Annotated in this window: 44 protein-coding genes, 1 tRNA gene and 1 pseudogene; 36 read left to right on the top strand and 10 right to left on the bottom strand. The window is 70.7% G+C overall.

The window, feature by feature from the left end:
• Both BFF76_RS15550 and ligD read right to left on the bottom strand, forming a co-directional pair.
• Nucleotides 1-859, bottom strand: a pseudogene (locus tag BFF76_RS15550) (HEAT repeat domain-containing protein); the annotation flags it as partial.
• Between the two features lie 181 nt (nt 860-1,040).
• Complete coding sequence (gene ligD, locus BFF76_RS15545; protein WP_053930486.1) at nt 1,041-1,934, bottom strand: non-homologous end-joining DNA ligase; 894 nt, start codon at nt 1,932-1,934, stop codon at nt 1,041-1,043.
• 59 nt (nt 1,935-1,993) lie between these two features.
• Between ligD and ku the strand changes: the two genes are divergently transcribed.
• The 7 genes from ku to BFF76_RS15510 all read left to right on the top strand — a co-directional run bounded on the left by ku (nt 1,994) and on the right by BFF76_RS15510 (nt 9,998).
• Nucleotides 1,994-3,103: a non-homologous end joining protein Ku gene (gene ku, locus BFF76_RS15540; protein WP_065848443.1), complete on the top strand. Its 1,110-nt coding sequence runs from the start codon at nt 1,994-1,996 to the stop codon at nt 3,101-3,103.
• Between the two features lie 300 nt (nt 3,104-3,403).
• Nucleotides 3,404-4,687 carry an NERD domain-containing protein gene (locus BFF76_RS15535; protein ID WP_065848442.1) on the top strand — a complete coding sequence of 428 codons (1,284 nt, stop codon included), beginning with the start codon at nt 3,404-3,406 and terminating at the stop codon, nt 4,685-4,687.
• A 90-nt stretch (nt 4,688-4,777) separates the two neighbouring features.
• Entirely contained in the window at nt 4,778-5,737 is a 960-nt protein-coding gene (locus BFF76_RS15530) for a D-2-hydroxyacid dehydrogenase family protein (RefSeq protein WP_065848441.1), read from the top strand.
• Between the two features lie 112 nt (nt 5,738-5,849).
• Nucleotides 5,850-6,530 carry a formylglycine-generating enzyme family protein gene (locus tag BFF76_RS15525; protein WP_078958939.1) on the top strand — a complete coding sequence of 227 codons (681 nt, stop codon included), beginning with the start codon at nt 5,850-5,852 and terminating at the stop codon, nt 6,528-6,530.
• A 65-nt stretch (nt 6,531-6,595) separates the two neighbouring features.
• The gene (locus tag BFF76_RS15520; protein ID WP_199831581.1) at nt 6,596-7,132 is read left to right on the top strand and encodes a DUF488 domain-containing protein; all 537 of its coding nucleotides are present in this window, start codon (nt 6,596-6,598) and stop codon (nt 7,130-7,132) included.
• Between the two features lie 77 nt (nt 7,133-7,209).
• Complete coding sequence (locus tag BFF76_RS15515; protein WP_031091466.1) at nt 7,210-7,941, top strand: DUF7873 family protein; 732 nt, start codon at nt 7,210-7,212, stop codon at nt 7,939-7,941.
• 836 nt (nt 7,942-8,777) lie between these two features.
• Complete coding sequence (locus BFF76_RS15510; RefSeq protein ID WP_141695606.1) at nt 8,778-9,998, top strand: ATP-grasp domain-containing protein; 1,221 nt, start codon at nt 8,778-8,780, stop codon at nt 9,996-9,998.
• 208 nt (nt 9,999-10,206) lie between these two features.
• On the opposite strand, the gene BFF76_RS15505 is transcribed toward BFF76_RS15510, so the two are convergent.
• The 4 genes from BFF76_RS15505 to BFF76_RS15490 form a co-directional block, all read right to left on the bottom strand.
• Nucleotides 10,207-11,199, bottom strand: a complete 993-nt coding sequence (locus BFF76_RS15505; protein WP_042836213.1) for an alpha/beta hydrolase — start codon at nt 11,197-11,199, stop codon at nt 10,207-10,209.
• A 46-nt stretch (nt 11,200-11,245) separates the two neighbouring features.
• Complete coding sequence (locus BFF76_RS15500) at nt 11,246-11,959, bottom strand: C39 family peptidase (protein WP_031091471.1); 714 nt, start codon at nt 11,957-11,959, stop codon at nt 11,246-11,248.
• A gap of 155 nt (nt 11,960-12,114) precedes the next feature.
• Nucleotides 12,115-13,113: an ArsR/SmtB family transcription factor gene (locus BFF76_RS15495; RefSeq protein WP_065848439.1), complete on the bottom strand. Its 999-nt coding sequence runs from the start codon at nt 13,111-13,113 to the stop codon at nt 12,115-12,117.
• Between the two features lie 270 nt (nt 13,114-13,383).
• Nucleotides 13,384-13,455: transfer RNA gene (locus BFF76_RS15490), tRNA-Arg, on the bottom strand.
• Between the two features lie 205 nt (nt 13,456-13,660).
• On the opposite strand from BFF76_RS15490, the gene BFF76_RS15485 reads away from it, so the two are divergent.
• From BFF76_RS15485 to BFF76_RS15365, 25 genes are all read left to right on the top strand, one after another.
• The gene (locus BFF76_RS15485; RefSeq protein WP_078850528.1) at nt 13,661-14,131 is read left to right on the top strand and encodes a response regulator; all 471 of its coding nucleotides are present in this window, start codon (nt 13,661-13,663) and stop codon (nt 14,129-14,131) included.
• A 77-nt stretch (nt 14,132-14,208) separates the two neighbouring features.
• Nucleotides 14,209-15,273: an ArgS-related anticodon-binding protein NrtL gene (gene nrtL, locus BFF76_RS15480; protein ID WP_031091474.1), complete on the top strand. Its 1,065-nt coding sequence runs from the start codon at nt 14,209-14,211 to the stop codon at nt 15,271-15,273.
• 24 nt (nt 15,274-15,297) lie between these two features.
• Nucleotides 15,298-16,689: a diaminopimelate decarboxylase gene (gene lysA / locus BFF76_RS15475; protein ID WP_031091475.1), complete on the top strand. Its 1,392-nt coding sequence runs from the start codon at nt 15,298-15,300 to the stop codon at nt 16,687-16,689.
• A gap of 95 nt (nt 16,690-16,784) precedes the next feature.
• Nucleotides 16,785-18,140 (top strand): homoserine dehydrogenase, encoded by a 1,356-nt coding sequence (locus BFF76_RS15470; RefSeq protein WP_031091476.1) that lies wholly within the window; start codon nt 16,785-16,787, stop codon nt 18,138-18,140.
• Nucleotides 18,141-18,146: 6 nt separating this feature from the next.
• Nucleotides 18,147-19,217, top strand: coding sequence for a threonine synthase (gene thrC, locus BFF76_RS15465; protein WP_031091477.1), 1,071 nt, complete (start codon nt 18,147-18,149; stop codon nt 19,215-19,217).
• A gap of 266 nt (nt 19,218-19,483) precedes the next feature.
• Nucleotides 19,484-20,401 (top strand): homoserine kinase, encoded by a 918-nt coding sequence (gene thrB / locus BFF76_RS15460; protein WP_031091478.1) that lies wholly within the window; start codon nt 19,484-19,486, stop codon nt 20,399-20,401.
• A gap of 388 nt (nt 20,402-20,789) precedes the next feature.
• Complete coding sequence (rho, locus tag BFF76_RS15455) at nt 20,790-22,853, top strand: transcription termination factor Rho (RefSeq protein ID WP_053929381.1); 2,064 nt, start codon at nt 20,790-20,792, stop codon at nt 22,851-22,853.
• Between the two features lie 510 nt (nt 22,854-23,363).
• Complete coding sequence (locus tag BFF76_RS15450; RefSeq protein WP_031091481.1) at nt 23,364-24,467, top strand: LCP family protein; 1,104 nt, start codon at nt 23,364-23,366, stop codon at nt 24,465-24,467.
• A gap of 199 nt (nt 24,468-24,666) precedes the next feature.
• Nucleotides 24,667-24,891 carry a 50S ribosomal protein L31 gene (gene rpmE, locus BFF76_RS15445; RefSeq protein ID WP_031091482.1) on the top strand — a complete coding sequence of 75 codons (225 nt, stop codon included), beginning with the start codon at nt 24,667-24,669 and terminating at the stop codon, nt 24,889-24,891.
• A gap of 155 nt (nt 24,892-25,046) precedes the next feature.
• Nucleotides 25,047-26,123 carry a peptide chain release factor 1 gene (gene prfA / locus BFF76_RS15440; protein ID WP_031091483.1) on the top strand — a complete coding sequence of 359 codons (1,077 nt, stop codon included), beginning with the start codon at nt 25,047-25,049 and terminating at the stop codon, nt 26,121-26,123.
• A 52-nt stretch (nt 26,124-26,175) separates the two neighbouring features.
• The gene (gene prmC, locus BFF76_RS15435; RefSeq protein ID WP_031091484.1) at nt 26,176-27,021 is read left to right on the top strand and encodes a peptide chain release factor N(5)-glutamine methyltransferase; all 846 of its coding nucleotides are present in this window, start codon (nt 26,176-26,178) and stop codon (nt 27,019-27,021) included.
• A gap of 58 nt (nt 27,022-27,079) precedes the next feature.
• Complete coding sequence (locus BFF76_RS15430) at nt 27,080-27,727, top strand: L-threonylcarbamoyladenylate synthase (protein WP_031091485.1); 648 nt, start codon at nt 27,080-27,082, stop codon at nt 27,725-27,727.
• Nucleotides 27,724-28,365, top strand: coding sequence for an arsenate reductase/protein-tyrosine-phosphatase family protein (locus tag BFF76_RS15425; protein ID WP_031091486.1), 642 nt, complete (start codon nt 27,724-27,726; stop codon nt 28,363-28,365). The genes BFF76_RS15430 and BFF76_RS15425 overlap by 4 nt, the downstream gene beginning before the upstream one ends.
• Nucleotides 28,366-28,503: 138 nt before the next feature.
• Complete coding sequence (locus tag BFF76_RS15420) at nt 28,504-29,793, top strand: serine hydroxymethyltransferase (RefSeq protein ID WP_053929376.1); 1,290 nt, start codon at nt 28,504-28,506, stop codon at nt 29,791-29,793.
• Between the two features lie 93 nt (nt 29,794-29,886).
• On the top strand, nt 29,887-31,248 hold the full coding sequence (locus tag BFF76_RS15415; protein ID WP_031091488.1) for an MraY family glycosyltransferase: 1,362 nt from the start codon (nt 29,887-29,889) through the stop codon (nt 31,246-31,248).
• Nucleotides 31,249-31,510: 262 nt separating this feature from the next.
• Nucleotides 31,511-31,948: a Cg1360 family ATP-synthase-associated protein gene (locus BFF76_RS15410; RefSeq protein ID WP_031091489.1), complete on the top strand. Its 438-nt coding sequence runs from the start codon at nt 31,511-31,513 to the stop codon at nt 31,946-31,948.
• 222 nt (nt 31,949-32,170) lie between these two features.
• A complete protein-coding gene (atpB, locus tag BFF76_RS15405) occupies nt 32,171-32,986 on the top strand; it encodes a F0F1 ATP synthase subunit A (protein WP_053929375.1) in 816 nt (271 codons plus the stop codon).
• Between the two features lie 75 nt (nt 32,987-33,061).
• Complete coding sequence (gene atpE, locus BFF76_RS15400) at nt 33,062-33,307, top strand: ATP synthase F0 subunit C (RefSeq protein WP_014048348.1); 246 nt, start codon at nt 33,062-33,064, stop codon at nt 33,305-33,307.
• Nucleotides 33,308-33,349: 42 nt separating this feature from the next.
• Entirely contained in the window at nt 33,350-33,895 is a 546-nt protein-coding gene (locus BFF76_RS15395) for a F0F1 ATP synthase subunit B (RefSeq protein ID WP_031091491.1), read from the top strand.
• Nucleotides 33,892-34,707, top strand: coding sequence for a F0F1 ATP synthase subunit delta (locus BFF76_RS15390; protein WP_031091492.1), 816 nt, complete (start codon nt 33,892-33,894; stop codon nt 34,705-34,707). The genes BFF76_RS15395 and BFF76_RS15390 overlap by 4 nt, the downstream gene beginning before the upstream one ends.
• Nucleotides 34,708-34,853: 146 nt before the next feature.
• On the top strand, nt 34,854-36,425 hold the full coding sequence (gene atpA / locus BFF76_RS15385) for a F0F1 ATP synthase subunit alpha (RefSeq protein ID WP_031091493.1): 1,572 nt from the start codon (nt 34,854-34,856) through the stop codon (nt 36,423-36,425).
• A gap of 3 nt (nt 36,426-36,428) precedes the next feature.
• Entirely contained in the window at nt 36,429-37,346 is a 918-nt protein-coding gene (locus tag BFF76_RS15380; protein ID WP_031091494.1) for a F0F1 ATP synthase subunit gamma, read from the top strand.
• The gene (gene atpD, locus BFF76_RS15375; protein ID WP_031091495.1) at nt 37,346-38,788 is read left to right on the top strand and encodes a F0F1 ATP synthase subunit beta; all 1,443 of its coding nucleotides are present in this window, start codon (nt 37,346-37,348) and stop codon (nt 38,786-38,788) included. Before BFF76_RS15380 ends, atpD begins: the two co-directional genes overlap by 1 nt.
• 109 nt (nt 38,789-38,897) lie before the next feature.
• Entirely contained in the window at nt 38,898-39,272 is a 375-nt protein-coding gene (locus BFF76_RS15370; protein WP_014154046.1) for a F0F1 ATP synthase subunit epsilon, read from the top strand.
• A gap of 142 nt (nt 39,273-39,414) precedes the next feature.
• Nucleotides 39,415-39,861, top strand: coding sequence for a DUF2550 domain-containing protein (locus tag BFF76_RS15365; RefSeq protein ID WP_014154045.1), 447 nt, complete (start codon nt 39,415-39,417; stop codon nt 39,859-39,861).
• Nucleotides 39,862-39,996: 135 nt separating this feature from the next.
• On the opposite strand, the gene BFF76_RS15360 is transcribed toward BFF76_RS15365, so the two are convergent.
• The 3 genes from BFF76_RS15360 to BFF76_RS15350 all read right to left on the bottom strand — a co-directional run bounded on the left by BFF76_RS15360 (nt 39,997) and on the right by BFF76_RS15350 (nt 43,885).
• Nucleotides 39,997-41,877, bottom strand: a complete 1,881-nt coding sequence (locus tag BFF76_RS15360; RefSeq protein WP_053929373.1) for a glycoside hydrolase family 18 chitinase — start codon at nt 41,875-41,877, stop codon at nt 39,997-39,999.
• 167 nt (nt 41,878-42,044) lie between these two features.
• Complete coding sequence (locus BFF76_RS15355) at nt 42,045-42,692, bottom strand: response regulator (protein ID WP_031091497.1); 648 nt, start codon at nt 42,690-42,692, stop codon at nt 42,045-42,047.
• The gene (locus tag BFF76_RS15350; RefSeq protein ID WP_031091498.1) at nt 42,689-43,885 is read right to left on the bottom strand and encodes a sensor histidine kinase; all 1,197 of its coding nucleotides are present in this window, start codon (nt 43,883-43,885) and stop codon (nt 42,689-42,691) included. Before BFF76_RS15350 ends, BFF76_RS15355 begins: the two co-directional genes overlap by 4 nt.
• Nucleotides 43,886-44,036: 151 nt before the next feature.
• Between BFF76_RS15350 and BFF76_RS15345 the strand changes: the two genes are divergently transcribed.
• Nucleotides 44,037-44,594: a hypothetical protein gene (locus tag BFF76_RS15345; protein ID WP_031091499.1), complete on the top strand. Its 558-nt coding sequence runs from the start codon at nt 44,037-44,039 to the stop codon at nt 44,592-44,594.
• Here BFF76_RS15345 and BFF76_RS15340 read toward each other — a convergent pair whose 3' ends face one another.
• Complete coding sequence (locus tag BFF76_RS15340; protein ID WP_031091500.1) at nt 44,595-45,167, bottom strand: cob(I)yrinic acid a,c-diamide adenosyltransferase; 573 nt, start codon at nt 45,165-45,167, stop codon at nt 44,595-44,597.
• Between the two features lie 317 nt (nt 45,168-45,484).
• Between BFF76_RS15340 and BFF76_RS15335 the strand changes: the two genes are divergently transcribed.
• The 3 genes from BFF76_RS15335 to BFF76_RS15325 form a co-directional block, all read left to right on the top strand.
• On the top strand, nt 45,485-46,333 hold the full coding sequence (locus BFF76_RS15335; RefSeq protein ID WP_031091501.1) for a 3-hydroxyacyl-CoA dehydrogenase family protein: 849 nt from the start codon (nt 45,485-45,487) through the stop codon (nt 46,331-46,333).
• A 241-nt stretch (nt 46,334-46,574) separates the two neighbouring features.
• Nucleotides 46,575-46,898 (top strand): STAS domain-containing protein, encoded by a 324-nt coding sequence (locus tag BFF76_RS15330; RefSeq protein ID WP_031091502.1) that lies wholly within the window; start codon nt 46,575-46,577, stop codon nt 46,896-46,898.
• A 257-nt stretch (nt 46,899-47,155) separates the two neighbouring features.
• Nucleotides 47,156-49,327, top strand: a 2,172-nt coding sequence (locus BFF76_RS15325) for an ATP-binding protein (protein WP_065848438.1), incomplete at its 3' end; no start/stop codon positions are given.

Here is a 49,327-nt window from a genome sequence, read left to right as displayed (position 1 = left end):
CGGCGGACTCCTCGGCCGACAGCTCACGCAGCTGACCCACCAGCGTCGGCGAGGTCGCCCGGTCCGCCGCGGCCTCGTCACCACACGGCATCCTCGCCGCGGCGGACTCCGGCAGGAAGGAGCGGGAGCGCAGCTCCCGCAGCAGCCCCGACACCACCCGTACGACGTCACCGGGCAGCGCGTCCGGTGCACACCTGGCCAGCTGGGAGAGGGCCGCGAGCCGAAGCCCGGGCGGATGCGCCTCGGCGGCGAGCCGGCTCAGCCAGTCGGCAGCCTCCCCCGCCAGCGGCCGGTGGCGCAGAGCGATCCGGCCGGCGGCCTCGACGAGCGCGAGCCGCACCTCGTCGTCGGCCTCCACCGGAAGCCGCTCCCGCAGCAGCGTGAGCACCCTCTCCGGCCGGCCGTGCAGCGTGGCCAGGGCCAGCGGTGCGGCGAGCCGCACCCCCGGATCGTCGTCGGCGACCAGCTCGAAGAACACCGCGGACCCGGCGGACACGGCGGCCGCGGCCATCGCGTAGTTCGCCACACCCTCGATCTCGTCCTCGTCCAGCTCGTCCAGTTCGCTCTCGTCGTCCTCGTCCAGATCGATGCCGCCGATGCTCGTGAGCAGCTCGACGACGCCGCCCCGGTCCTGTATGCCCGGATCCACGGCCAGCTCGAAGAGGAACGGGATGCACGCGAGCGTGCACGCGTACACATCGCCCTGGTGGTGCACCGCGCCGTACATCCCGTCGAGCGCGCTCTCCCGCTCCGCCGGGTCGGCGGAGGCGAGTCCGTACAGGAGCCCCGGCACATCATCGGCCGGGCCGTAGGCATGGTCCATCGAGGCCCAGTCGACCTCGTCGATCCCCGTGAACACGCCACACCCTCCCCGTGTCTTCCCTCCGCACCAGGACACGGCGGAAACCGTGACCGCGAAGCGGCGCCTGCGCCGAGTGTGCACCACGGCCAGGACGCTCCACCCTCCACTTGTGGCCTTTCCTCACCGTGGCCACCCGGGCTGTGAAGGTGCTGTGTGCGCCCTGCCCCCACGGCGCCCCTCAGCCCCCCGGCAGGGGCCTGGCCTGCCCGGGGTCGGTCAGCGGGCCGAGCAGATCCCCGTGCCGCTCCAGCCTCGCCGCCATGTCACCGGCCAGGAAGAGAAGGTCGTCCGGCGCGCCGCACGCCTCGATCTCGTCCCAGGTGACCGGCGCGGACACGGTCGGGCTGCCCTTCGCGCGCAGGGTGTACGGGGCAGCGGTGGTCTTCGCCGCCGCGTTCTGGCTGAAATCCACGAACACCTTTCCCGGGCGCAGCGCACGCGTCATCCGGTGCACGGCCAGACCGGGCAGCGCGGCCTGCGCCTCCAGGGCCAGCGTCTTCGCATAGGCCGTCACCTCCCCGGACGGGGTGGGCTCCAGGGGGACGAGCAGATGCAGGCCCTTGGAGCCCGAGGTCTTCCCGTACGAGGGCAGCCCGTCCCGCGCCAGCCGCTCCCGCAGCCAGAGGGCCACCGCACAGCACTCGACGACGCTCGCGGGCGGCCCGGGGTCCAGGTCGAACACCATCCGGTCGGCCACGGCGGGGGAGTCCTGCCGCCACTGGTGGGTGTGGAACTCCACCACCAGGTTCGCCGCCCACATCAGCGAGGGCAGATCCTGGGCGAGCACCTGACGGGCGTCGGGGTCGTCGCTGCGGGGAACCGGGGCGGTGCGCACCCAGTCGGGTGTGCCGGGCGGCGGATTCTTGGTGAAGAAACGCAGCCCCTCCGGGCCGTCCGGGTAGCGGAGGAAGGACAGCGGGCGGTCGCGCAGGTGCGGCAGCATGGCCTCCGCCGCCGTTGCCGCGTAGTAGTGCAGCACCTCGCCCTTGGTGGTGCCGGTGGCCGGGTACAGCACCTTGTCGAGATTGCTGAGCGCCAGGCGCCGCCCCTCCACCTCCGTGATCGGCGTCATACGATAAGAATCACATGAAATCGTGTGGATGAGCTCATAGCGGGCGTAAGGGGTGAACGGTGAGGTCCATCTGGAACGGCTCCGTCTCGTTCGGTCTGGTCAGCATCCCGGTCAAGCTCATGAACGCCACCGAGAACCACGCGATCTCCTTCCGGCAGATCCACCTCTCCGACGGCGGCAGGATCCGCTACCGCAAGGTCTGTGAGCTGGACGAGGAGGAGGTGCCCGCCTCCGAGACCGTCAAGGCGTACGAGGACGCCGACGGCACGGTGATCCCCGTGACCGACGAGGACCTCGCCTCGCTCCCGCTCCCCACCGCCAAGACCATCGAGATCGAGGGATTCGTGCCGGCCTCGGCGATCGACCCCCTCCAGCTGGACTCGGCCTACTACCTCTCGGCCAACGGCGTCCCGGCCGCCAAGCCCTACGCCCTGCTGCGCGAGGCCCTCAGGCGCAGTGGCAAGGTCGCCGTGGCTAAGTACGCGCTGCGCGGGCGGGAACGGCTCGGCATGCTGCGGGTGGTCGACGACGTGATCGCGATGCACGGCCTGCTGTGGCCGGACGAGATCCGCGCTCCGGAAGGCGTCGCCCCGGAAGCCGGGGTCAAGGTCCGCGACGCGGAGCTGGACCTGGCGGACGCGCTGATGAACACCCTCGGCGATGCCGACCTGGACACGCTCCACGACGACTACCGCGAGGCGGTCGAGGAGCTCGTCGCGGCGAAGGCGGCGGGTGAACCCGTGGCGGAGGAGCGGGCCGAGGAGCCCGAGGGCAAGGTGATCGACCTGATGGCGGCTCTGGAGAGCAGCGTGCGGGCGGCGAAGGAGTCCCACGGGGAGGCGGGCGGACACGGGGGCGAGGTCGCGGAGGTCCACCCCATCGGCTCCGGCCGCAGCGGCAGTGCGAAGAAGACCGGGGCTTCGTCCTCGAAGCGGGCCCCGTCGAAGAAGGCGGCACCGAAGGAGGGGGAGGCGCGGGGCACTCCGGCGAAGAAGGCACCGGCCAAGAAGTCCGCGGCGGAGAAGCCCGCGGCGAAGAAGGCACCCGCGAAGAAGGCACCGGCTGCGAAGAAGGCACCGGCCAGGAAGGCTGCCGCGAAGAAGGCCGCAGAGAAGAAGCCAGCGGCGAAGAAGGCCGCCCGGGGCACGCGCGGGCGCACCTCGGCGTGACGCGTGCGACGGCGGCGGCCGTGGCCCGATCTCGTGGTCGATGCCGCTCGTACAGGTGACGAAACGGCCGTTTCCAGGATCAGGGACGAAGCGCGGACCATGATGAACGCTTGATCGGCGCCCGGCCTCTCCCTGGTCCGACCGGGGCGACGGAGCGGGCCGGGGCACACAGGGCCCGGACTGCTCCGGAACGCCGTGCTCCCGACTCCGCGCGCCCCGCTCTGCGCCCTGTGCGGGAACCGGCCCGCCGTACAGCCTGGGGGAAGCAAGGATGCCGGAAGGGTGAACAGAGGGGGCACGATGCAGGATCTCAAGGTCACGTCATGGCAGCTCTTCGGGCACGACCGGCTCTACGTGAACCTGCCGGACGGCACCGCGATCGGCTGGGCGGACCGGGGAAGCGGCACGATCACGGTTCTGCACCCGCGCTACCGCGACGCCGTGACCGACGCGCTCGCGCGCCAGGTCCCGGACCTGCCGGCGCTCGTCGGTGAGGACGCTCCGACCGGTCCGCAGGCGCCGCGGACCCCGCCGCAGGTCCCGCGGATTCCACCGATGAGGGGGATACGGAAACGGAGCGCCGCGCGGGAACCGACGCCTGCGGCCGAGCCGATGACGGCGGCCGCGCCGGATGTGGCGTACGAGTCGGGCGTGGCGTACGAGTCGGGCGTGGCGTACGAGTCGGACGTGGCGTACGAGTCGGACGTGGCGTACGAGTCGGACGGGGCGCACGCGCCGGACGGGGCGCACGCGCCGGGCATGGCGCACGCGCCGGGCCCGGTAGCCGCGGTGGAGCCGGTCACCGTGCCCGAGCCGGACTCCGTGACCGGGCAGAGCCTAGCGCCCGAGCCGGACTCCGTGACCGGGCAGGGCCCCGCGCCCGAGCCGGACCGGACGCCCGTGCCGGACCAGGCGGCCGGCCCCCTGCCGGAGCGCCGTCGGCGGCCGGCCGTACTCCCCGCGCTGACCCCCGCGAACGACCTCGCGTCTCGGCGGCCCGGGGCGGGGCTCCGGGAGCAGCTCGGCGAGACCGGTCCCGGGGCGCTCGTACGGGCGGCCACCGGGGCGCTGCGGCGGCACAAGGACGTGGACCCGCGCCGTGGCGCCCTCGCGGGGGAGCGGAGGGTGGGGGCCGAGCTCAGGCGGCTGACCCGGCACGGCTGGCGGGTCCTGCACTCCGTGCCTCTGCCGGACGGCACGGAGATCGGACACCTGCTCATCGGCCCCGGCGGTGTGTTCGCCGTGAGCACCGAGCACCACCCCGGGGCATCCGTGCGGATCGGGGACGGCACCCTGCGGATCGACGACGGCACGCCCCAGCCGTACGAGCTCGACGGCCGGGCCGGTGCCCCGCGGGCCCGGGAGGCTCTGGAGGCGTACTGCGCCTTCGACGTGCCCGTGCGGACCGTGCTCGTGTTCACCGGCGTCACCGCGCTGGAAGTGGTCGCCACCCCGCCCGGCACAAGCGTCTACCGGGAGCGCCAGGTGTCCGCTCTCGCGCCGCTGAGGGGCGGCCTCACCGCCACCCAGGTGGAGCGGGTCTACGACGTCGCGCGCAACGGCGAGGCCTGGCTGGACGGGTGAGGCCGGGACGCGGCCGGTAGATTCCCCGGTGCTGCCGCGGTGCCGGTGCAAGTGCCGCGCCATCGCCGTGCCGACGAAGGGGAAGACGCCTTGAAACTCCGCTGTGCCGTGCTCGACGACTACCAGTTGGTGGCGGCCACCGCCGCCGACTGGTCGCCCGTGGCCGACGACGTCGACGTGGTCAGCTTCGCCGGGCACTGCGCCACCGAGGACGAACTGGCCGAGCGCCTGGCCGGGTTCGACATCGTCGTCACCCTCCGGGAGCGCGTGCCCTTTCCCGCCACGCTGCTCGCCCGGCTGCCCCGGCTGCGGCTGCTCGTCGCCTCCGGCATGCGTAACACGTCCATCGACTACGCCGCCGCCGAACGGCACGGGGTCACGGTCTGCGGCACCGCCAGCACGGCCACCCCGCCCGTCGAGCTCACCTGGGCCCTGCTGCTCGCACTGGCGCGAGGGCTGGTGACGGAGGCCGGCTCCCTGCGGAACAACGGCCCCTGGCAGTCCACCGTCGGGGCTGATCTGTACGGGCGCAGGCTCGGGATTCTCGGACTGGGGAAGATCGGCAGCCGGGTCGCCGCGGTCGGCCGCGCCTTCGGCATGGACGTGGTGGCCTGGAGCGCGAACCTGACCCCGGAGCGTGCCGCGGAGGCCGGTGCGGGCTTCGCCGCGACCAGGGAAGAGCTGCTGGAGACCAGCGACTTCGTCTCCGTGCACCTCGTGCTGAGCGAGCGCACGCGTGGGCTGCTGGGCGCGAAGGAGCTCGGGCTGATGCGGCCCGGCAGCTATCTGGTCAACACCTCCCGGGCGGCGATCATCGACCAGGACGCACTGCTCGACGTACTGCGCCGAGGGGCCATCGCGGGGGCGGGAGTCGACGTGTTCGACGTCGAGCCCCTCCCGGCGGACCACCCGATGCGCAGCGCGCCGCGCCTCCTGGCCACACCGCACCTGGGTTACGTCTCGCAGGCCAACTACGCGGCGTACTACGGGGACGCGGTCGAGGACATCCGCGCCTACCTCGACGGCGAGCCCGTCCGCCGGCTCGGCTGAGGTGGTGCCGCTTCCGGGCTCCATCGAGGGACCGGGTTTCCCGGCGGCCGCGCTCCCGCCGAAGTAGTCTGTGCGCGGGGGCACTTCGGCCCTTCGGACAGGGAGGCACCGCGTGGGCCTGCTCGACGACGAGACGGCCGCAATCATGGTCGGGATACCTGCCGGCACCGTCGATCTCCGGGACGACCGCCGCGGAGCACAGTGGCAGGAGACCGTCCAGCCCTTCCTGCTCGCCCGCCTTCCCGTCACCCTCGGTCAGTACTGGGCGCTCACGGGTACGGACCCCGATCCCGCCGTGTCCCATGCCCTGCCCGTGACGAACGTCAGCTGGCTCGACGCCGTCGACCTGTGCAACCGCTTCTCGGCACGCGTCGGCCTGGCCCCGGTCTACTCCCGCGACGCACGGAGCGGCGAGGTGGCCCGCGACCCGGCCGCCGACGGCTACCGCCTGCCCACGGAGGCGGAGTGGCAGTACGCCTGCAAGGCGGGCACCACCGGCTACCGCTACGGCGAACTCGACGCCATCGCCTGGCACGAAGGCAATTCCGGTGGCCGGGCCCATGACGTCGCCGGCAGGTCTCCGAACGCCTGGGGTCTGTACGACATGCTGGGCAACGTCTGGGAGTGGTGCTGGGACCTCTACGACGTGGAGGTCTACGGCGACTACCGCACCTTCCGGGGCGGCGGCTGGGCGGAGGCGGAGCGCGGCTGCGGCGCCACGGTGCGCCGCCGCAGCCACCCGACGTTCGCGATCGACGACCTCGGCTTCCGGATGGCCCGGAACACGAGCTGAGCGGCGCGGGCACGCCGCGGGGTCGCGTGCGGCCCCCTTGGGGCGGCGGGATGCATCATGTCCGGGTGGCTGAGATCTGGACGATCGGGCACTGGACGTACCCGGAAGAGACGTTCACCGGCTTCCTGGACGCCCAGCGCGTCGACGTACTGGCGGACGTCCGGGCGCACCCCGGCTCACGCCGCAGCCCCCAGTTCTCCGGGGACGCGATGCGCGGCTGGCTGGAGCGGGCCGGGATCGACTACGTGTACCTGGACGAGCTCGGCGGCCGGCGGCGCAAACAGGACGTGGACCCCACCGTCAACGCGGGCTGGCACAACCGGAGCTTCAAGAACTACGCCGACTACACGCTGCTCCCGGCGTACGAGCACGGCATCACGGTTCTGACCGGCCTCGCTGAGCGCGCCCGCGTCGCCGTCATGTGCGGCGAGCCGGTGCCGTGGCGCTGCCACCGCCTGCTGATCGCGAACACGCTCACCGCCCGCGGCTGGACGGTCCGGCACATCATGGGCGCTGACGGGACGCGCGTGCACGAACCGGGTGCCTGGGGGGCGGAGCCGCACATCGACGAGCAGGGCAGGGTGACATATCCGGCGCCGTGAGGGCTGTCCCCGGCGGAAAACCGTTCGGGTGATCGAGGGGGCGTGAGGTACGTTCCTGATCATTCGAAGGGGGCGGAGTGGCGAAGCTCAACCAGATCATCGCCGTGGAGAAGGGTGTCAAGAGCAAGTCGCTCCAGGACATCACCGCGGCCCACCACAAGGTGCAGAAGCCGGCACTGCTGGCCGGCATCTCGCGTACGTACCAGCCGAAGGACGAGGAGGGCGAGCAGCTTCCGCCCGAGTCCACGCGGGTGCAGATCAAGGCCGAGGAGGCCCTGCGCGAGATGTCCGCGTCGCTGACCCGGCTGTTCGACGTGACCGCGACGAAGGACTGGGCCAACTGCTCGGCCCGCGCGGACGTCGTCGTCGACGGCCGTACGGTCGTCGGCGAAGTCCCGGTCAGCTACCTGCTCTTCCTGGAGAAGCAGCTCACCGACCTGCACACCTTCGTCAAGAAGCTTCCGGTCCTGGACGCCTCCGAGTCCTGGTCGCTCGACCCGTCGACGGACTGGTGGAAGACGGACCCGGTCCGCACCATCCGGACGAAGAAGGTCCCGCGCAACCACGTCAAGGCCGAGGCGACCGACAAGCACCCGGCGCAGGTCGACGTGTACTACGAGGACGTTCCCATCGGGTACTGGACCACCGTGAAGTTCTCCGGAGCGCTTCCGGCGCGCCGAGTGAACGAGCTGCTGGACCGGGTAGAGAAGCTCCAGCACGCGGTGAAGTTCGCCCGCGAGGAGGCCAACGGCGCCGAGGTCACCGACCGGCGGGTCGGCGACGCGGTGTTCGGCTACCTGTTCGGCTGACGCCGGACGCGAGGCGGCATCCCCAGAACGCCCCCGCGCCTAGCCGTGGGGGTGCGCACCATGCACGAGGCGGAATTGAGGTCCGCCCCGTGTGATGAGCGCAAGCTGAAACTGACGTTCAGCCTGAAGACGCGGTAACGGTGGAGGTTCGAGTCCTCCCCCCGGCACCACAGGCCGGGGTGGCCCAACATGGCAGAGGCAGCCGCGATCAATCTCAGACTCTCGCTCCAGCTTCAGTATCGCCGCCGACTGCCAGATCGACCGAGTACGGACGAACACCGTTGAATGCTGGTTCGAATCCGGCCTGCGCCTCTACGCGGCGCGGTAGTTCAAAGGAAGAACGCGACGGTCTGACGACTGATCCGCACTCTTAAACGGCGCTGGCAAGCGCAATTGGGTGGCAACCCCAGGGGCCCGGGAGCTGGATACGACTCCCGGGCTCCGTCACGTCCCGCCTCTTCCGGCTGTGAGACCTGAGGGCCTCCGGACCCCTGCGGGCCACCGCCGCATCCGGGAACGGACGACGGTGACGTGCCCAGGCCAAGGAATACCGGCTCGTGGCCCTGGGGACGCTGCCGGTCGGCGCGTTCGCCGGCGGGGCCCTCCCGGACGCCTCGGGGCCGGCCGCGCCGTCCGGGCCGTCGGGGTCTCGTATCTGTACGTCTCGTTCTGGCTGATACTCTCCCCGCTACATTCCGCCACCCCCGCTGAACGGACCCGCGCGATGGGCGTACGAGCGGCGCCCGGAGAGGCCGTCGACGAGCAGACTCCCGCCCCCTGAGCGGCCGTTCACCACCCGGCACCGCGTTCCCCAGAGACAGAAGGCGAGAAACGACGTGGCTGAAGACCGAGACGTCCTGATCTTTTCCAAGCGATGCGAGGGCGGGGTGCGCTTCGTCTCGCGCATGCTCGTCGAACTGGGACGCCGCCCGGTCCTGGTCTCCGACGAGCCGGAGGACGTCAACCGCGCCCACTGCGCGGCCCACGTCGTGGTCGACTGGGAGACAGCGAGTCTGGAGGAGCTGGTGGCGGCGGTCGGGGCGGCGGGCGTGGAGCCGACAGCCGTCGTCAACTTCGTGGACTCGCTGATCTCCTGGCAGGTGCGCACGGCGCGGCACTACGGACTGACGGGGGCAGAGCAGGGCCGTGAAGTCCTGCTGAGCAAGGCACGGGTACGGGCGGCCATGGCGGATCGTGGCCTGTCCTCGCTGGCCTACGCGACCGGCACCGCCGTTTCCCTCGACACGGACGCGGTCACCTCGTACCCCGTCATCGTCAAGCCCGACCAGGACTCCGGCGCTTCACGGCTCGTCCGCCGCGCCGACGACGCTGCCGAGCTCGTCTCCTGCCTCAAGGAGCTGGCCGCCGCCGCGGGTCCGGAGACGGCCGTCATCGTGGAGGAGTACATCGACGGCATCGAGTTCTCCGTCGACGGGCCGGTGCTGGACGGCCGGTTCCATCCGCTCTTCGAGGTCGAGAAGACGGGGCACGACAACGGGCGGCACCACGACGCGGGACTCCTCATCTCGCCTCCGGTCTCCGTGCATGTGCGTTCTGCCGTGGGCGAGCTGTCGGAGCGGGTCGGGGCGCTGTGCGCCTCCATCGGGCTGGGGGACAGCTGGCTGCACGTCGAAGGGCGGGCGCGCGCGGACGGCACCTGCGAACTGGTCGAGATCAACCCGCGCCCCGGCGGCCGCTCGTACCGGGACGCCACCCGGCGGGCCTGCGGTGTCGACTCCATCGACATGTCGGTACGCATGGCGCTCGGCGAGCACCTGGACGGCGTCCTGGCCGAGGCGACGACCGGCGGCACCGAGCTGCTGGCCATGCTCCCCTTCGAGGCCGACCGCGTCGGAACCCTGGCGAGCGCCACCTCCGTCGAGGAGCTCATGCGGATTCCCGGGGTGGTGGACGGCTACCTCTTCGAGAACTTCCGCGTGGTGACGATGGACCGGGAGAACCACTTCGCCGAGGCATTGATCGCCGCCGACAGCGTCGCCGACCTGCACAAGATCGCCGAACAGGTCCGCTCGGCCTTCACCTTCACCTTCGAGTGACCCGCACGGGCGGAGATCCGCTCACGGCCCGGACTGGCCCCGCGACGGTCCGTGCGTGACGGGCGCTGCGCAGCAGTGCACCGTCACGCTCCGGCGTTCGGCCACCCGAGCGGCGGGCAGCCCGTGCACCGCGTGCGGCGGCGTCTCTCCGTCCCGCTGCAGTCGCGCCACGCGCTCAAGGGCGGCCGTTCAGTGACTTCGCAGGCCCCTACGCCTTGCGGAGCCGGGCGACGATGCCGTCCAGATCACGCTGGAACAGGTCGGGGCGCACGAAGTGCCCGCCGGGCACCTCGTGCCACTCGTGCGGGATTCCGGCCGCGCCGAGGCCCGCCCGGAACTCCCGCTGACCGGCGAGCACCTGTGTCTCGTTGACGGTGTCGAACCAGTTGACCGGGTCCGGGCTGGTGCCCGCGACCAGGAAGACCCGCTTGTTGCGGTAGCTCTCGATGCGCTGCACGGGGTTGTCCGCGGTGACCCTGGCCTCGTCCCAGAGCGGCGCGCCGTAGACCGTGCCCCCGCCCAGCTCCACGGCCGCGGAGGAGGCGTTGGCCCAGTGGGTGACCAGGCCGAAGTCGCGGCGCAGGCTGGCCGGCCCGGAGTGGGCGCTCACCGAGGCGAAGTGGCCGTAGTACTTGGCCGCGTACTTCAGCGCGCCGAAGCCGCCCATCGAGAAGCCGGAGACGGCCCGGCCGTCGTATTCGGCGTACGTACGGAAGTTGGCGTCGATCCACGGGATCAGCTGGGCGATGTGGAACGTCTCCCAGTTGCGGGCGCCCGTGTTGGAGCTGACGGGGTTGGAGTACCAGCCCGCATGGCCCCCGTCGGGCATCACGACGATGACCGGCTTCCCGGCGGTCCAGGCGCGGATGCCCATCCGGTCGAAGGTGATGAAGTCCTGGTCCGTGCCGCCGCCGTGGAAGAGGTAGAGGACCGGATAGGAGCGACCGCTGCTGTGATAGCCGTCGGGGAGCAGGACGTTGACCGCCGGATCCCAGCCGATCGCGTCGGTCGCGAAGCGGTAGTACCACATCCGGGGGTCGCGCTCGTCGTGGCCCACGATGCGCAGCCCGAAGCCGTCGCCTGCCGCGGCGGCCGACGACGCCGAGGCCAGGACGCCTCCTGCGCCGAGGGCCGTCGCGGCGGTGACCGAGCCGAGGGCCCTGATGACGTTCCTGCGGGTGGGGCGGTGCGTGCTCAACATGATCTCCTGGAGTAGGGAACGACGCGGAGGGCACTGACGGGGGCGGTCAGGCGGAATACCCCTTCGGAGGGATCAGCGTGGCGAGCTGGTCGAAGGAGATCCAGTAGATCTGGTTGCCGCTGAAGGAAGCGGGGTCGGCTATGAGGACGGTCCGGTCCACCTCGTCGTAGCCGAAGACGGTGAAGTAGTGGTAGATCGTCTGGTTGGAGGGATAGCCGGGCGGCTGGTTGCCCGGCGGGGCCACGATGTTGGCCACCAGCGGGTAGTTGCGGTCGATGTCGAACACGATGTCGTGCCACAGCAGGTCCCGTTGGCCCTGGGTGGGCGGATCGTTCGGCATCTCCTTGGTCTCGTACCAGCCGCCGCCCAGGTTCGCGTTGAGTACGCCGGTCACCTGTCCGATGTGATCCGTGCCCGCCTGGGTGGTGCCGAGCTGCCAGGCGAGATCACCCTGGCCGGGAGGGGCCATCCGGGCCGAGAGGGCGATGCGTGTGGCGGCGGGGCCGCACCAGTACCCGGTCTCCTGGACCTGGTAGTCGATCTGGAGCCAGTGCGCGCTCCTGGTGCGCCCGGAGTCGACCTTCAGACGGCTGCCCGGCTCGTCGAACCCGCTGAGGACGGCCGTACCCGCCTTCGAGCCGTGGGCGCCCACGGACACGGAGGGGGCGGATGGCACGGGTGACGCGTGGGCCGTGCCCGGCTGCAGCAGCACCCCGATGGCGGTGGCTGCGATCGCGGCGGACACACATCTCTTACGCATGGGAGCTCCTGGGGGGACGGGCCCGTGAGGGAGGGCGCGACGGTGGGGGTGCCCGGTCGTGTGCGAGAGCAGGACCAGCGTGATTCCCGTGCCCATGGGGCCGCAAGCGGCGAAAGTTCAGGCTTACGACCGGAGTTGGGCTTCCGCGCGTTCCGCTACACCGGCCCGGGCCGCCCCTCGACGGCCAGCAGGGCGCGTCCCTCCTCGGTGGCGAGGTGGAAGGACCGCCCGGCCGTGCGGACCGTGGTGATCAGGCCGGCCGCGCGCAGCACGTTGACGTGCTGGCTGACCGCCGGGTGGGTCACCCGCAGAAGGCGGGCTGCCTCGACGGTGGAGCAGCCGGTGAGGGCGGCGCGCAGTATGCCGGCACGCGTATGCCCGAGCAGCGGCCCCAGGGGGCCGGACCCCTGACCGGGGCGTGCGTCGGGAAGGGGCCCGGCCCAGTCCACCGCGTGGTCGATGGGATAGACCAGGACCGGTGGCAGCGCGCCGTCGGCCAGAGTGGTCGGCGTGGGCCAGCAGAAGAACGACGGCTGGAGCACGAGGCCCCGGCCCCGCAGATGGAGCTGCTGGTCGACGGGGTAGGTGACTTCCAGTACGGGGGGCCGCCAGCGGATCTGCGGACCGAGGCCGGCCAGCAGCCCTTCGGTGCCCCGGTCGAGGAGGCTGTGCAGCCGGACGGCACGGTCGGCGTCGATGTGCGCGTGGACACGCGGCCAGTAGGGCGCGAGCGCCTCCAGCTGGTAGGTGTGGAGGGCATCGCCGAGCCTTTGGAGGGCATCGGTGTCACCCGCCGCCAGCGAGCGCACCCAGCCCGGCAGCCGAAGTGAGGCCGGAAGCTGCGCCAGGTCGGTGCGCAGCCGTGGGCGCGGAGTGCTCATGAGGACGTCGAGTGCCGCCCGCAGGCTGGTGCGGTCACCGGATGTGGGGGTGAGGAAGTCGGGGGAGTAACCGGTGGGCGGCAGCAGACCGGCCAGCAGTGTGCGGTCACCCGAGAGCCTCGGCCGGGCCCAGTGCCGCCAGGCACCGAACACCCGCTCGCCGTCGCGGCGTTGCAGGGTCTGCACGCTGTTGGTGATCTCCCAGAGGAAGTCGGGCCCCGGGGCCACCCGGACCCGCGCCAGGTCCTCGGACGTGAAGTACACCCGCAACATGGACCCTCCGGCGAGAGGTGAAGGTGCGCCGTGCAGACCACGGGCATGTCCGTCCGGGCAACAAGCGGGCGGACACGGGTTGTTACCGCGTCGACCCCGTACCCCGCCTTCGGGCGGCGTACTCCCGCTCGACCGGCTCGTGGCCCCGATGAGCAGAGAGACCGCTCGCGTGCGGGCCCCCTCGCGCAGGCCGTCGGTCCCGGACAATGAAAAAGACCTTCCGATCAGTGTGGTCACTGGTCAGAAGGTCTTTTGGCACTTCTCTCGAAGTGCCCCCGGCAGGATTCGAACCTGCGCACCCGGCTCCGGAGGCCGATGCTCTATCCCCTGAGCTACGGGGGCGATGCCGCCGCGCTTGGCGGCGACGAGTGAAACCCTACCAGCTCCGGCGGGGTGTCCGGGCACAGGTTTTTCCGCGTCGGCCCGCCGGTCCGTCGCCGGTCGGGCCTGTCCGGGGGACGGGCGCGGGAGGTCGTGTGCCGCCTCCGGAGGACGGGCACCGAAAGCTGTTTCGCAGGGGAGCCCGGCCACCCCTCCCGGGGCGGAAGTGGGCAAAACCCGGACGCAGCTCTTCCGCTCGACCTACCCTCGAAGGGTGTCAGGGGCGTACGGCCGCGTGCTTGTTGTGGACGACAACAAGGTCATCCGGCAGCTGATCAGGGTCAACCTCGAGCTGGAGGGCTTCGAGGTCGTGACCGCGGCCGACGGCGTCGAGTGCCTGGACCTGGTGCACGAGGTCCGCCCGGATGTGATCACTCTCGACGTGGTGATGCCCAGGCTCGACGGAATACAGACCGCGGCCCGGCTGCGCGCCGACCCGAGGACGGGGCACCTTCCGGTCGCCGTCATCAGCGCGTGCACACCCCACGAGGTGGCTACCGGGGTCGACGCGTTCCTGGCGAAGCCCTTCGAGCCGGGCGAGATGGTGCGCATGGTGCGCCGGCTCGCACGCCGGGGGGAGCGCGCGCGGTCCGACGGCAGGCGCGGCGCGGGGACGGCAGGGAGCACCACAGGCTGACCCGCGGTCGGGTCCCGGCTGCCCGTATGGCGAAACCGGTTGGCGAAGTGCCCCCCTTCCTCCCATACGCTTGTCCCGTGACCCCCGCAGATCTCTCCCGGACCGTGCTGCACGCTGTGCGCCGCGCGGTCGACGAGGACGCCCTGCGCGCACCGGTGCCCGGAAGCGTGCGGGTCGAGCGGACACGCCCCGGCGGCAGCGGCGACTACGCCTGCGCCGTCGCCCTCCAGCTGGCCGGCCCCGCCGCACTCCCGGCGCGGGAGGTCGCCGCACTGCTGCGGGACCGGGTCGTCGGCGTACCCGGGATCGGACGGGTCGAGATCACCGGGCCGGGCTTTCTGAACTTCACGCTCGACGCCTCCGCCGACGGCGCCTCCCGCTCCGTACGGGTACGCCAGGTGCTGGAGCAGGGGCTGCGGTACGGGTGGGGTGCCGAGTGCGCCGGGCAGGTCCATCAGCTCCACCACCGGCGCGAAGTCCGGGCAGCGGTCGTGGCCGGCACGGTGATGAAGCTGCTTCGTGCCCAGGGTGCCCTGGGGCGTACCACCTGTGAGGAGGCGTCCGACCCCGACTGGGCGCTTCTCGGTGTCACCGTCGACGCGCACGGGCGACCCCCCGTCCCGCTCACGGAGACCCGGCCCGTCCCGGCCGGGGCCACGGCGGGGGAGCTGCTGGAGCGGCTGGGCGCCGACGCCACCCGCTGGGGCCTGCTGAGGTCCGCCGGACACGACCGCGCGCACCTCGGCGACGCCCTCCTCGTACAGGGCGAGGCCAATCCGCTGTTCCTGGTCCGCTACGCCTACGCCCGCGCCCGTGCGCTCGGCCGCGAAGCGGAGCGGCTCGGCTTCACCTCCGGATACGACAGGGACGTCGACGCGCCCGCGCTGCACACCGCGCTCGCAGATCACCCCGGTGTCCTCGCCGCCGCCGCCCGCCACCAGGCCCCCGACCGGCTCGCCCGGCACCTCGAAACGGTGGCGCACGCCTTCTTCGACTTCCACGACGCCTGCCCGCCGCTCCCCGCCGGTGACGAGAAACCCTCGGCCGCCCACCGCTCCCGGCTGGCCCTCGCCGAAGCCGCCGGGACGGTGCTCGCAGGCGGCCTGTCCCTGCTCGGCATCAGCGCGCCCGAACACCTCTGAGAACCGAGAGAGCAGAGCAGAACGATGAGCCGATCCGCCCACCCCGCCGGACCCCGTCACGCCGACGTCCTCCCCGAGGGCCACTACAGCGCCCCGGCCACCGACCTCAACGAGCTCGACCCGAAGGTCTGGTCCCGCACCGTCACCCGTGACGCCGACGGTGCGCTCACCGTCGGAGGGATCGAAGTCGCCCGGCTGGCCGAGGAGTTCGGCACACCGGCGTACTTCCTGGACGAGTCCGACTTCCGGGCGCGCTGCCGTGCCTGGGCGGACGCCTTCGGGACGGAAGCCGATGTGTTCTACGCCGGGAAGGCCTTCCTGTCGCGCGCCGTGGTGCGCTGGCTCAAGGAGGAGGGGCTGAATCTGGACGTCTGCTCCGGCGGCGAGCTGACCACCGCCCTGGGCGCCGGAATGCCCGCCGAGCGCATCGCCTTCCACGGCAACAACAAGACCGTCGCCGAGATCGAGCGGGCCGTCGAGGCGGGCGTCGGACGCATCGTGCTCGACTCCTTCCAGGAGATCGCCCGGGTCTCGCACATCGCCCAGCGGCTCGGCACGCGCCAGCGGGTCCAGATCCGCGTCACGGTCGGGGTCGAGGCCCACACCCACGAGTTCATCGCCACCGCGCACGAGGACCAGAAGTTCGGCATCGCGCTGGCGGACGGACAGGCGGCGGAGGCGGTCCGCAGGGCGCTCACCCTGGACGGTCTGGAGCTCATCGGCATCCACTCGCACATCGGCTCGCAGATCTTCGACATGGCCGGCTTCGAGGTCTCCGCGCGGCGCGTGGTCCAGCTGCTCGCCGAGGTCCGCGACGAGCACGGCGTCGAGCTCCCCGAGATCGACCTCGGCGGCGGCCTCGGAATCGCGTACACCTCCGACGACGACCCCAGCGAGCCGCACGAGATCGCCAAGGCGCTCGGCGACATCGTGACCCGCGAGTGCGAGTCGGCCGGTCTGCGGACCCCGCGCATCTCCGTCGAGCCGGGCCGCGCGATCGTCGGCCCCACCGCGTTCACGCTGTACGAGGTCGGCACCATCAAGCCCCTCGAAGGCCTGCGGACGTACGTGAGCGTCGACGGCGGCATGTCGGACAACATCCGCACCGCGCTGTACGACGCCGAGTACAGCGTCGCCCTCGTCTCACGCACCTCCGAGGCCGAGCCCATGCTCGTACGCGTGGTCGGCAAGCACTGCGAGAGCGGCGACATCGTGGTCAAGGACGCGTTCCTGCCGGCCGACCTGGCGCCCGGCGACCTGATCGCGGTGCCCGCCACCGGCGCCTACTGCCGTTCCATGGCGAGCAACTACAACCACGCCCTGCGCCCGCCCGTCGTCGCTGTGCGCGACGGTCAGGCGCGGGTCATCGTCCGGCGTGAGACGGAGGAAGATCTCCTGCGTCTCGATGTCGGCTGATGAAATTCACATCTCAAAATCCGGACGGGTGGCAGAAACCCCCGTCCGGTGAGTGAGACTGGTCCACACATCAGAAGTATGAGAAACGAGGTCGGATGATGCGTACGCGTCCGCTGAAGGTGGCGCTGCTGGGCTGTGGAGTGGTCGGCTCAGAGGTGGCGCGCATCATGACGACGCACGCCGACGACCTCGCCGCGCGCATCGGTGCGCCGGTCGAGCTCGCCGGTGTCGCCGTCCGCCGGCCATCCAAGGTGCGCGAGGGCATCGACCCCGCGCTGATCACCACCGATGCGACCGCCCTGGTCAAACGGGGCGACATCGACGTCGTCATCGAGGTCATCGGGGGCATCGAGCCCGCCCGCACGCTCATCACCACCGCCTTCGAACACGGCGCGGGCGTCGTCTCGGCCAACAAGGCGCTGCTCGCCGAGGACGGCTCCGCGCTCCACGCCGCCGCCGAGAGGTACGGCAGGGACCTCTACTACGAGGCCGCCGTGGCGGGCGCGATCCCGCTCGTACGTCCCCTGCGCGAGTCCCTCGCGGGGGACAAGGTCAACCGGGTGCTCGGCATCGTCAACGGCACGACCAACTTCATCCTCGACAGGATGGACACGAGCGGCGCCGGATACTCCGAAGCGCTCGACGAGGCCACCGCCCTCGGGTACGCCGAGGCCGACCCGACCGCCGACGTCGAGGGCTTCGACGCCGCCGCGAAGGCCGCCATCCTCGCCGGGATCGCCTTCCACACCCGCGTCAAGATCGGCGAGGTGCACCGCGAGGGCATCACGGAGGTCACCGCCGCCGACATCGCCTCCGCCCGGCGGATGGGCTGCACCGTCAAGCTCCTCGCCATCTGCGAGCGCGCGTCCGACGGCAGGTCCGTCACCGCCCGCGTGCATCCCGCGATGATCCCGCTCAGCCACCCGCTGGCCTCCGTCCGCGAGGCGTACAACGCTGTCTTCGTCGAGGCCGAGGCGGCCGGGCAGCTGATGTTCTACGGTCCCGGCGCGGGTGGCGCCCCGACCGCGTCCGCGGTCCTGGGCGACCTGGTCGCCGTGTGCCGCAACATCATCGGCGAGGCCACCGGCCCCGGTGAGTCCGCGTACACGCGTCTGCCGGTCAGCCCCATGGGCGACGTCGTGACGCGATACCACATCAGTCTCGACGTGGCCGACAAGCCTGGCGTACTCGCCCAGGTCGCGACGGTCTTCGCCGAACAGGGCGTATCCATCGATACGGTCCGACAGAAGAGCCGACAATCGGGCAGCGGCGACGGAGTTGCCATCGAGCAGGGTGGCGGCGGGCGACGGGTGGGCGGAGACGGCGAGGCATCCCTCGTCGTCGTCACCCACCGCGCGCCCGACGCCGCCCTCTCCGGGACCGTCGAAGCGCTCCGCAAGCTGGACACCGTGCGCGGTGTCGCCAGCATCATGCGTGTTGAAGGGGAGTAAGGACCCATGACCAGCAAGGGCACCCACCAGTGGCGCGGCATCATCGAGGAGTACCGGGACCGTCTTCCGGTCACGAGCACGACGCCCGTCGTCACCCTTCGTGAGGGCGGTACGCCGCTCGTTCCGGCGCAGGTCCTCTCCGAGCGCACGGGCTGCGAGGTGCACCTCAAGGTCGAGGGCGCCAACCCCACCGGGTCGTTCAAGGACCGCGGCATGACCATGGCGATCACCCGGGCCAAGGAGGAGGGTGCGCAGGCCGTCATCTGCGCCTCCACCGGCAACACCTCCGCCTCCGCCGCCGCGTACGCCGTGCGGGCGGGCATGGTCTGCGCCGTCCTCGTGCCGCAGGGCAAGATCGCGCTCGGCAAGATGGGGCAGGCGCTCGTCCACGGAGCGAAGATCCTCCAGGTCGACGGCAACTTCGACGACTGCCTGACCCTGGCCCGCAGCCTCTCGGACAACTACCCGGTGGCGCTGGTCAATTCGGTCAACCCGGTCCGGATCGAGGGCCAGAAGACCGCCGCGTTCGAGATCGTCGACGCGCTCGGCGACGCCCCTGACATCCATGTCCTGCCGGTGGGCAACGCGGGCAACATCACGGCCTACTGGAAGGGCTACAAGGAGTACGCCGGGGACGGGATCTCCACGCACACTCCGCGCATGTGGGGCTTCCAGGCGTCCGGTTCCGCGCCGATCGTCCGTGGCGAGATCGTCAAGGACCCGGCGACCATCGCCACCGCGATCCGTATCGGCAACCCGGCGTCCTGGCAGTTCGCGCTGGACGCCCGGGACGAATCGGGCGGCTTCATCGACGATGTGACGGACCGTCAGATCCTCTCGGCGTACCGCCTGCTGGCCTCCCAGGAGGGCGTCTTCGTCGAGCCCGCATCGGCCGCGTCCGTGGCCGGTCTGCTCAAGGCCGCAGAAGAGGGCAAGGTCGACCCCGGCCAGAAGATCGTCTGCACCGTCACGGGCAACGGCCTGAAGGACCCCGACTGGGCCGTCGCGGGTGCCCCGCAGCCGGTCACGGTCCCGGTCGACGCGGTGGCCGCGGCCGAGCGGCTGGGCCTCGCGTAGCGGCTCCTTGCCGCAGCTCAACCGCCCTTTCGGGGCGGAGAGCGCATGGGAGGTGTGCGACACGCATCGTGCGCCTCCTGTGCGCCCTATGTCGCGACAGAACCTTCCTTCGATAAGCTGTGGTCAAACCCACCCCGCCGCATCCGCCGCGGCGCTGCGGGCGCCGTGTCCGCCGGGCCTCGGTCCTCCGCACAAGGGCACCCCACGCTCGTTCGAAACACCCCGCACAACATCCCCGCCGCCGTACAGGAAGAGTCGTCCAACCGATGGCCGGTCCCGCGTTCCGAGCCGCCGCCGTCCGGGTGCGCGTCCCCGCAACCAGCGCCAATCTGGGCCCGGGTTTCGATGCCCTCGGCCTCTCGCTGGGGCTCTACGACGACGTCGTCGTCCGGGTCGCCGATTCCGGGCTGCACATCGACATCGCGGGTGAGGGCGCCGAGACGCTGCCCCGCGACGAGAACCACCTGCTCGTACGCTCCCTGCGGACGGCCTTCGACCTGCTCGGGGGGCAGCCCCGCGGCCTGGAGATCGTCTGCGCCAACCGCATCCCGCACGGCCGCGGCCTGGGCTCCTCGTCCGCCGCCATCTGCGCCGGGATCGTCGCCGCCCGCGCCGTGACGACGGGCGGCGAGGCCCGTCTCGACGACGCCGCGCTGCTGGAGCTGGCCACCGAGATCGAGGGGCACCCCGACAACGTCGCCGCGTGCCTCCTGGGCGGCTTCACCCTGGCCTGGATGGACGGGGGCGCCGCCAAGGCGATCCGGATGGATCCCGCGGACTCCGTCGTCCCCGTGGTCTTTGTCCCCGCCACCCCGGTGCTGACCGAGACCGCCCGCGGCCTCCTGCCGCGCACCGTCCCCCATGTGGACGCCGCGGCCAACGCCGGCCGTGCGGCCCTGCTCGTCGAGGCCCTGAGCCGGCGCCCCGAACTGCTGCTCGCCGCCACGGAGGACCGGATCCACCAGGAATACCGGGGGCCCGCGATGCCGCAGAGCGTGGAGCTGGTGAACCGGCTGCGTGCCGACGGCGTCGCCGCCGTCATCTCCGGTGCGGGGCCCACCGTGCTCGCGCTGACGGACGAGGGCTCGGCCGACAAGGTCGCCCGGCTGGCGGGTGAGGGCTGGGCCGCGAACAGGCTCGCCCTCGACGCCGCCGGTGCGAGCGTGCTGCCGCTCGCTGCGTAATCGCACGTGATTGCCGGTGCAAGAGAGGGGGAATGTTTGTTGGAGCCGGTAGTGTTAACCTCAAGTCAGCAATCGACGTCTTCGTGGCGCGTTGCTTCGTGTCCCGCTCCGGGACCACCACTCTTCCGTGAGCCTCCCCGACTGCCTGAGCAGCCTGCCTGAGCTGTCGAGCACGCTCCGGAACCGGCACGACACCCTCTTGCTCGTCCAGGAGTGGGCCGAGCAGGGGGATCTCGCGCCGGAACCCCGCACATTCGTCTCTCCGCCGTACCCGGCGGACCACCGCCCCGGCAAGGTCCGAGATCGACACGATCGACAGACCGCAGTCGGACAGCACAACCGGTCGCCGAGCCAGAAGGCCGACGTCCGCTCCAGGGAAGGACCCTTCGTGAGCGACACCACCGATCTGATGGGCGTGACTGCCGACAAGAACGTCGACAGCTCCGTGCCCGCCGAAGGTGCTGCCACTGGCACCACCGCACGGCGCCGCCGCTCCGGCACCGGCCTCGATGGCATGGTCCTGGCCGAGCTGCAGCAGGTCGCGTCCGGCCTCGGCATCAGGGGAACCGCGCGTATGCGCAAGAGCCAGCTGATCGAGGTCATCAAGGAGGCGCAGGCCGGAGGATCCTCCGCGCCCGCCCCCAAGGCCGCCGAGTCCGCCGGTGCGGACGCCGGGAGCAAGCCGAAGCGCCGCGCCACGTCCAAGACGCGCACGGGTGACGAGACCGCTGCCGCGCCGGCCGCCGACAAGGCCGCCGCCCAGCAGCAGATCGACATTCCCGGGCAGCCGGCCAGCGACGAGCAGCCTGCGGGCGAGCGCCGTCGTCGCCGGGCGACCGCGCAGGCGGGCAGCCCCGACACCAAGGCCGAGTCCAAGGCTGAGGCGCAGGCCGAGCCGAAGGGCGAGAGCCGTCAGGACCGCGCCGACGAGCGCGGCGAGGCGAAGGCCGACGCGAAGGCCGAGTCCGCCGCCGACACCGCCGAGGGCCGCCGCGGCGACCGCCAGGACGGCCGTCGCGACCGCCAGGACCGTGACCGCGGTGACCGCCGGGACCGCCAGCGCGACCGCCGCGGCAAGGGCGACGACCAGGGCCAGCAGGGCGGCGGGCGCCGCCAGGGCCAGGGGCAGAGCCAGGGCCAGGGTCAGCAGGGCGGCGGCCAGAACCAGGGCCAGGGCCCGCAGGGCGGCGGCCAGCAGGACGACGGTTACGACGACGAGGGCGGCCGTCGCGGCCGTCGCGGCCGTTACCGCGACCGCCGTGGCCGTCGTGGCCGCGACGACTTCGCGACCGACGTCCAGGTCGCCGACGACGACGTCCTGATCCCCGTCGCGGGCATCCTCGACATTCTCGACAACTACGCGTTCATCCGGACCTCCGGCTACCTGCCGGGCCCGAACGACGTGTACGTCTCGCTCGCCCAGGTCCGCAAGAACGGCCTGCGCAAGGGTGACCACGTCACCGGTGCGGTGCGCCAGCCCAAGGACGGCGAGCGCCGCGAGAAGTTCAACGCGCTGGTCCGTCTCGACTCCGTCAACGGCATGGCGCCGGAGAGCGGCCGCGGTCGCCCGGAGTTCCAGAAGCTGACCCCGCTGTACCCGCAGGACCGGCTCCGCCTGGAGACCGACTCCAACGTCCTGACCACCCGGATCATCGACATGGTCGCCCCGATCGGCAAGGGCCAGCGAGGCCTGATCGTGGCCCCGCCGAAGACCGGTAAGACCATGATCCTGCAGGCCATCGCCAACGCGATCACGGTCAACAGCCCCGAGTGCCACCTGATGGTCGTCCTGGTCGACGAGCGTCCGGAAGAGGTCACCGACATGCAGCGGTCGGTGAAGGGCGAGGTCATCTCCTCGACCTTCGACCGTCCCGCCGAGGACCACACCACGGTCGCCGAGCTCGCCATCGAGCGTGCGAAGCGCCTCGTGGAGCTGGGGCACGACGTGGTGGTCCTGCTGGACTCGATCACCCGTCTGGGCCGCGCCTACAACCTGGCGGCGCCGGCCTCAGGCCGCATCCTGTCCGGTGGTGTCGACTCGACCGCGCTCTACCCGCCGAAGCGCTTCTTCGGTGCGGCGCGGAACATCGAGGACGGCGGCTCGCTGACCATCCTGGCGACCGCCCTCGTCGAGACCGGCTCGCGCATGGACGAGGTGATCTTCGAGGAGTTCAAGGGCACCGGCAACATGGAGCTCAAGCTCGACCGGAAGCTCTCGGACAAGCGCATCTTCCCGGCGGTGGACGTCGACGCGTCCAGCACCCGTAAGGAAGAGATCCTCCTGGGCACCGACGAGTTGGCCGTGGTCTGGAAGCTGCGCCGGGTGCTTCACGCCCTCGACCAGCAGCAGGCCATCGAGCTGCTGCTGGACCGCATGAAGAAGACGCAGTCCAACGCGGAGTTCCTGCTCCAGATCCAGAAGACGACGCCGGGCAACGGCAGCAACGACTGACGTCGCCGCGTCGCACCTACGGCTGATGCCCCGTCACGAAAGTGGCGGGGCATCCGTCGTGACGGGCCATCAGCCGCCGCCGCCCGTCGGCGGAATGGGTTGTGGCCCGTGCGGACGGACGGGACCCGGCGCTCCGGCGCGGGCCCGGGCGGATCCGTGCACCTGCTGTGAGGGCGCAGGCCGCGACGCGGCTCCGGTCGGAGGGCCCCCGGCCGCCTTCGGGGTACCGGCCCGGCCGGGAGCGACGGAAGTCCCCGGCGTGCGATCTTTGCCACACGCCCCGCGGCCCGCACCGACCGGAACGGTCGCCGCCCGCAGGCGTGAAACACCAGGTGGGGGCCGGGTTGCCGGCGTGCTCACCCGCTCCTTGCGAGGCCCTCGCCGCCCGGCTGGGGCCTCAGCCCGCTGTGCAACGCTTCTCGCTGCTCCGGTCGTCCCACCGAGTGACGCCGGAGACCACGCCCGTGCACCACGGCAGGGGGTAGGAGCGAGAAGCGGAAGAGGCAGCGCATGAGCGAACAGAGCAGGGGCACCGGCCGAATACGTGGCACCGGCAGCCGCCGGAGGAAGCCACCGAGGGCCCGCAGGGTGAAGAGGACCGCCCTCTGGGGCGCCGCCGCCCTGGTGGTCGTCGGAGGTTCCGGGCTCGGTTACGCCTACTTCACGCTCAACGGCAATCTGAAGGGCGTCGACATCGACGCCGCCCTCGGAGCCGAGCGCCCCGACGACGTGGACAACGGATCGCAGGACATCCTGGTGCTGGGATCGGACTCCCGCTCGGGCGCCAACGCGGAGTACGGCGCCGATGAGGGGTCCGCGCGGGCGGACACCGCGATGATCGTCCACGTCAACGAGGGCCACACCTCCGCGAGCGTGGTCTCGGTCCCGCGCGACACCCTCGTCGACCGTCCCGCCTGCACGAGCGACACGACCGGTGAACAGGTCGGCTCGGAGCAGCAGACGATGTTCAACACCGCCTACGAGGTCGGCGGGCCCGCCTGCGCGGTGAAGACCGTGGAGTCGATGTCCGGCATCCGCATGGATCACTACGTCGAGGTCGACTTCACCGGGTTCAAGAAGCTCATCGACGAGCTGGGCGGCGTGAGGATCACCACCTCGCAGGCGATCGACGACCCCGACAGCCATCTCGCGCTGAAGCCCGGCACCCACACCCTGAGCGGGGAGCAGTCGCTCGGCCTCGTCCGTACGCGCCACAGCGTCGGCGACGGCAGTGACCTCGGCCGCATCCAGCTCCAGCAGGCGTTCGTGAAGGCGCTGATGGACCAGGCCAAGAGCGTCGGGGTGTTCTCGGACCCGAAGACCCTCTTCGGACTCGCCGACACCGCGACGAAGACCGTCACCACCGACTCCGAACTGGCCTCCGTCAACAAGCTGACCGGCTTCGCGAACGGGCTCAAGGGCCTCGGCTCGAAGAACGTCGACATGGTCACGCTGCCCGTGGAGTACGACCCCCAGGACCCGAACCGCGTGCTGCCGCAGAAGAAGGCCGACGCGCAGGTCTGGGCGGCGCTCAAGCAGGACAGGCCGATCCCGGAGTCCGCCACGGCGAAGTCCGCCGGCGACAAGGGCGGGGCCGGAGAAGTCGTCCGGTAGCAGCACCTTCCGTCTGCCTTCCGTGGGTCTTCCGTCACCGAACGGTCGCGGAACGTTCCCCGTACGCACGGGAATACACACGGCCGGGTCCTCGTTTTGGGAGATACGGCCGGTCCTGGCAGACTGGTACGTCGGTCCCGGTTCACGGACGCGCAATCCGCGCGTACGACCCGGAGCCCTCCCGATACTAGGAGACACCTTGAAGCGCGAGATTCACCCCCAGTACGTCGAGACGCAGGTCAGCTGCACCTGTGGTGCGTCGTTCACCACCCGGAGCACCCTCGACGGCGGCGCCATCCGCGCCGACGTCTGCTCCGAGTGCCACCCGTTCTACACGGGCAAGCAGAAGATCCTCGACACCGGCGGCCGCGTGGCCCGCTTCGAGGCCCGCTTCGGCAAGGCTGCCGGCTCCGCCAGCAAGTAGCGAGCCACTGCGCCGGTTCCCGACGCCCTCCAACGGGCGCCGGGACCGGCGTTTTTTCCGGCTGTGCGGCCGGGTGCGCCTCCCGGGGCGCGGTACCGGCACCACACCGTCCAGCAGGCCCGAAGACGTATGACGCAGAAACCAGGAGCCCGAAGATGTTCGAGGCGGTCGAGGAACTGATCGGTGAACACGCCGATCTCGAGAAGAAGCTCGCCGACCCGTCGGTCCACGCCGACCAGGCCAACGCGCGCAAGCTCAACAAGCGCTACGCGGAGCTGACCCCGATCGTCTCCACCTACCGGTCCTGGAAGCGGACCGGTGACGACATCGGGACCGCCCGCGAGTTCGCCGCCGACGACCCCGACTTCGCCGCCGAGGTCAAGGTCCTGGAGAAGCAGCGCGACGAGATCACCGAGAAGCTCCGGCTCCTCCTGGTCCCGCGTGACCCCAGTGACGACAAGGACGTGCTCCTGGAGATCAAGGCGGGCGCCGGCGGCGACGAGTCCGCCCTGTTCGCCGGTGACCTGCTGCGCATGTACCTGCGCTACGCCGAGCGCGTCGGCTGGAAGACCGAGATCATCGACTCCACCGAGTCCGAGCTCGGCGGCTACAAGGACGTCCAGGTCGCCGTGAAGACCAAGGGCGGCAACGGCGCCACCGAGCCCGGCCAGGGCGTCTGGGCGCGGATGAAGTACGAGGGCGGCGTGCACCGTGTGCAGCGCGTGCCCTCCACCGAGTCCCAGGGCCGCATCCACACCTCCGCCGCCGGTGTGCTCGTCACGCCCGAGGCGGAGGAGGTCGACGTCGAGATCCACGCCAACGACCTGCGGATCGACGTCTACCGCTCCTCGGGACCCGGCGGCCAGTCCGTCAACACCACCGACTCCGCGGTCCGCATCACGCACCTGCCGACCGGTGTCGTCGCCTCCTGCCAGAACGAGAAGAGCCAGCTCCAGAACAAGGAGCAGGCCATGCGCATCCTGCGGTCCCGGCTGCTGGCCGCCGCCCAGGAGGCTGCCGAGCAGGAAGCCTCCGACGTACGCCGCAGCCAGGTGCGCACCGTGGACCGCTCCGAGAAGATCCGGACGTACAACTTCCCGGAAAACCGGATCTCGGACCACCGCGTCGGCTTCAAGGCGTACAACTTGGACCAGGTGCTCGACGGTGACCTCGACGCCGTCATCCAGGCATGCGTGGACGCCGACTCGGCCGCCAAGCTCGCCGCCGCATAAGCCGCACAAGGCGCGTACCCGACCCGCCCGTGAACCCGTACGGAGAACCGCGATGAACCTGCTGCTCGCCGAGGTGGCCCAGGCCACCCAGCGGCTGGCCGACGCCGGTGTCCCCTCACCGCGCTTCGACGCCGAGGAACTCGCCGCGTTCGTGCACGGCGTCAAGCGGGGCGAGCTGCACCATGTGCCGGATGCCGACTTCGACGCCCGGTACTGGGAGACGATCGCCCGCCGCGAGGCCCGCGAGCCGCTCCAGCACATCACCGGCCGCGCCTTCTTCCGCTATCTGGAGCTCCAGGTCGGACCCGGAGTCTTCGTGCCGCGCCCGGAGACCGAGTCGGTCGTCGGCTGGGCGATAGACGCGGTGCGCGCGATGGACGTCGTCGAACCGCTGATCGTCGACCTCTGCACCGGGTCGGGCGCGATCGCGCTCGCCATGGCGCAGGAGGTGCCGCGCTCCCGCGTGCACGCCGTGGAGCTGTCCGAGGACGCCCTGAGATGGACCCGGAAGAACGCCGAGGGGTCCAGGGTCACCGTCCACCGCGGCGACGCCCTGAGCGCCCTTCCCGAGCTGGACGGCCAGGTCGACCTGGTCATCTCCAACCCGCCCTACATCCCGCTCACCGAGTGGGAGTACGTGGCGCCCGAGGCCCGCGACCACGACCCGCAGATGGCGCTGTTCTCCGGCGAGGACGGCCTCGACACCATCCGAGGCATCGAACGCACGGCGCACCGTCTGCTCCGCCCCGGCGGGCTCGTCGTCATCGAGCACGCCGACACACAGGGCGGCCAGGTGCCGTGGATCTTCACCGAGGAGCGGGGATGGGCCGACGCGGCCGACCACCCCGACCTGAACAGGCGCCCCCGGTTCGCGACGGCACGCAAGGCCATGCCGTGACCACCGGGGCACCGGCACCGCACGATCCCTACCCTTACATGTCCGAGGAGGCCGGCTGATGGCACGGCGATACGACTGCAACGACGCGACCGACCGTACGACCGGCCTGCGTGAGGCCGCGTCCGCCGTCCGCCGCGGCGAACTGGTCGTGCTGCCCACCGACACCGTGTACGGGATCGGTGCGGACGCCTTCAGTTCGGAGGGTGTCGCCGACCTCCTCGACGCCAAGGGCCGCGGCCGCAACATGCCGACCCCTGTCCTGATCGGCTCCCCGAACACCCTGCACGGCCTGGTCACCGACTTCTCCGAGCAGGCCTGGGAGCTCGTCGACGCGTTCTGGCCCGGGGCCCTCACTCTCGTCGCCAAGCACCAGCCGTCGCTGCAGTGGGACCTCGGCGACACCCGTGGCACCGTCGCCGTCCGGATGCCCCTGCACCCGGTCGCCATCGAGCTCCTCACGGAGGTGGGCCCGATGGCCGTCTCCAGCGCGAACCTCACCGGACACCCCTCTCCCGAGGACTGCGACGCCGCCCAGGAGATGCTCGGCGACAGCGTCTCCGTCTACCTCGACGGGGGCCCGACCCCCGGCATCGTGCCGTCCTCGATCGTCGACGTCACCGGCAGGATCCCGGTGCTGCTGCGGGCCGGCGCCCTCACGGTCGAGGAGCTCCGCAAGGTGGTCCCCGACCTCGAGGTGGCCAATTGACCGCCCCTGAGGGGCGTGGCATAGCGGGGCAGCACGACACTTTCCGCATCCTCCACGTCAGCACCGGCAACGTCTGCCGCTCGCCCATCACCGAGCGGCTGACCCGCCATGCCCTCGTTGACCGCCTCGGTGATCCGCTGAGCGGCGGCCTCATCGTGGAGAGCGCGGGGACCTGGGGACACGAGGGCGCGCCCATGGAGGCCAACGCGGAGGTCGTACTCGCCGACTTCGGGGCCGACGCCACGGGTTTCGTCGGCCGCGAACTCCTCGACGAGCACGTGATCCGCGCCGACCTGGTGCTCACCGCCACCCGGGACCACCGCGCCCAGGTGATCTCCATGGGCCACTCGGCGGGCCTGCGGACCTTCACGCTCAAGGAGTTCACCCGGCTGGTGCGGGCCATAGACCCCGCGACCCTCCCGGACGCGCGCGAGGAGGGTGTCGTCGAGCGCGCCCGCGCGCTGGTGCGCGCCGCGGCGGCCCTGCGCGGCTGGCTGCTGGCCCCCACCGCGGAGGCCGACGAGGTCTACGACCCGTACGGCGCCCCGATCACCTTCTTCCGCTCGGTCGGTGACGAGATCAGCCAGGCGCTCGATCCCGTCATGACGGCGCTGACGGGGGTACGCGCCCCCCACTGAGCAACCGCCGGCCCACGCGCCCCGCACCGAGGTGCGCCGACCGGCGTAGAGGGGCGTCCGGCAGCGGGCAGGCGGCCGGGGGCGGGCCTACATTGGATCTGACGCCACGCACCCCCTCCTCCAGGCCCGGAGCCCTCGATGCCGGTCAGCACTCCAGCCGCACGCGCGGCCGCGCCAGCGCCCTCCCCGTCCGACACCGCCATGCCGCAGGACTTCGGCGCCCTGCTCCGCCAGGACCCGGAGATCGGCGGCATCCTGCTCGCCGAGACCGCCCGGCAGTCGAGCACCCTCCAGCTCATCGCCGCCGAGAACTTCACCTCGCCCGCGGTTCTCGCCGCCCTCGGCTCCCCGCTCGTCAACAAGTACGCCGAGGGCTATCCCGGCGCCCGGTACCACGGCGGCTGCGAACAGGCCGACGCCGTGGAACGCGCCGCCGTCCGGCGGGCCATGTCCCTGTTCGGCGCCGAGCACGCCAACGTGCAGCCGCACTCCGGCTCCTCCGCCGTCCTCGCCGCGTACGCCGCGCTGCTCCGCCCCGGAGACACGGTGCTGGCCATGGGACTCCCGTACGGCGGGCACCTCACCCACGGCGCCCCGGGGAACTTCTCCGGACGCTGGTTCGACTTCGCCGGCTACGGCGTCGACCCCGACAGCGGGCTCATCGACTACGCCCAGGTGCGCGCCCTGGCCCGGGCCCGGCGCCCCAAGGCGATCGTCTGCGGGTCGATCTCCTACCCCCGGCACCCCGACTACGAGCAGTTCAGGGACATCGCCGACGAGGCCGGCGCCTATCTGATCGCGGACGCGGCCCACCCGATGGGGCTGATCGCCGGGGGAGCGGCGCCCAGCCCGGTCCCGTACGCGGACGTGGTGTGCGCGACCACGCACAAGGTGCTGCGCGGACCGCGCGGCGGCATGATCCTGTGCGGCGTCGAACTCTCGGAGCGCATCGACCGCGCCGTGTTCCCGTTCACCCAGGGCGGCGCCCAGATGCACACGGTCGCGGCGAAGGCCGTCGCCTTCGGGGAGGCGTCGACCCCGGGGTACACGGTCTACGCCCATCGCGTCGTCGCGCATGCCCGGGTGCTGGCGGCCGCTCTCGAAGCCGAGGGCTTCGAGATCACCACGGGCGGTACGGACACCCACATCGTCGTCGCGGACCCGGCCCCGCTGGGTGTCGACGGCCGCGCCGCCCGCGAGCGGCTCATGGCCGCCGGGATGGTCCTGGACACATGTGCCCTGCCGTACGGGGACGCGCGCGGGCTCCGGCTCGGCACCGCTGCCGTCACCACCCAGGGCATGGACGAGGACGACATGGCGCGGATCGCCGTGCTGTTCGGCGCTGCCGTGCGGGACGAGGGCGATGCCGGCCTGCTGCGGGCAGAGGTGCGCGGACTGGCCGAGCGCAATCCGCCGTATCCGGGGTAGACGGTGTGGACGAGGTATGTGCAACCAACACCCGTGGCTCGGCGTCCTTGCTGTGGAGACTAGGGTGTGGGGCTGAGATGGCCGGCGAATTCTGTGGGGCAGCCCGTGCGTGATTACCTGCTGACGCTCTGTGTCACGGCAGCGGTTACCTATCTGCTGACCGGGCCGGTGCGGAAGTTCGCCATCGCGATCGGGGCGATGCCCGCGATCCGTGCGCGCGACGTACACCGGGAACCGACACCTCGGCTCGGTGGCATCGCCATGTTCGGCGGACTGTGTGCGGGGCTGATCGTCGCGGACCACCTGTTCAACCTGAACGGCGTGTTCGAGCTCTCCAACGAACCCAGGGCCCTGCTCTCCGGCGCCGCCCTGATCTGGCTGATCGGCGTCCTTGACGACAAGTTCGAGATCGACGCGCTGATCAAGCTCGGCGGACAGATGATCGCCGCCGCGGTCATGGTCATCCAGGGTCTGACGATCCTGTGGCTGCCCATCCCGGGCCTCGGCACCGTCGCGCTCACCCAGTGGCAGGGCACGCTCCTCACGGTGGCGCTGGTCGTGATCACCATCAACGCGGTGAACTTCGTCGACGGCCTGGACGGCCTCGCGGCCGGCATGGTCTGCATCGCGTCCGCGGCGTTCTTCCTCTACACCTACCGGCTCTGGTACGGGTACGGGATCGAGGCGGCCGCCCCCGCGACGCTCTTCGCCGCGATCCTGATGGGCATGTGCCTCGGCTTCCTGCCGCACAACATGCACCCCGCCCGGATCTTCATGGGTGACTCCGGGTCCATGCTGATCGGCCTGGTGCTGGCCGCCGGCGCCATCTCGGTCACCGGCCAGGTCGACCCGGACGCGATGAAGCTGTTCGAGGGCAGCGAGCGGCAGGCGACCCACGCGATGCTGCCGGTCTTCATCCCGCTGCTGCTGCCGCTGACGATCATCGCCATCCCGGCCGCCGACCTGATCCTCGCGATCGTGCGGCGTACCTGGAACGGTCAGTCGCCGTTCGCGGCCGACCGCGGGCACCTGCACCACCGGCTGCTGGAGATCGGGCACTCGCACAGCAGGTCCGTGCTGATCATGTACTTCTGGTCCGCCCTGATCGCTTTCGGCGCGGTCGGCTACTCCGTCCACTCCGCGTCGCTCTGGATCGTGCTGGTGATCGTGGGACTCAGCGCCGTGGGCCTGGTCCTGCTGCTGATGCCGCGCTTCACCCCGCGCGCCCCGCACTGGGCGGAGTCCTTCGTACCGCCCCGCTACCGGCGCCGCCGGCGCGAGGACGAGACCGAGGATGCCCCGCAGGGCCAACACGGCCACGGGGGCTCGCAGATGGCCTCTCCGGAGCCTGAACGGGCCTCGGTGTCCGTGGGCGTCTCCGGCGTCAACGGGGCGACCGCGATCGGCCCCCGTTCGCGCTTCACGGATCGGGACCGGGCCGAGTCACCGCGTTAGCGGTGCCGACGCAGAAGCCCCAATACCAGACAATACGTCGTGATGTTCTGCACACACGCGCGGCTTAACTCTCATGTGTGACAGCTGGCACACTTTCTGAGTAAAGACCTCATCAAATAGTTTGTGATACCGTTCACGAACCCGGTGACAGAGCCGAAGGACCTGAGTGCCACGGTCCCTCGGCCCGAGGCATCGACTCGGACCGGGCCTACGCTCGTCCCTGACGACCACTGACCACCCCCTGCCACGCGGAGTAACCGCCATGCCGTCCAACGACGCCCGGACTCTCCTCCACACCGCCGTGCCCACTGCCGCCGCCGGTGTTGTCGCCGTCGCCGTCAGCGCTGCGCTCGCCGGCGGCAAGGGAGCGATCGGTGCGGCGGTCGGGACGCTGGTGGTGATCCTCTTCATGGGGATCGGACTCGGCGTTCTGCAGCGCACGGCCAAGTCCATGCCGCATCTGTTCCAGGCCATGGGCCTGGTGCTCTACACGACCGAACTGCTGCTGCTCTTCGTCTTCGTCGCCGCGTTCCAGAACACGACCCTGTTCAACCCGAGGGCTTTCGCGGCCTCGTTGATGGCCGCGACGCTCGTATGGGTCGCGGCGCAGATCCGTGTGCACATGAAGACCAAGATCCTTTACGTCGAGCCGGACTCGTCTGCGGGCAAGACGCCCGAGAACATGGGGTCTTCGACGTGAGGGGTAGGCCCGGGATAAGCGCGCGTTCGAGACCCTGCTATCGTCCGGTGCCAACTGCGGCACTGCGGGCGCGGGCATCAAATTCGGCGCCTGCTCCATCGCGAGGCGTAATGCCTGAGCCGCCCCCCATCCGTAACACCAGTCCAGTGCCGACCAGCGGCTGCTTGCCGCGCCGACACAACGAGGTTGCCGTACCTATGCGCCACGCTGAAGGAGCCCGCGGTGAGTGCTGACCCGACGACGGTGCTCGCCTTCGAGACCGACTGCCACATCTTCGACGGATGCGGCTTCCCGGCTCCTGGCCTGCACTCCTTTGTTTTCGAGCCGATGGCCACCGTCGGCGGCATCGAGATCAACAAGCCGATGCTGCTGGCGGTTCTGAGCACCGTTGTCGTCGTCGGCTTCTTCTGGGCGGCTTTCAACAAGCCGAAGCTGGTGCCCGGAAAGCTCCAGATGGTCGCCGAGGCGGGATACGACTTCATCCGCACCGGCGTGGTCTACGAGACGCTCGGCAAGCGCGAGGGCAAGAAGTACGTGCCCCTCATGGTCTCGCTGTTCTTCTTCATCTGGATCATGAACCTCTGGGCGATCATTCCGCTCGCCCAGTTCCCGGTGGTCTCGGTCATCGGATTCCCGGTGGCGCTGGCCGCGATCGTGTACGTCCTCTGGGTCAGCCTGACCTTCAAGCGGCACGGCTTCGTCGGCGGCTGGAAGAACATCTCCGGCTACGACCCGTCGATCGGCCCGGCTCTCCCGTTCGTCATGGCCATCGAGATCATGTCGAACCTGCTGATCCGGCCGTTCACCCACGCCGTGCGACTCTTCGCCAACATGTTCGCCGGTCACGTGCTGCTGCTGATCTTCACGATCGCCAGCTGGTACCTGCTGAACGGCATCGGCATCGCATACGCCGGTGTCTCCTTCGTGATGGTCATCCTGATGACCGCCTTCGAACTGTTCATCCAGGCGCTGCAGGCCTACGTGTTCGTTCTCCTGGCCTGCAACTACATTCAGGGCGCTCTCGCCGAGCACCACTGAGCAGCAGCCCAGCTCCCCCCGATAGTCGTCCGGTGGCCAACCCCCACCGGTTCTGAAAGAGAAGGAAGAAACGGCATGTCCGCTCTTGAGACCCTCGCCGCCGTCAACATCACGGGCAACCTCGGTTCCATCGGCTACGGCCTCGCCGCGATCGGCCCCGGCGTCGGCGTCGGCATCATCTTCGGTAACGGCACCCAGGCGCTGGCCCGTCAGCCCGAGGCTGCCGGCCTGATCCGCTCGAACCAGATCCTCGGCTTCGTGCTCTGTGAGGCGCTCGCCCTGATCGGTCTCGTCATGCCCTTCGTCTACCCGGTCGACTAATTCGCGGCATTCCGACCGCCCGAAGCGACGAAAGGCATTGATGTGAACGCCCTACAGCTGGCGTCCGAGGGAGAGATCCAGAACCCTCTCCTCCCGGCGATCCCCGAGATCGTCATCGGCCTGATCGCCTTCGCCATCGTCTTCGGTTTCCTCGCCAAGAAGCTCCTCCCGAACATCAATAAGGTTCTGGAAGAGCGTCGCGAGGCCATCGAAGGCGGTATCGAGAAGGCCGACGCGGCCCAGACCGAGGCCCAGAGCGTTCTTGAGCAGTACAAGGCTCAGCTCGCCGAGGCCCGCCACGAGGCCGCTCGTCTGCGCCAGGAGGCGCAGGAGCAGGGTGCCGTCATCATCCAGGAGATGAGGGCGGAAGGTCAGCGGCAGCGCGAGGAGATCATCGCGGCAGGCCACGCCCAGATCGAGGCCGACCGCAAGGCCGCGGCGTCCGCGCTGCGTCAGGACGTGGGCAGCCTCGCCACCGCCCTGGCCGGCAAGCTCGTCGGCGAGTCCCTCGAGGACCACGCCCGGCAGAGCGGCACCGTCGACCGATTCCTCGACGAGCTCGAGGCGAAGGCCGAGGCCGTCCGATGAACGGAGCGAGCCGCGAGGCGCTGGCCTCCGCACGTGAGCGTCTCGACGCACTGACCGACTCCACGTCGGTCGACGCGGCGAAGCTCGCCGAGGAGCTGGCAGCCGTCACCGCGCTGCTCCACCGCGAGGTGTCGCTGCGCCGGGTCCTCACCGACCCGTCGCAGGGCGGCGAGGCCAAGGCCGAGCTGGCCGGACGACTGCTGAGGGGGCAGGTGGGCGGCGAAGCCGTGGACCTGGTCTCCGGCATGGTGCGGTCCCGCTGGTCGCAGTCCCGTGACCTGGTCGACTCGGTCGAGGAGCTGGCGAACACCGCAGACCTCACCGCGGCCCAGCGCGCGGGTGCGCTCGACGACGTCGAGGACGAACTGTTCCGGTTCGGCCGGATCGTCGGCTCCGACGTGGCACTGCGCTCGGCCCTGACCGACAAGGCGGCTCCGGCCTCCGCCAAGAGCGGGCTGCTCCGCGGCCTGCTCGGCGGCAAGGTCCAGCCGGTCACCGAGCGCGTGATCACGCGCCTCGTGACGCAGCCCCGAGGACGTAGCCTGGAGGCGGGACTCGAATCCCTGTCCAGGCTCGCCGCGGAGCGCCGGGACCGCATGGTCGCCGTCGTCACCTCGGCGGTGCCGCTGTCCGACAACCAGAAGCAGCGCCTCGGCGCCGCACTGGCGAAGATCTACGGCCGTCAGATGCACCTGAACCTGGACGTGGACCCCGAGGTCCTCGGCGGGATCTCGGTGCGCGTCGGTGACGAGGTCATCAACGGCACGATCGCGGAGCGCCTCGACGAGGTCACCCGCAGGATGGCCGGCTGACAGCGCGCAGCGCCCACACCGCACCAACTGAACGAGCAAGAACAGCGGCCCGGTTGGGCCGTGCAGAAATTGCAGAAGATTCCTGGGGGTCGCCCCCAGACCCCCTTAAGAAACTTCGGGCCCAACAAGGAGAGCAGGGAACCCAGATGGCGGAGCTCACGATCCGGCCGGAGGAGATCCGGGACGCACTGGATAACTTTGTCCAGTCGTACCAGCCGGACGCGGCCTCGCGCGAGGAGGTCGGAACGGTCAGCGTTGCCGGCGACGGCATCGCGAAGGTGGAGGGTCTGCCCTCCGCCATGGCGAACGAGCTGCTGAAGTTCGAGGACGGAACCCTCGGTCTCGCCCTCAACCTCGAGGAGCGCGAGATCGGTGCGATCGTCCTCGGCGAGTTCAGCGGAATCGAGGAGGGCCAGCCGGTGCAGCGCACCGGTGAGGTGCTCTCCGTCGGCGTCGGCGAGGGTTACCTCGGCCGCGTCGTCGACCCGCTCGGCAACCCGATCGACGGTCTCGGCGAGATCGCGACCGAAGGCCGTCGCGCCCTCGAGCTGCAGGCCCCTGGCGTCATGGTCCGCAAGTCGGTGCACGAGCCGATGCAGACCGGCTACAAGGCCGTCGACGCCATGGTGCCGATCGGCCGCGGCCAGCGTCAGCTGATCATCGGCGACCGTCAGACGGGTAAGACCGCTCTGGCCGTCGACACGATCATCAACCAGCGCGACAACTGGCGCTCGGGCGACGTGAACAAGCAGGTGCGCTGCATCTACGTCGCCATCGGTCAGAAGGGCTCCACCATCGCCTCCGTGCGCGGTGCCCTCGAAGAGGCCGGCGCGCTCGAGTACACGACCATCGTCGCCGCCCCGGCGTCCGACCCGGCCGGCTTCAAGTACCTGGCGCCGTACACCGGTTCGGCCATCGGCCAGCACTGGATGTACGACGGCAAGCACGTCCTCATCATCTTCGACGACCTCTCGAAGCAGGCCGACGCCTACCGCGCCGTGTCGCTTCTGCTGCGCCGTCCGCCGGGCCGCGAGGCCTACCCGGGCGACGTCTTCTACCTGCACTCGCGTCTGCTGGAGCGCTGCGCCAAGCTCTCCGACGACATGGGCGCCGGTTCGATGACGGGCCTCCCGATCGTCGAGACCAAGGCGAACGACGTGTCGGCGTTCATCCCGACCAACGTCATCTCCATCACCGACGGCCAGTGCTTCCTGGAGTCCGACCTGTTCAACGCGGGTCAGCGTCCGGCGCTCAACGTCGGTATCTCGGTCTCCCGAGTCGGTGGCTCCGCCCAGCACAAGGCCATGCGCCAGGTGTCCGGCCGCCTCCGTGTGGACCTCGCCCAGTACCGCGAGCTGGAGGCGTTCGCCGCCTTCGGTTCCGACCTGGACGCGGCCTCCAAGGCTTCGCTGGAGCGCGGTAAGCGCATGGTCGAGCTGCTCAAGCAGCCGCAGTACGCCCCGTTCCCCGTCGAGGAGCAGGTCGTCTCCGTCTGGGCCGGCACCACCGGCAAGATGGACGACGTCCCGGTCGAGGACATCCGCCGCTTCGAGACCGAGCTGCTGGAGTACCTGCGCCGTGAGCGCAAGGACCTCCTGACCAGCATCGCCGAAGGCGCGAAGATGTCCGACGACACGCTGCAGTCGATCGCCGACGCGATTGCCGCCTTCAAGCAGCAGTTCGAGACCTCGGACGGCAAGCTCCTGGGCGAGGGCTGATCGATGGGCGCTCAGCTTCGCGTTTACAAGCGCCGCATCCAAGCCGTCACCGCGACCAAGAAGATCACCAAGGCGATGGAGATGATCGCCGCCTCGCGCATCGTCAAGGCGCAGCGCAAGGTGGCGGCGTCGATGCCGTACGCGACCGAGCTCACCCGTGCGGTGACCGCGGTGGCGACCGGCTCGAACACCAACCACCCGCTCACCACCGAGGCCGAGTCCCCGGCCCGGGCCGCGGTCCTGCTCCTCACGAGCGACCGCGGTCTGGCCGGCGGCTACTCCTCCAACGCCATCAAGGCGGCGGAGCGGCTGAGGGAGCGGCTGGCAGCCGAGGGCAAGGAGGTCGACACGTACATCGTCGGCCGCAAGGGTGTCGCGTACTACGGCTTCCGCGAGCGCAAGGTCGCGGAATCGTGGACCGGCTTCACCGACAGCCCCGAGTACTCGGACGCCAAGAAGATCGCCGAGCCCCTCATCGCGTCCATCCAGAAGGACACGGCCGAGGGCGGCGTCGACGAGCTGCACATCGTCTTCACGGAGTTCGTGTCGATGATGACGCAGAACGCGGTCGACGGCCGGATGCTGCCGCTGTCGCTCGACGAGGTCACGGAGGAGAGCACCGAGAAGGGCGAGATCCTTCCGCTGTTCGACTTCGAGCCGTCGGCTGAGGACGTCCTCGACGCCCTTCTGCCGCGCTACGTCGAGAGCCGTATCTACAACGCACTGCTGCAGGCCGCCGCTTCCGAGCACGCCGCCCGCCGTCGTGCGATGAAGTCGGCGACCGACAACGCCGGGGATCTGATCAAGAGCCTCTCCCGGCTTGCCAACGCGGCCCGACAGGCCGAAATCACCCAGGAAATCAGCGAGATCGTCGGCGGTGCAGGTGCGCTGGCCGACGCGTCCGCGGGGAGTGACAAGTAATGACGACGACAGTTGAGACGGCCGCTGCCACGGGCCGCGTCGCCCGGGTCATCGGCCCGGTCGTCGACGTGGAGTTCCCCGTCGACGCGATGCCGGAGATCTACAACGCCCTGCACGTCGAGGTCGACGACCCGGCCGAGGCCGGCGCTCGTAAGACGCTGACCCTCGAGGTCGCCCAGCACCTGGGTGACGGCGTGGTCCGCGCGATCTCGATGCAGCCCACCGACGGTCTGGTCCGCCAGGCCGCGGTGACCGACACGGGCGCGGGCATCACCGTCCCGGTCGGTGACATCACCAAGGGCAAGGTGTTCAACACCCTCGGCCGGATCCTGAACGAGCCGGAGGCCGAGGCGCAGATCACCGAGCGCTGGCCGATCCACCGCAAGGCCCCGGCCTTTGACCAGCTCGAGTCCAAGACCGAGATGTTCGAGACGGGCCTGAAGTGTGTCGACCTGCTGACCCCGTACGTCAAGGGCGGCAAGATCGGTCTGTTCGGTGGTGCGGGCGTCGGCAAGACCGTCCTCATCCAGGAAATGATCATGCGTGTGGCGAAGCTGCACGACGGTGTGTCGGTGTTCGCCGGTGTCGGTGAGCGCACCCGTGAGGGCAATGACCTCATCGACGAGATGACCGAGTCGGGCGTCCTGGACAAGACCGCGCTGGTCTTCGGCCAGATGGACGAGCCGCCGGGCACCCGTCTGCGGGTCGCGCTGTCCGCCCTGACCATGGCGGAGTACTTCCGCGATGTGCAGAAGCAGGACGTGCTGCTCTTCATCGACAACATCTTCCGCTTCACGCAGGCCGGTTCCGAGGTCTCCACGCTGCTCGGCCGTATGCCGTCCGCGGTGGGCTACCAGCCGACCCTGGCCGACGAGATGGGTGTGCTCCAGGAGCGCATCACCTCGACGCGTGGTCACTCGATCACCTCGATGCAGGCGATCTACGTGCCGGCGGACGACCTGACCGACCCGGCTCCGGCGACCACCTTCGCGCACCTCGACGCGACGACGGTGCTCTCCCGGCCGATCTCGGAGAAGGGCATCTACCCGGCGATCGACCCGCTGGACTCGACGTCCCGCATCCTGGACCCGCGCTACATCACGCAGGAGCACTACGAGACGGCCAGCCGTGTCAAGGGGATCCTGCAGAAGTACAAGGACCTCCAGGACATCATCGCGATCCTCGGTATCGACGAGCTGGGCGAGGAGGACAAGCTCGTTGTCCACCGTGCCCGTCGCGTCGAGCGCTTCCTTTCGCAGAACACCCACGCCGCCAAGCAGTTCACCGGCCTGGACGGTTCGGACGTGCCGCTCGACGAGTCGATCGCCGCGTTCAACTCGATCTGTGACGGTGAGTACGACCACTTCCCGGAGCAGGCGTTCTTCATGTGCGGTGGCATTGAGGACCTCAAGGCCAACGCCAAGGAGCTCGGCGTCTCCTGAGCCTCCGGCTCACCGAGGGGGGTGGGTGTGTCCCGCCCCCCTCACCACGCCCCGTAGAATTGAAACGACACCCGGCACGACCGCCGGGTGGTGACCCGAGGAGCCACCCTTGGCTGCTGAGCTGCATGTCGAGCTGGTCGCCGCGGACCGCAGTGTCTGGTCCGGCGAGGCCACCCTCGTTGTCGCACGTACCACGTCCGGCGACATCGGCGTCATGCCCGGTCACCAGCCGCTCCTGGGTGTGCTGGAATCGGGCCCCGTGACGATCCGTACGAGCGACGGCGGGACTGTTGTCGCCGCTGTGCACGGCGGTTTCATCTCGTTCGCGGACAACAAGCTCTCGCTGCTTGCGGAGATCGCTGAGCTTGCTGATGAGATCGACGTCCAGCGCGCCGAGCGTGCGCTGGAGCGTGCGAAGTCCGACACGGACGCGGGCGCCGAGCGCCGCGCGGACGTGCGACTGCGTGCGGTGGCGGCGCACTGAGCGTCCCCACGAGGAGTTTTTGACTCAGCCGCGGCCCGAGCTGGAGAGATCCAGACCGTGTCGCGGCTGAGGCGATGCAGGTGCAGTCCGGTTCGGCTCGGTTCGGTATCCGTTACTCGACGATGCGAGGAGGTCGGTGGAGGTGGTCCTCGCTCTGTGGGTGGGCGGTCTGGTCGTTGTACTGGTCGCGGTGGGTCTGTTCGTCTTCGGCCTCCGCAGGCGGCTGATCCAGCGGTCCGGCGGAACCTTCGACTGCAGCCTGCGCTGGGACGTGTCCGAGGAGCCCGACCCGTCCGGCAAGGGCTGGGTGTACGGGGTCGCCCGCTACAGCGGTGACCGCGTCGACTGGTTCCGGGTCTTCTCCTACTCGCCCCGCCCGCGCCGGGGGCTGGAGCGCTCCGCCATCGAGGTGGTCGCACGCCGGCTGCCCGAGGGCGAGGAGGAGCTTGCGCTCCTGTCCGACTCCGTCGTGCTCGGCTGTCTCCACCGGGGGACGCGCCTGGAGCTGGCGATGAGCGAAGACGCCCTGACCGGCTTCCTCGCCTGGCTGGAGGCGGCACCGCCCGGCCAGCGGGTCAATGTGGCTTAGGTAGAGGGCCCTCCCCGGGACGGAGTCGGGGGGAGGGGCAATGCGGCTTGGACGAAAGCGCATAGGAAAACCGGGGAGACAGGGGGCGGACCTGTCTCCCCGGCGCTTTTCCGGGGGTGCGACTGACTCGTGGGGTTAGTTGAGGCCGTTGTCCATCGCGGTCACGAGCTCACCGTTCGCGGTGTCGCCACTGAACTCCCAGAAGAACGCACCGCCCAGTCCCTGGCTGTTCGCCCAGGCCATCTTGGACGTGATCGTCGCCGGGGTGTCGTAGCTCCACCAGTTCGTGCCGCAGTGCGCGTAAGCCGTGCCCGCGATCGTGCCGGTGGCGGGGCAGGTGTTCTTGAGGACCTTGTAGTCCTCGTTGCCGGCCTCGTAGGTGCCCGGGGCCGCGCCGGTCGCCGTGCCACCGGGAGCGGACTGGGTGACACCGGTCCAGCCGCGGCCGTAGAAGCCGATACCGAGGAGCAGCTTCGAGGCCGGGACGCCCTGGGCCTTCAGCTTCGCGATCGCGGCGGCGGAGTTGAAGCCCTCCTGCGGGATGCCGGAGTACGAGGTCAGCGGCGAGTGCGGGGCCGTCGGGCCCTTCGGTGCGAAGGCGCCGAAGAAGTCGTACGTCATCACGTTGTACCAGTTCATGGACTGGGCGGCGCCGGCGTAGTCGGCCGCGTCGATCTTGCCGCCCGTCGAGCCGTCCGCGGTGATCGCGGCGGTGACCAGGTTGTTTGCGCCGAACTTCGTCCGCAGGGCGGAGGCGACGTTCTTCAGTGCTGCCGGGCCGCTGGTGTCGCAGGTGAGACCGCAGGCGTTGGGGTACTCCCAGTCGATGTCGATGCCGTCGAAGACGTCGGCCCAGCGGGGGTCCTCGACCAGGTCGTAGCAGGACTGGGCGAAGGCGGCCGGGTTCTGGGCCGCCTGCGGGAAGCCGCCGGACCAGGTCCAGCCGCCGAACGACCAGAGGACCTTGATGTGCGGGTACTTCGCCTTCAGCTTGCGCAGCTGGTTGAAGTTGCCCCGCAGCGGCTGGTCCCAGGTGTCGGCGACGCCGTCGACCGACTGGTCGGCGGTGTAGGCCTTGTCGTAGTCGGCGTAGGCGTCACCGATGGTGCACTTGCCGTTCTGGACGTTGCCGAACGCGTAGTTGATGTGTGTGATCTTCGAGGCGGAGCCGGAGGTCACGAGGTTCTTGACGTGGTAGTTGCGCCCGTAGACGCCCCACTCGGTGAAGTAGCCGAGGTTGATCTTGTCGCCGGTGCCGGGGCCCGGGTCGGTGGTGCCGGTGGTGCGGACGGCCACCGAGCCGCTGACCGGACCCGTCTGGTCGGCGGTGTCACGGGCCTGCACGGTGTACGAGTAGTCGGTGCCCTTGGTGAGGCCCGTGTCCGTGTACGTCGTGGTGGTGACCGTCGCGACCTTGGCGCCGTCGCGCAGGACGTCGTAGTTCTTGATGCCCTTGTCGTCCGTGGCGGCGGTCCAGCTGAGCTTCGCCGAGGTGTCCGTGACGCTGCTCGCGGTCGGGGTGCCGGGCTTGGACGGGGCGTTGTCGCCGGGGACGCTGCCGCCGTCGCAGGAGGCGCCGTTCAGCTTGCAGCCGCTGGGGGAGCCGGAGCCGGTGCCGTTGAACCCGAAGCTGATGCTGGCGCCGGGGGCGACCGTACCGTTCCAGCTGAGGTTCTTGGCGGTCCAGTGGGTTCCGGAGCTCGTGACGGCGGCGTCCCAGGCGGAGCCCACCGCGGTGCCGGAGGGGAAGTCCCACTCGATCGTCCATGACGAGAGGGCGGTGGTGCCGGTGTTCTTGACCGTCCACTGGCCCTCGAAGCCGGTGCCCCAGTCGGACTTCTTGACGTAGGTGGCGGTCGCGGAGGTGGCGGCCTCGGCGGGGGAGGCCAGGCCGACCATCGCGGCGAGGGGCAGCAACAGTGCGGTCAGGCCCGCGACCGTCCTGGTCCTGGTGGATGTGCCGGCTGCGCGTCTCCATCTGAGTCGGGAGAGGCGTACGGGGTTGTCAGTGCTCAACGGTGCTCCTCGGGTGAGGTCCGGCAAACGGGGGTGGTCCGTAACCTGCAGACCCTGCGTCGCCCTGAGCCCGCTTTTCATGGCGCACTCACCGCAGCGTGTCCGGTGAGATTAGGAAGGTCTGGACCAATCGTCAAGAGGTCCAGACCAAAGATCCGTGCAGGAAATCAGATACCCAACTCCTGCGCCAGCACCGCCGCTTGGACCCTGCTGCGTAGCTCCAGCTTGCCCAGCAGCCTGCTGACGTGCGTCTTCACCGTCGCCTCCGCCATCGTGAGGCGCCCGGCGATCTCCGCGTTCGACAGCCCCTCGCCCAGACAGCCCAGCACCTCCCGCTCCCGGCGGGTCAACGCGCCGAGCGCCTCCGGAGCGGGCCCGGCGGTCCTGCGCGCGGAGGAGCCGGCGAACTCCTGGATGAGCCGCCGCGTCACGGCCGGGGCGATCAGGCCCTCGCCGCGTGCCACCGTGCGTACGGCGTCGAGCAGGTCCTTCGCCTCGGTGTTCTTCAGCAGGAAGCCCGACGCCCCCGCACGCAGGGCGCCGAAGACGTACTCGTCCAGGTCGAACGTGGTCAGCACCAGCACGTCCGCCAGCCGCTCCGCCACGACCTGACGCGTCGCGGACACCCCGTCGAGCCGGGGCATCTGCACATCCATCAGCACCAGATCCGGGCGGAGTTCACGAGCCAGGTGTACGGCGGCCTCGCCGTCGGCCGCCTCGCCGACGACCTCGATGTCCGGCGCGCTGCCCAGGATCAGCACCAGTCCCGCACGCACGGCCGACTGGTCCTCCGCGACCAGTACCCGGATCGTCATGTCCGGTACGTCCTCTCCTCGACGGGCAGTTCGGCCCGCACCAGCCAGATCTTCACGCCGTCACCCCGGGGCTCCGGGCCCGCCCCGATCCTCCCGCCCAGCAGAGCCACCCGTTCCCGCATCCCCACCAGGCCGGCCCCCGAACCGGGCGCCCGTGGTCCCGGCCGGTCGCCGAGGACACTGCTCACCTCCACCGTGAGCACCGTGCGCGAACGTCCCAGCCGGACCTCCACCGGGCCGGGCGCCGCGTGCTTCAGCGCGTTCGTCAGCGACTCCTGGACGATGCGGTACGCCGCCAGCTCCACCGGCGCCGGCAGCGCCCCGGGCTCCTGGCGGCCGTCGTCCAGGGTCACGGTGAGCCCGCTGGACGCGGAGTTCGCGCCGGCCTGCGCGACGAGTGCCTCCAGGGAGGCGAGGGTCGGCGCCGCGCTCGGCGGGCCGTCCGCGCCGCTCTCCCGCAGCAGTCCGATCAGCCGTCGCATCTCGGCCAGCCCGTCGACACTGTTCCGCCGGATCACCCCGAGGGCGTCGCGGGAGGTGCCCGGTTCGTCGATGGAGAGCGCGGCGGTGGAGTGGATGGCGATCGCGGAGAGGTGGTTGGCGACCATGTCGTGCAGTTCGCGGGCCATCCGCGACCGTTCGGCGGTCACCGCCTGGGCCCGGTCCATCTCGGCCAGCAGGGCGGTCTGGTCGGCCCGCAGCAGGGCCGCCTCGGCGGCGTCCCGGTGGTTGCGCACGCTGGCACCGGTGAGGGCGGGCCCGAAGGAGACCATGCCGACGACGATCCCGATGAGCACGGCGTCCGCGGAGGGGGCCCAGGCGATGAAGCCGACCGTCGTGGCGACCGTGACCAGCAACGTGATCACCGGGATGCGGCGCGACGCGGCGGGCGTTCCGTACAGCACGGCGGCGTACACGAGGTCGGTGAACATCAGCAGGGTGGCCAGGCTGCCCACGGTGAACTGATCGGCCACCAGGGCGAGCGAGCCGGCGCCCAGGGCGGTCCGGGGTGCGCTGCGCCGCAGCAGTTCGAGGGCCGACATCACCACGAGCGGCAGCAGGGACACCCAGGGGGAGCCGAAGAGCCGGCCGTTCTGGATGTGAATGCCGATCAGCCACAGGACCACGCCGCCGGACAGCCCGCTGACAGCGAGCAGCACGTCGTCGCGATGCGGGCGCGCAACGGAGAGCACCCTCCCATCCAACACGTCGGCGTGCCCCGCCGCGTCCGCACGCGGAGTGAGCCCGGGCTACATCGAAGGATGCAGTCGCGTTTCGTCACCGCCGACGACGATCCGGCGCCGTACGGAAGGGAGTCTGGAGGGGACGGGAAGGAGAGGCACCGTGATCGTCACACTGATCGTGCTCTGCGAGGTCGGCTTCTGGGTCCTGCTGGCCGCCGGACTCGCGCTGCGGTACGTCGCGAGGAAACCCCGGCTGGGCGCGGCCGTGCTGCTCTGCGAACCCCTGCTGGAGGTCGTCCTGCTGGTGGTGACGGCCATCGACCTGAAGAACGGCGCCGAGCCGGGCCTGAGGCACGGCCTGGCAGCCGTCTACATCGGGTTCACCGTGGGGCTCGGCCACTCCACCGTCAAGTGGGTCGACGCCAGGGTCGCGCACCGCTTCGCGGGCGGCCCGCCGCCGGTGAGGCCCCCGAAGTACGGGATGGCGCGGGCCGCCCACGAGTGGCGCACCGCCGCCCGCTGGACCGTGGCCGCGGCGACCGCCATGGCCCTGCTCCAGGCAGCGGTCTGGTACGTCGGCGGGGAGGGCGACACCGGATCGCTGGAGATGTGGCAGCGGACGATGCTCTGGGTGATCGGGATCAACCTGGTCATCGCCGCGGGCTACACCGTGTTCCCCAAGCAGGAGCCCGGGGGCCGGGCCGGGGCGGGCCGCTGATCAGCGCTCGCCGCCCGGCACCCACAGCACGTCCCCGACCTCCTTGTTCGCCGTCCTGGCGAGGATGAACAGGAGGTCGGAGAGGCGGTTCAGATACGTCGCCGTCAGCGCGTTCATCACGTCCCCGTGCACCTCCAGCGCCGCCCAGGTGGAGCGCTCCGCCCTCCGGACGACCGTGCAGGCCTGGTGCAGCAGGGCCGCCCCGGGCGTGCCGCCCGGAAGGATGAAGCTGCGGAGCTTCTCCAGCTCCTCCAGAAAGGTGTCGCAGTCCGACTCCAGCTTGTCGATGTAGGACTGCTCCACGCGCAGCGGCGGGTACTTCGGGTCCTCCACCACCGGCGTGGACAGGTCCGCCCCCACGTCGAACAGGTCGTTCTGCACACGGACGAGGACCTTCACGACGTCCTCGGAGAGGTTTCCGAGTGCGACGGCCGTACCGATGACGGCGTTGGCCTCGTTGGCGTCGGCGTAGGCCGAGATCCGCAGATCGGTCTTGGCGGTCCGGCTCATGTCGCCGAGGGCGGTGGTGCCCTTGTCGCCGGTGCGGGTGTAGATGCGCGTCAGGTTGACCATGGGGCCAGCCTAAGGGCGTCTCGTCCGGACCATGCCGGGCTCGTGTGCCCCGCTCCGGCCGCGCGGTGGCAACGTGGGCCGGCAGCCACAGCCGGAAGGGCGGGCGTGAACGCCACCGGCCCCCGTGCGGCACGTGTTCCGCGGCCCCGGCGCGAAGGTGCTCAACTACGCGGGGCGCGCCGCCGCATGACGGTGGCCGGTGTGATGTCCGTCATGTGAGACGTGACGCGCATCTCTTCACCGCCTCACGGCCCCTCACGGGTACTAACCTCCGCCGGAGAGCATATGAAAAACCGAGATGCATAGGGGTGCGAATCGTGGCCAGGAAGCTCGCCGTCATCGGCGCCGGACTCATGGGGTCCGGTATCGCGCAGGTCTCCGCCCAGGCGGGCTGGGACGTCGTGCTGCGTGATGTCACCGACGAGGCCCTGGCCCGTGGGCGCGGCGGGATCGAGGCCAGTTACGGCAAGTTCGTCGCGAAGGGCAAGCTGGAGGCCGCCGACGCCGAGGCCGCGCTCGCCCGGATCACGACGACCACCGACCTCGACGCCGTGGCCGACGCGGACGTCGTCGTCGAGGCCGTCTTCGAGAAGCTCGAGGTCAAGCACGAGATCTTCCGTACGCTCGACAAGGTCGTACGGGAGGACGCGGTCCTCGCCTCGAACACCTCCGCCATCCCGATCACCAAGATCGCGGCTGTGACGGAGCGCCCGGAGCGGGTCGTCGGCGTGCACTTCTTCTCGCCGGTTCCGATGATGCAGCTCTGCGAGCTGGTGCGCGGCTACAAGACGAGCGACGAAACCCTCGCCACCGCCAGGGAGTTCGCCGAGTCCGTGGGCAAGACCTGCATCGTCGTCAACCGCGACGTCGCCGGCTTCGTCACCACCCGGCTGATCTCGGCGCTCGTCGTCGAGGCGGCCAAGCTGTACGAGTCGGGCGTCGCCTCGGCCGAGGACATCGACACCGCCTGCAAGCTGGGCTTCGGTCACGCCATGGGCCCTCTCGCCACGGCCGACATGACCGGTGTGGACATCCTCCTGCACGCCACGGGCAACATCTACACCGAGTCCCAGGACGAGAAGTTCGCCGCTCCGGAGCTGATGCGCCGGATGGTCGATGCAGGTGACATCGGACGCAAGAGCGGGCAGGGCTTCTACACCTACTGATCGCGACCGGGGCCCCGGCTGTCTGATGTGCCGTCATTCAGACCCGGGGCACCGGGATCCGGCGCCGCCCGGGACACGGATCCAGCGGGTGACGCCGGACCCGCTTCACCCCTCGGGGTGAATTCGGTATCGGTTCGCTCACAGACGGCAACTTCTCTGTCGCTGCGGCAGTCAGTGGTGGCAGAGGCAGAAAGAGAACAGTCAGACAGAACTTGCTGCGGAGTACTTCCGGGGAGCGCATATGCACATCAGGGGCGACCACGCCGAGCTGGCCGTCGGGGGCCGCCTCGACGTCCGAAGCGCGGCGGACGCCCGTACGGTTCTGCACTCGGCCGTCGACGACGGAGCCGGCGATCTCGTGCTGAACCTGACCGAGCTGGACTCCTGGGACGCCACCGGGCTCGGCGTCATCATGGGTGCGCACCGCAGAGCCGGCCGGGCCGGCCGGCGGCTGGTGCTGCGCGGCGTGCCGCCGCAGATGCAGCGCCTGCTGGTGGCGACGAGGCTGCACAGGATCCTGGCCATCGAGGGCGGGCTCGCCGCGGACTCCCTGCCACGCGTGTAGTCGCTGTCGGCCGGGAAGCGCTCGGGGTCTGCCGATGGGCGATGCGGGTACGGGGCACACACGCACAATCCTCACGAGAACGTGATGTCCGGGACGGCGCGGCCCCCCACCGGTTCGTAGATACTGTGCGAAGGTTTAAGGTTCGGCCGTCTGCCGATCGACGAGAACCCACTGGCGGACACCGGACCGGGAGCGACAGCGGGGCGTGCGAGGCCGGACGGGGCAACCGCGCGCTGCGCGTCTGGGGGACTGAGACGATGGACCCGACCAACCGGGGACCGGAAGAGTACGGCAACGACCGTTCCGGTGACGACGGCGCGCCGCGACGTCCGTCCCGCGACCCTCTGACGCCCGACTTCGGGCACCAGACGCCCCCGCAGCAGCCGCGCACGGTGCAGCTGACATCGGGCGACTTCCTCCTCACGGTCAATCCGGTCGACGGCAGCGAGATCGAGCCCTGTCGCCCGGGGGAGCGGCCCGCCGCGCCCGTACGCCGCACCACCGCCCAGCGTGCGGACCGCGAACGCGCCGCCGCGCCGCCCGTCCCGCCGGGCCCGCCCTCGCCTCAGATGCCTCTCCTCGAACGCCGGGACGAGCGCGAGCGTTTGCTGCGGCTGCTCGCCCGCGGCCGCTCCGTGTGCCTGACCGGGCCGGCCGGGTCAGGCCGCACGGCCCTCCTGGACGCCGTCGCCGCCGACTGCGCGGACCTCGCGCCCGACGGGGTCGTACGGCTCTCCGGACACAAGCGGACGGCCGGCGAGCTGCTGTACGGGCTGTTCGAGGCCGTTTACAGCGCTCCGCTGCAACGGCCCGACCGCGAAGGGCTCCTCGCGCTCGTCCACGGGATCGGCGCCGTCGTCGTCGTCGACGACCTGGAGCTCGGCGGCGCCGCGCTCCAGGAACTGCTCGACGCCACCCCGGAGTGCGCGTTCCTCCTCGCGACGACCCCCGACGTCGGAGCGCCGACGGCCGACGCGAACCTCGAAACGGTCGTCCTCACCGGTCTCGGCCGCAGCGCCTCGATCGAGCTCATGGAACACGTCGTGGAGCGCGCGCTCACCGAAGAGGAGGCGAACTGGGCGGGAGACCTCTGGTTCGAGTCCGAAGGGCTGCCGCTCCGCTTCGTCCAGGCCGGCGCCCTGCTGCGCCAGCGCGACGGCCTGCGCACCGGCCAGGAAGCGTCCGACGGCTACGACGACGACCCGGCCGACGCGCCGCCGTTCGGCCGGGGCGAGCCTGCCGGCAGCCTCCCGCTGCCCAGCCTCGGTGAGGGCGCGGCTCCCGCCGCCCTGCTCGCCTCCCGGCTGAGCGAGGCCGCCCGTGAGACCCTGCGCTTCGCCGTCGCACTCGGCGGCGAGGTGCCGCACCAGGCCCATCTGCCGGCGCTCGTGGGGGACACCCACGCCGACGCCGCGCTGGGCGAGCTGGCGGTCAGCGGTCTGCTCTCCCCGACGGGCCCCCGCTACCGGCTGGCCGCCGGCGTCCTGGCCCAGCTGGAGGTGAGCGGCTACGGCGAGAGCGCGGACGCCCACGCCCGCAGCGCCGCCCAGCACTACTCCTGGTGGGCGGGGCACCCGTCCGTCACCCCGGAACGCGCTGTCGCCGAGGCGGACGCCCTCCTCGCCTCGATGACCCGTCTCGTCCCCGCCGAGGCGCCGGGACAGGCCAGCGTGGCCGTTCTGCTGGCCCGCAGCGCCGCGCCGGCCTTTGCTGCCGGGATGCAGTGGGGTGTCTGGGAGAAGGCCCTCAGGGCCGGCCAGGAGGCCGCACGGATCGCCGGTGAGGTGGCCGAAGAGGCTTACTTCCACCATGAGTTGGGTGTCCTCGCGCTCTGCACCGGCCATCTGGACCGGGCCAGGGCCGAACTGGAGGCGTCCATCGGCATGCGCGGGGCGCTCGCAGACAAGCCGGGTGCGGTGGCCGGGCGCCGGGCGCTCGCCCTCGTCGCGGACCGTTCGGGCGAGCCGGTGCCCAGCACCCCCGCGGGCGAGGAGGGGCCGGCCCGGCGTCACGACGAGTCGGCCCCACCCTCCGGCGGCGTCCCGGCGGCCAAGCCCCTCTTCCCCCGGCTGACCGACACGTCCGGGACCCTGATCACCCGTCAGGACCCGCCCCGCACCGGTGCGTCCTCCGGGCGTACGGGAGTGCTCCTCGGCGCACGGCGCAATCTCGTCGCGGTGGGCGCGGGCGCGCTGCTGGCGGCCGTGCTCGGCACGGTGGTCACGCTGGGCGCGACCTCGGGGAGCGAGGACCCGGAGGGACAGAACGTCACGACCGAGCAGTCGGCGGACGAGGGCGACGGCGGGAACGGCTACTCCGCGGACGAGCCGGCCGACGGCCCGGCCGCGGGCGAGGGTACGGCCGGCGGCGGTTCCTCGTCCCCCGGCCCGTCCGGCACCGCCACCCCGTCCACGAGCGCCACCCCGTCC

The sequence above is a fragment of the Streptomyces mutomycini genome, from assembly GCF_001700505.1.
Taxonomy (GTDB): Bacteria; Actinomycetota; Actinomycetes; order Streptomycetales; family Streptomycetaceae; genus Streptomyces; species Streptomyces mutomycini.
The sequence above is the reverse complement of the archived record's forward strand: the minus strand, read 5'-3'. Positions and strand labels throughout refer to the sequence as shown.

Bases quoted from the DNA above. Each gene is read 5' to 3' on its own strand.
- ligD (WP_053930486.1), bottom strand. From the start codon at position 1,934: ATGACGCCGATCACGGAGGTGGAGGGGCGGCGCCTGGCGCTCAGCAAT.
- BFF76_RS15535 (WP_065848442.1), top strand. From the start codon at position 3,404: ATGCAGGATCTCAAGGTCACGTCATGGCAGCTCTTCGGGCACGACCGG.
- BFF76_RS15505 (WP_042836213.1), bottom strand. From the start codon at position 11,199: ATGTTGAGCACGCACCGCCCCACCCGCAGGAACGTCATCAGGGCCCTC.
- BFF76_RS15500 (WP_031091471.1), bottom strand. From the start codon at position 11,959: ATGCGTAAGAGATGTGTGTCCGCCGCGATCGCAGCCACCGCCATCGGG.
- BFF76_RS15495 (WP_065848439.1), bottom strand. From the start codon at position 13,113: ATGTTGCGGGTGTACTTCACGTCCGAGGACCTGGCGCGGGTCCGGGTG.
- lysA (WP_031091475.1), top strand. From the start codon at position 15,298: ATGAGCCGATCCGCCCACCCCGCCGGACCCCGTCACGCCGACGTCCTC.
- BFF76_RS15470 (WP_031091476.1), top strand. From the start codon at position 16,785: ATGATGCGTACGCGTCCGCTGAAGGTGGCGCTGCTGGGCTGTGGAGTG.
- thrC (WP_031091477.1), top strand. From the start codon at position 18,147: ATGACCAGCAAGGGCACCCACCAGTGGCGCGGCATCATCGAGGAGTAC.
- thrB (WP_031091478.1), top strand. From the start codon at position 19,484: ATGGCCGGTCCCGCGTTCCGAGCCGCCGCCGTCCGGGTGCGCGTCCCC.
- BFF76_RS15450 (WP_031091481.1), top strand. From the start codon at position 23,364: ATGAGCGAACAGAGCAGGGGCACCGGCCGAATACGTGGCACCGGCAGC.
- prfA (WP_031091483.1), top strand. From the start codon at position 25,047: ATGTTCGAGGCGGTCGAGGAACTGATCGGTGAACACGCCGATCTCGAG.
- prmC (WP_031091484.1), top strand. From the start codon at position 26,176: ATGAACCTGCTGCTCGCCGAGGTGGCCCAGGCCACCCAGCGGCTGGCC.
- BFF76_RS15430 (WP_031091485.1), top strand. From the start codon at position 27,080: ATGGCACGGCGATACGACTGCAACGACGCGACCGACCGTACGACCGGC.
- BFF76_RS15420 (WP_053929376.1), top strand. From the start codon at position 28,504: ATGCCGGTCAGCACTCCAGCCGCACGCGCGGCCGCGCCAGCGCCCTCC.
- BFF76_RS15410 (WP_031091489.1), top strand. From the start codon at position 31,511: ATGCCGTCCAACGACGCCCGGACTCTCCTCCACACCGCCGTGCCCACT.
- atpE (WP_014048348.1), top strand. From the start codon at position 33,062: ATGTCCGCTCTTGAGACCCTCGCCGCCGTCAACATCACGGGCAACCTC.
- BFF76_RS15390 (WP_031091492.1), top strand. From the start codon at position 33,892: ATGAACGGAGCGAGCCGCGAGGCGCTGGCCTCCGCACGTGAGCGTCTC.
- atpA (WP_031091493.1), top strand. From the start codon at position 34,854: ATGGCGGAGCTCACGATCCGGCCGGAGGAGATCCGGGACGCACTGGAT.
- BFF76_RS15380 (WP_031091494.1), top strand. From the start codon at position 36,429: ATGGGCGCTCAGCTTCGCGTTTACAAGCGCCGCATCCAAGCCGTCACC.
- atpD (WP_031091495.1), top strand. From the start codon at position 37,346: ATGACGACGACAGTTGAGACGGCCGCTGCCACGGGCCGCGTCGCCCGG.
- BFF76_RS15355 (WP_031091497.1), bottom strand. From the start codon at position 42,692: ATGACGATCCGGGTACTGGTCGCGGAGGACCAGTCGGCCGTGCGTGCG.
- BFF76_RS15340 (WP_031091500.1), bottom strand. From the start codon at position 45,167: ATGGTCAACCTGACGCGCATCTACACCCGCACCGGCGACAAGGGCACC.
- BFF76_RS15330 (WP_031091502.1), top strand. From the start codon at position 46,575: ATGCACATCAGGGGCGACCACGCCGAGCTGGCCGTCGGGGGCCGCCTC.